Below are 56,138 nucleotides of genomic sequence, written 5' to 3'. Positions count from 1 at the left end.
ATCAGTTTCCGCCGTCTGCGCCACAAGACCCAGGTGTTCATGGCGCCTGACGGCGACCATTTCCGCGTCCGCCTGACTCACAGCCTGGAAGTGTCGCAGATTGGCCGCACCGTGGCGCGCGTGCTTGGGCTGAACGAGGACCTCACCGAGGCGCTTTGCCTCGCCCATGATATCGGCCACCCGCCCTTCGGTCATGCCGGCGAGGACGCGCTTCAGGCGGCGCTCGCGGGGCAGGGCGGCTTTGATCACAACGGCCATACGCTCCGTGCGCTGATGGTGATCGACAGCCCCTATCCGCGCTGGAACGGCCTGAACCTGACCTGGGAGACGCTCGAAGGCCTGGCCAAGCATAATGGCCCGATCTTTCAGCCGGGCTGGGCGCTGGCCGAGGCCGATGCCGCTTTCCCGCTCGATCTCACGCGCTGGCCCTCGCTCGAGGCGCAGGTCGCCGCGATCGCCGACGATATCGCCTATGACAATCACGATATCGACGACGGCCTGCGCGCCGGCCTGCTCACGCTCGACCAGATCCTCGCGGTGCCGGTGATCGCATCGGGCTGGGCAGCAACCCGGGAGCGCTTTCCCGATCTCGCGCCCGAGCGGCTGACCGGCGAACTGGTGCGCTCGCAGATCGGGGCGATGGTCAATGACCTGATCGGGGAAACGCGCCGCCGTGTCGCCGAAGCGAAGGTGGAGACTGTCGAGGACATCCGCGCCGCCGGGCGCTGTCTGGCCGGCTTCTCGCCTGACATGCGGGAGGCCGAACGCGTGCTCAAGCGCTTCATGTACGAGAATCTCTATCATCATCCGCGCCAGCTCGAGGCGGCGCGGATGGCGGGCGATCTCGTCACCGGGCTGTTCGAGGCCTATCGTGCCGACCCGGCGCTGATGCCCGCTGACTGGTATGGTCGGCTGCCCGCGGAAGAGCCCGCGCGCAGCCGCCATATTGCCGATTTCATCGCCGGGATGACCGATCGCTATGCCGTTGCGCGCTATCGCGAGGCGGTCGGTCCGATCGATCTGCCCGACGGCTTCTAGATCAGCGCGCCGCGAGCTTTGCCGGCATCAACTTGGCCTGGACGCCCTTCATGAAGAACGAGACCGGAATGCCGCCGGAGAAGCCAGTGACCGAGTCGCCGCGAACCACCAGCTCGAACGGACCGCCATCGGGATGGCTTCGCCCGGTGATGACGACGCGGTCCGTCTTGATCTGGGTCGTATAGACATAGGTTTCGCCGTCGCGGGTGAAGGTTCTTTCAGCGGGCGTGTCGCTGGCGAAAGCGGGGGCGGCCAGCGACGCGAACAGCGCCGCTGCGAGGAGGGTCTTGGTCATGATCTATCCTTTCGGTGGTCGAAAGCCAGATCAGCATCCCCTCGCATCTTCTGCTGTGTTCCAATCATATTGCAGTGCAGCAAAATCCCAACCGCAAAAATTGCGCGACCAGTTGCAACAAACGGACGGCCAATCGCATTGCCCCTGAGGGTCTGACAAACTCTTGCGACACGTCGGGTATAGGTCGGAGCCATAGTATCGGGCGACAACCATCATGGCGGACGCAAATATAGCGCTTAATCGCTTCGGGCTTGGAGCGCGGCCCGACGAACCGACACCGGCCGATCCCCGGAAATGGCTGCATGCGCAGCTCGGCTCGTTCGATGCGGCACCGAGCGCGATCGCTGCGCTGCCGGGCCGGCGGACGATTGCCGGGGAACTGGCCGACTATCTCGATCAGCTGAGGGCGTTGCGGCGACAGTCGGGCCGTGGCGAAGCGGGTCGGCCAGTTGCGCGGCGGGCACAAGCAGCAGCGATAAGCCGGCCGGCCGATATGAACGCGCCGATGACGCAGGGGTATCAGAGCGCGGCAACGCCCGCTTTGCCCGGCGGCAAGCCACAGACTGACGCCATGACGCCCCAAGCGCCCGATCCGAACGACCCGGTCGCGCAGGCGCGCCGCTTCGCGCAGCGGCAGGCGCGGGACTATTATATCGGTGCGGTCGGGGGCCGGGCCAACGCCGCACTCACCACGCCGGCGCCGTTCGTCGAGCGGCTGGTACATTTCTGGGCGAACCACTTCGCCATCTCGATCGACAAGGTGCAGGTGGTTGGGCTGGGCGGACTGCTCGAATTCGAGGCGATCCGCCCGCACGTCCTCGGCAGGTTCGGTGACATGCTGAACGCGGTCGAGCGCCATCCGGCAATGCTTCTCTATCTCGATCAGGCGCAATCAGTCGGACCAGATAGCGTGATCGGCACGCGCTTCGGCAGCCGACCTAACCGCAAGCTCGGCCTCAACGAGAATCTCGCACGCGAGATCATGGAGCTCCACACGCTCGGCGTCCGCACCGGCTATGATCAGGCCGATGTCACTGAATTCGCCCGCGCAATGACCGGCTGGACTGTCTCCGGCCTCAGCCGCGGCCCCGGCGCGCGTTTCAGCGGAACCGATGGCCAGGCCGGCGATTTCGTCTTCGCCGCGCCCCTCCACGAGCCGGGTGCGCGGACGATCATGGGCAAGGTTTACGATCAGGAGGGTGAGCATCAGGCCCAGGCCGTGCTGAGCGACCTCGCGGTGCATCCCGCCACCGCGACTCATATCGCCACCAAGCTCGCTCGGCATTTCGCCGGGGATACGCCGCCGCCCGCGCTCGTCCAGCGCCTGCAGGCCGCCTATCTCAGGACCGGCGGCGACCTGCCGAGCGTCTACCGCGCGCTGATCGACTCGCCCGAAACCTGGGTGGCGCAACCGCCCAAGTTCAAGACGCCGTGGGAATGGTCGATCTCGTCGATGCGCGCGCTCGGCATGAGGACGGTGGCGCCGCCGATGGTCACCGGGCTGCTCAATCAACTCGGCCAGCCGACCTGGAAGCCCGGATCGCCCGCCGGCTTTGATGACATCGCAGCCAGCTGGGCGGGGCCTGATGCGATCCTCCGCCGGGTCGAGGCAGCGGAGCGCTTCGCGACCCGGGCCGGCGCGACAATCGATGCACGGGTGCTCGCCCCCAAGATCATCCCCGCAGCGGTGGGCCCCGCTACCACCCAGGCGCTTGCGCGCGCCGAGAGTCCGGGGCAGGCACTGGCTTTGCTGCTCGTCGCGCCTGAATTCATGCGGAGATAGGCCATGTTCGATCGACGTTCCTTTATCGGCGCCGGTGCGATTGGTGCGGCCGCGCTTGCCTTCGCACCGCGCATGGCCTTCGCCAGAGCGGAGACCGACAAGCGCTTCGTCTTCATCATCCAGCGTGGCGCAGCGGACGGGCTCGGCACCGTCGCGCCGGTCGGCGATCCTGCCTTTGCCGGCGCGCGCGGCGTGCTTGCGGAGGATTTTCAGGGCGCGGCGAAGCTCGATCCGATGTTCGCGCTGCATCCGTCGCTCGACACTATCGGGAGGCTCTACACGGGCGGGCAGGCGCTCTTCGCGCACGCCGTCGCATCGCCCTATCGCGACCGCTCGCATTTCGACGGGCAGAATGTACTCGAGACCGGTGGAGCGGGTGCCTATCAGGTCAAGACCGGCTGGCTGAACCGGATGCTCGGCCTGTTGCCACCGTCACAGGCCAGGGCGATCGCCGTCGCTGCGACCGTGCCGCTGGCGCTGCGCGGCAGCCATGAGGTGTCGTCCTATGCGCCATCGGCGCTGCCCCGGGCGTCGGACGATCTGCTGCAGCGGGTTTCAATGCTGTACGAAGGCGACAGCCAGCTCCACGCGCTGTGGAGCGAAGCGATGGGCACCCGCGCGCTCACCAGCGACATGGCTGACGACAATGGCCGCAATGCCGTCGCGACCGGTGCGCTCGCGGCAAAGCTGCTCGTGCCGGAAAACGGCGCGCGGATCGCGATGATCGAAACCGGCGGATGGGATACGCATGCGCAGCAGCGCGCGCGCCTGGGGCTGCAGTTGCGCGGCCTGGACGGTATGGTCGGCGCGCTCCAGGCCGGGCTCGGGCCGCTCTGGGCCGATACGATGGTGCTGGTCGCGACTGAATTCGGCCGCACCGTGGCGGTCAACGGCACCGCCGGCACAGACCATGGCACCGCGAGCTCGGCGATGCTGCTCGGTGGCGGCGTAAGGGGCGGCCGCGTGCTGGCTGACTGGCCTGGGCTCGCGCCGGCGGCATTGTTCGAGGGTCGTGACCTCAAGCCGACGCTTCAGCTCGATGCCCTGATCGCCGGCGCGGCGGCCGAGCATTTCGGCGTCGAGCCGGGGCGGACGATCGCGGCCCTGTTCCCCGACAGCAGGGGCGTGCGTCCGGTAGAAGCTTTGGTGCGTATATAGCTCGGGCTGGCGGGGCCGGGTTCCAAGGCTCACGCCCGCAACCGGGCGGTTGTTCCGCCAGCCCACCATAACCACCTTGCAGTCGCGATTTGAGTGCGCGCCCGTCATCCGCTAAGGCGCGCGCTCGCTTAACCGACCGGACCAGCAATGACCCTTTATACCCGTTTCGCCGCGCATCTCGATGCGGCGCTCGATACCCTTGTTGCGGCGGGCGACCTGCCGGCGGGGCTCGACCGCGCGAACGTGACGGTCGAGCCGCCGCGCGATACGAGCCATGGCGATCTCGCGACCAATGCGGCGATGGTGCTGGCCAAGCCCGCCGCCGCCAACCCGCGCGCACTGGCGGAGAAGATCGCCGCCGAGCTCGGCAAGCTGGAGGAGATCGAGTCCGTCTCGGTTGCCGGGCCCGGCTTCATCAACCTGACATTGACCGACGACACCTGGCGCGCCGAGCTTTCCGCGATCCGCGACGAGGGGAGTGACTATGGCCGCTCGACCCGGGGCCGCGGCACGACCGTCAATGTCGAATATGTCTCCGCCAACCCGACCGGGCCGATGCATATGGGGCATTGCCGCGGCGCGGTGGTGGGCGATGCGCTGGCCAACCTGCTCGAATTCGCCGGTGCCAGGGTGATCCGCGAATATTATGTCAATGATGCCGGCGGCCAGGTCGATGTGCTCGCGCGCTCGGTGCATTTGCGCTACCGCGAGGCCCTCGGTGAAGAGATCGGCGATATCCCCGAGGGGCTGTATCCGGGCGATTATCTCGTGCCGGTCGGGAAGGCGCTGGCTGCCGAGTTCGGCGATCGCTATGCCGACGCGCCCGAAGGGGAATGGCTCGTCCTGTTCCGCACGCGGGCGGTCGCTGCGATGATGGAGCTGATCAAGGCCGATCTCGCGCTGCTCGGCATCCATCATGATCTCTTCTCGTCCGAGGCTGAATTGCAGGCGGCGGGCAAGCCGGAGGCGGCTGAAGCCGAACTGCGTGCGCGGGGCCTGATCTATGACGGCGTGCTCGAAGCGCCCAAGGGCGAGACGCCCGAGGATTGGGAGCCGGTCGTGCTGCCGCTGTTCCGCTCCACCCAGTTCGGCGACGATCAGGATCGGCCGATCCGCAAGTCGAACGGGCAATGGACCTATTTCGGCGCCGATCTCGCTTATCATTACCAGAAGGCGCAGACCGCCGATGCGCTGATCGATATCTGGGGCGCGGACCATGCAGGCACCGTGAAGCGGATCGTCGCGGCAGTGCGGGCGCTGACCGGCGGCAAGACCAGGTTCGACGTGAAGCTGGTCCAGATGGTCAGGTTGCTCCGCGCCGGCGAGCCGGTGAAGATGTCGAAACGCGCCGGCAATTTCGTGACTCTCGCCGATGTCGTGCAGGAGGTCGGCAAGGATGTCGTTCGGTTCACCATGCTCACCCGCAAGTCGGATGCGCAGATGGATTTCGACTTCGCCAAGGTGGTTGAACTTTCCCGCGAGAATCCGGTCTTTTACGTTCAATATGCCCATGCGCGCATCGCCGGCCTGCGTCGGAAAACCGCCGAGGCGGGAATAGTCTGTGGCGCGGTGGACCTGTCCCAACTTGACACTATTGAGCTCGATCTGGTGAAGATCGCTGCTCAGTTTCCGCGGATCATCGAGACGGCGGCGGCGGCGCGCGAGCCGCATCGCATCGCTTTCTATCTGAACGACTTGGCGGCTGCATTCCACGCACTTTACAATCTCGGCAATGACAACCCCGAACGGCGCTTCCTGATTACGGAGAATGCGGCCATAACATGTGCGCGTCTTTTCCTGGCCGAGGCAATCGGGCAGATTATTCGCAACGGACTCGGCATCATGGGGGTGCAGGCGGTCCAGGAGATGAACTGATGGCGACGTCGAGCGACTTCGAGATGCGCGACGAGGATCGGCTGCCCTGGCTCGAAACTGTCGATGAGAATTATGACGAGGGTCCCTCGGTCTTTCGCGTCATCCTGATGGTGTTGCTTGGCCTTGCGATCATCGCCGCCGCTATTTTCGGCTTCTACTGGTACAAGCAGCATCAGCGCGCTGACGGCAATGGTGCGCTGATCGCGGCGCAGGAGGGCGACTACAAGGTAAAGCCCGACAATCCCGGCGGCCTCAAGGTCGAGGGAGAAGGCGATACCGCGATTGCCACCAGCGACGGTGCCGGTGGCGGCAACGCCTCGATCGATCTGAGCGCTACGCCCGAGACGCCGGTCGCCGGCACCAGGGCGGCGCCTGCGGCTGCCATGACCGCCGGCGCAAGCAAGGCAGTGGTGGCGATTCCGGCATCGGGCGGCAAGCTGACGGCGGCGAGGCCTTCGGCCGCCCCGGCAGCAGGCGCTTCGGTTGGCGGCGCGCTGGTGCAGCTCGGCTCCTTCCCCGACGAAGCGTCAGCCAACGCCGCCTGGGAAAGGGCTTCCAAGCGCTTCACCTACCTCGCGCCGCTCGGCAAATCAGTGCAGATGGCCGAGGTGAACGGCAGGACGGTCTATCGCCTGCGAGTCAATGCGGGCAGCGCGAACCAGGCGACTGAACTCTGCGGCAAGCTGAAAGTCGCGGGCGAGGCGTGTTTCGTGGCGAACAATTGAGCTTGGCGTTCAGTCCGCTTTTCCTCTGTCACCGGAGAGAAAAAACGGAATGCGCTTCGGGCCTACTCAGCCCTGCCTTATATTTGTAAGCGTCTTCGCATGAAGCCTGTCATCTACGGCCTGTCAGGCCCGACCCTCACCCCCGAAGAGCGCTCCTTCTTCCTTCAGGCCGAGCCCGCCGGCTATATCCTGTTCAAACGCAACATCGCCGATCGCGCCCAGCTCCGCGCACTCACCGATGATCTGCGCGCGATCTCCGGCCGGGGCGATCTGCCCATCCTGATCGACCAGGAAGGCGGCCGCGTCGCCCGGATGGGGCCGCCGGAATGGCCTGCCTTTCCTGCGGGACCCAAATTCGACGCTCTCTACGACATCGCGCCTATCTCGGCGATCGAAGCAGCACGGGCGAATGCCCAGGCGATCGCGCTGATGCTCGCCGAAGTCGGCATAACGGTCGACTGCCTGCCGCTGCTCGACGTGTCGCAACCCGATACGACCGAGGCAATCTCGACTCGGGCATTGGGATCGGAGCCGATGCGCGTCGCCGCGATGGGCCGCGCCATCATCGAGGGGCTGCGCGCCGGCGGCGTGGTCGGTGTGGTCAAGCATATGCCGGGGCATGGCCGGGCAAAACTCGACACCCATTATCACCTGCCCACCGTCACCGCTTCGGACGCCGAGCTCGAAATAGACCTTGCGCCGTTCAGGGCGCTCGCCGGGGCGCCGATGGGAATGACCTCGCATATCGTCTTCGAGGCATGGGATCCGGCGCGGCCCGCCACGCTCTCGCCGATCGTGATCGAGGACGTGATCCGCAAGCGGATCGGTTTTGACGGCCTGTTGATGACTGACGATATCGACATGAAGGCCCTTTCCGGCACCGCCGGCGACAAGGCGGCCGGGGCGATCGCGGCCGGATGCGATCTCGTGCTCGATTGTTGGGGCCGGATGGACGAGATGGAGGATATCGCGGCGCGGCTCGGCGATATCGCCGACCGGTCGCGCGCGCGGCTCGATCGGGCGATGGCGACGATCGCCGGCGTGGTGCCGCAGGGCGAGATGGCTGAGCTGATCGCCAGGCGCGACGCGCTGCTCGCGCTGTCCTGATCCTTTTCGGGGAGGATTGTGCAGCGCGCTCGGCTTCGCCTAAACGAGCCGATGGATTCCGATCCCGAAACCCTGACTCTCGATATTGACGGCTGGGAAGGCCCGCTCGATCTGTTGCTTGCGCTCGCCCGCAATCAGAAGGTGGATCTGCGCGAAATCTCGATCCTTGCCCTGGTCGATCAATATCTGCGCTTCGTCGAGGAGGCGAAGTCGATCAAGCTCGAGCTGGCGGCCGATTATCTCGTGATGGCGGCGTGGCTCGCCTATCTGAAATCGGCATTGCTGCTTCCGCGCGACCCCGAGGAGCAGCCCAGCCCCGAGGAGCTCGCGCTCAGGCTCCAGCTCCGCCTCGAACGGCTTGCCGCGATGCGCGAGGCGGGCGCGCGGCTGATGGGACATGACCGGATCGGCCGCGATGTGTTTCTGCGTGGTATGCCGGAAGGGCTGCGGACGGTGCGCAAGGCGCTGTGGCAGGCGGAAATCTATGATCTGATTGCCGCTTATGGCCGCATCAATGCCCGTACCCGGCCGGTGATGCACATCGTCGCCAACCGACCGGTCATGACGCTCGACGCTGCGCTCGAGCGCGTGTCCCGGCTTGTCGGCGAACGGATCGACTGGAGCGTGATCGAAAGCTTCCTGCCCGAGAGCGCGCAGGGCATCTTCCGCAAGTCCGCGCTTGCCTCGAGCTTCGTTGCTGCGCTCGAATTGGCGCGGCAGGGAAAGGTGGAGCTGCGCCAGAAATCGCCCTTCGCACCGTTGTACCTGAAGTCGCCGACCCGCGAGGTTCCGGCATGAAGCGGGCCGATGACCTGACCCGCGCGGTTGAAGCCGTCCTGTTCGCCGCGACCGAGCCGATGACCGCCGACGCGATCCGCGCGCATCTGGGGGACGCGGGCGGAATCCGCGACGTGCTGGAGGAAATCCAGGCCGATTATGTCGGACGCGGCATCGAGCTGGTCCGCCGCGGCGATCGCTGGCACTTCCAGACCGCGCCCGACATGGCGCATCTGCTGCGCCGGGACAGGGAGGAGCCGCGCAAGCTCAGCCGCGCCGGCATCGAGACGCTGGCGATCATTGCCTATCACGAGCCGGCGACTCGCGCCGAGATCGAGGCGATTCGCGGCGTGCAGATCTCGAAGGGCACTCTTGACGTGCTGATGGAAGCCGGCTGGATCCGTCCCGCCGGCCGGCGGGAAGTACCTGGCCGGCCATTGCTGTATGCGACCACGCCCGAGTTCCTGGCCCATTTCGGTCTTGCGAGCAGGCGTGACCTGCCGGGAATCGATGATCTGAAGGCCGCCGGGCTGCTCGATCCGGTCGACCTGGCGATGGAACATGCCGGTCTTTCGGATGGCGATGACGTCGAGGTGGAAAACCCCGGCGAAGAGGCCTAGATAGGCCGGGATCCTCGAGGAGATTGAAGATGGGTAGTTTCAGCCTTGTGCATTGGCTGATCTTGGGCGTGATACTGGTGCTCGTGCTGGGCGGCGGACGCTTCTCGAACATGATGGGCGACGTTGCCAAGGGTATCAAGCAGTTCAAGAAGGGCATGGCCGAAGAGGATGAGCCTGTCCGGGATCCGAGCCGGATAGAAACCAAGAAGGCGGCTGAACCCGTTGTCGAGGTTCAGGCCGAGAAGCTGCGCGAAGATCGCTGACGTTCTTATCCTGCCGGGATTTTCTTGAATGTTCGATGTTGCGCCTACCGAGCTCCTGGTCCTGGGGGCGGTCGCCCTGATGGTGATTCCGCCCAAGGACCTGCCCAAGGCAATGCGGGTCGCGGGCTATTGGGTCGGTCGCGCGCGCGGCGTGGCGCGGCAATTCCGCTCCGGCTTCGATTCGATGCTGCGCGATGCCGAACTCCAGGAAATGGAGAAGCGCTGGGCTGAAGAGAATGCGCGCATCATGCGCGAGCATCCGCCGACCCCGGCCATGCTGATGTCGCCCGCGCCGGGCGACCTGGTTGAGCAGCCGGCGCTCCCGGTCATGACGGAGAAACCGGTCGTCAGCCCCGCGCCGGAGCCCGAACCGATCCAGGCCATGGACGCTGCGTCGAAGCCCGCGCCGAAGCTGAGGGCAAAGCGGACGCCTAAGCCGAAACCAGACAAGGTCGATCCGTGAACGAGCCCATTGACGAGCTGGAGAGCAGCCGCGCTCCGCTCATGGACCATCTGATCGAGCTGCGCCGCCGGCTGCTGTACAGCATGGCCGCGCTCGTGCTTGCCTTCCTGGTGGGCTTGTATTTCGCCGAGCCTATTTTCGGTTTCCTGGTCCATCCGCTGGTCAAGGCGGGGCAGAACAAGCTGATCTATACTCAGTTGTTCGAGGCGTTCTTCGTCCAGATCAAGGTGGGCTTCTTCGCGGCGATCATGCTCGCCTTTCCGGTCATCGCGAACCAGCTCTGGCAGTTCGTCGCGCCGGGATTGTATCGCAAGGAGAAGAAGGCGCTGCTGCCCTTCATTCTCGCGACCCCGGTGCTGTTTCTCACCGGCGCGGCGCTCGCATATTATGTCGCGGTGCCGACCGCGCTGCATTTCCTGCTCAGCTATCAGACGAATATCGGCGGGATCCAACAGGAGGCGCTGCCGTCGCTTGCCAATTATCTGTCGTTCGTGATGCAGTTCCTCTTCGCCTTCGGCATCGCTTTCCTGTTGCCGGTGCTGCTGATGCTGCTCGAAGGCGCCGGGATCGTGACACGCAAGCAGCTCGTCGGCGCGCGGCGTTATGCCATCATCGGCTGCTTTGCCATCGCGCTCGTGCTCGCGCCGCCCGACGCGGGATCGATGATCCTGCTCGCGGTGCCGCTGGTCCTGCTCTACGAACTCGCGCTGATCGCGATCTGGTTCACCGAGCGCAGGCGCTCGAAGGAAATCGTCGAGGTCGAAAGCGCATAGAAAAGGCCCCGCCTCTTGCGAGGCAGGGCCTTTTCGAATGATCGCGCGTCTTATTTTGCGTCGTCGGCGGTCTTGGCCACAGTACTGCCGGCGGACGATACGTCCTTGCCCATGCCTTCGATGGTATTGCACGCGCTGACCAGCAGCGCCCCGGCGACGAGCGCCAGTCCAATGAACGTACGCATCGAATATCTCCTGATGTGATCGGCTTCAGCCACCCGATTCAATGATCGGCGGGCGTTCGTTCCGTCATGGGAACGGCCTCAACTATCTTGGGAAGAAAGGTTTTGGGCCCGGAAGCATCACCGGGGGGGGAGGGGTAGACGCTTCCGGGCCCATGTCTTGGATAGCGAGAGCGGGGGGGCATAAATTCACTATCCGAGGCTAAGAACGTAGCTCTCGTGGCCGGGTTCCACCTTTTTGAAAATTTTTTTCGAATCTTTTGAGTCGATTGAATCAGTCGCGTCCGGTCACCGCGATCGCGATTTCATAGGCGCCCACGAGCGGGTCGTGATGGAGGCGCGAGCGGAGCTGACGGGACAGGCCCTCCATCACCCGGCCGTAGCGTTCCGCCACGACCCCGCGCAGCGCGTCGCTGTCGACCAGGGCAGGGGAGTTGACACGCAGGATGGCGCGATCGTCGGTTTCGCCCGGCTTCACCGAGATCCGGATCTGGGCGGTCGGGTTGAAGGTCATCGCCAGTTCGACGATTTCGGTGATCAGGAAGGCAACCGCGATCGCCACGTCCTGGTTGGTGAGGAAGGGGTCGATATCGATCGAAATGCTAAGCTGCGACGATCCTTCGGGCGCGGTCGCGCGAATGTTCGAGGCGAGCTCGCCGATCACCGAGCGCAGCGACAAGCCGCGATTTTCCTCGAGTTCAGCGAAATGATGGCGATGGACGACCGCGAGGGCGTCGACCCGCCGCTGGATCGAGGCATAGGCGGCGGTCGCCTCGGCGCTGCGGGCGCCGCGCGCATGGAAATTGATCAGGCTCGAGATCACCTGAAGGTTGTTCTTGACCCGGTGATGCACCTCGCGGGTCAGCCTCGTCTGGCGCACCAGTCCCTCGGCGAGCCCTGCCTCGTGCGCCGCGACGGTGCGGCTGATCGTCCGGAAGGTCTCACCCAGCTCGCGAATCTCCTGCGCGGGAAGGGCGCGAGCCTCGACCGCGTCGATCTCCTCGCCTGGCACGTACGCGGCGACGCTGGTGCGCAGCCGGCGCAGCGGCCGGATCAAAAGGCGGTCGACCACGAACCAGCCGATGCCGGCCGCCGCCGCCCACATCAGGATCGGCAGCAGCATCGCGATGATCAGCGGCGAGGTGATCGGGGCGCTGCGCACGCTTGTCTCGAGAGTGAGGGAACCGATGCCGAGCTGCATCCGCATCCTCTCCCGCCGTTCGAGCGCGCCGCGCGGCGGCAACTCGGCCAGGAACAATGTATCGCTGCCCTGAGTCAGCCGCGCTTCATAGGGCGGCGCGAAATCGCTTGGCTTGCTCGTCGCTGAAAGAAACGGCGCCGGGAAAAAGGCAGCCGCGCTTGTCGCGCCGCTGGCGCCCGCGATCGCCAGGATCACGCCGCGGCCGGGAATGACATGCGCGGAGATCGGATCGGTGCCGGCTGGAACCTTGTGCGCCAGATCAGGCGGGAAATCCGACCCGCACAGCGCGCGCTGCCGCCGGTCCATGATCACGAAGCGAGTCCCGCTCTCCGATTGCTGCGCGAACACGCCCTGTGCGCGCGCGCAACTCGGGGCGTCGCCCTTGTCGGCGTCCAGTGCGTTGAGCGCCACGCGCAACGCCGTCATGTCGCCGATCAGCTCGATTGCGAGCTTGCGGGCGCTTTCCGAGGTGGCGATGCGCAATTGGGCGCGGGCGCTCTCGTCAGCGCTCTGGGTCGTTTTCAGCGACGCGAAAAAGGCGATGATCGCAAGCGGCAGCAACGCCGCGCTGAGGATCAGGAAGATCTTGGCGCCGGTCGGAATCTGCGCGACGAAGGTAATGCGCGACGGTGTTGCAGGTGTGACGGCGGTTTCCGCCATGGTGGCTGTCAGTTGAGCTTGCCCAGCAGGTCGAGCATTTCAGGCGGAATCGTCTCGTTGACCGTCTTCTGATACACGGAACGCAGCGCGGCCCCCATATCGCGGTCCTTGTTTTGGACCTTGGCCGAACGCGCGGCCCGCGGTTTTTTCGAAGAGTCGTCGCCCGAACGCAAAATCGTCCCCCTGAGCATCCGGAACTGGCCGGGCAAATCGAAAAAACCCACCCGAGGAGCCGGGCAGGTATGTCACGCATATAAACCGTGACGAGTGCATGAAACAAAACATCGCTTCGATTGTTCCATGCACGACGCGAAAAAGCCGGGCAAGTGCGCTCGGTATCAAAACGCGTTGCAAAGCCGGGGGGCCGCTTCCACAAGGACCCCCGATAGACGAATAGAATTTGGCGCTCACGTTAGGAGATCCCGACAGTCATGTCGCTTGGACAGCAGCTTGCCCCGCACCTTCCTTTTCTGCGCCGCTACGGCCGCGCCTTGACCGGCAGCCAGAAGCATGGCGACCGCTATGTGCGCGCCACGCTCGAGGCGATCGTCGCAGCCCCGGCTGAATTCCCGCGCGACGTCGATCCGCGCCTTGGCCTGTACCGCATGTTCCAGGCGATCTGGGCCTCGACCAATTATGACGAGACGCCCGAAAATGCCGAGACCGAGGATAGCTCGAGCCAGGAAGCGATTGCGCGCGCGCGTCTCGCCCGGATGACGCCGCTCTCGCGTCAGGCGTTGCTGTTGACCGCGATGGAGGGATTCACCCCCGAGGACGCGGCCTATCTGATCGAGGTCGAGCCGAGCGAAGTGGAGGCGCTTGTCGCCGAGGCGCTCGCTGAAATCGAGAAGCAGACCCGTGCCCGGGTCCTGATCATCGAGGACGAGCCGATCATCGCGATGGATATCGAGACGATCGTGCGCGATCTCGGCCATGACGTGACGGGTGTCGCGGTAACCCGCGACGAAGCGGTCGCGCTGGCGATGGAGGACCGTCCCGGGCTCGTCCTCGCTGATATTCAACTTGCCGACGACAGTTCGGGAATCGATGCGGTGAAGGACATCCTCGCCGAATTCCAGGTTCCGGTGATCTTCATCACCGCCTTCCCGGAACGACTGCTGACCGGCGAACGCCCGGAGCCGACCTTCCTGATCACCAAGCCCTTCCAACGCTCGACGGTAAAGGCGGCGATCAGCCAGGCCCTGTTCTTCGATCAGGCAACGATCCCCGTCGCCTGATCGGGAACTTTTGCCGGCGCCCCCGCATTGGAGTTCCATCTGATACGGACCCAAAACGACATTCGGGGGTTATAGGCTTATGGCTGATCCAAACGAACCGACTCACCTCACCGGCGAAGAGGCGAGGGGCGGCGCGACTCCCCATATGACGCGCTACATCCTCGGCATGTCGCTGGTGCTGGTGATTCTTATCTTTGCGTACCTGCTATACCGCTGATAAGCCAAGCCTTTGAAAAAGCCGGGTATGTTACCCGGACCTGTCCTCATGTCTGCGAAGCCGGACGACGAAACGGATGTTCATGACCGACGCCCTCGAGACTGACGACGACGATTTTCCCACCGAGCCGGTGGAGCATGTCGCCCTGTCCGATCCGGAGTTCAAGACGCAGCTCGCCGCGGTGATCCCCCATCTGCGCGCGTTTGGCCGCTCGATTTCGGGCAGCCGCGATCTCGCCGACGATCTCGTTCAGGAGACGTTGATGAAGGCATGGGCGGCGCGTCAGCGCTTCCAGGCAGGCACCAATATGCGCGCCTGGACCTTCATCATCCTGCGCAATCTCTATCTCTCGCAAATGCGCCGCGCGCGCTTCAAGGGCGAGTGGGACGATCTCGTCGCTGATCGCTTGCTGGCGGCCCCGGCGAGCCAGGATCGTCATGTCGAACTCGGCGACATGCAGCGCGCGCTGCTGCACCTGCCGCAGCCCCAGCGCGAGGCGCTGATCCTGGTCGGCGCCGGGGGTTTCGCCTATGAGGAAGCGGCTGAGATTTGCGGTGTCGCGGTCGGTACGATCAAGAGCCGTGTCGCGCGCGGCAGGGTCGCGCTCGAAACGATCATGAACGACAATTCGCTGCCATCCCGTCGCACGCACAGCAACGAGCCGGGCATGACGGCGCTTGATACGATCATGGGCGAGGTCGAGGATCTGAGCCGCGAGCGTCGCGACTGATCAGTGGCTGCTTGCCTCGCGGTCAGCCTGGTCGATGCGCCGCAACAGCGCCGAGAAATCGTCCGAAATACTGTCCGGTTGCAGCCCGAATGCGGCCCGTAATGCCCCGCTGATCGGGTCGCTCGAGCGCGGTGCCGCAACCATGAAACCCTTCATGCCGGTATCGTCTGCGAGAGGGGCGGTATTGATCGACATGAAGATAGAACACTTCAGCCGCGCATTTGTTGCTTGCCAAGTATACCTAATGGGCCGGAGGGCGGATCATGTTGCATGCAGGACACTTATTCTAAACTCATGATTGCGGACGCGCTTCGGCGCGCGCGCGCCGAGGCGCCGTTCCTCGCGCTGCTGCTCGATCGCGAACCGGCGCTGGCCGCGCGGCTCGATTCGGGCGCGCTCCCCGGACTCGCTGAAGCGGTGATCGACGATCCGGCCATGCCCGTCATGCGGCGATTGCGGCTCGAGCGGCGGCGCCTTGCCCTGCTCGTCGCGATCGGTGATCTCGCCGGCGCTTATGATCTCACCACCGTCACCGGCGCCTTGTCCGATTTCGCCGACCGCGCGCTCGACGCCGCCATCACCGCTGCGATCGCCGAACGCACGCCGGAAGCCTGCGCCGTCGGTTTCGCCGCGATCGCGCTCGGCAAGCAGGGCAGCCATGAGCTCAATTACTCGTCTGACATCGATCCGATCCTGATCTTCGATCCGGACACGCTGCCGCTCAGGCCGCGCGAGGCGCCGGACGAAGCCGCGGTCCGGATCGCGCGCCGGGTGGTCGAGATCCTCCAGGCGCGCGATGGCGATGGCTATGTGCTGCGCGTCGACCTTCGGCTGCGCCCATCGCCCGAGGTGACGGCGATCGCGCTGCCGGTCGATGCGGCGATCTCCTATTATGAATCGCTTGCGCTGCCCTGGGAGCGTGCCGCCTTCATCCGCGCCCGCGCCGCCGCGGGCGATCTCGCTTTGGGCACGCGCTTTCTCGACACGATCCGTCCCTTCATCTGGCGCCGCGCGCTCGATTTCGGCGCGATCGGCGAGATCAGGGGAATCTCGCGCCGCATCCGCGATCATCACGCGCAAGGCCAGATGTTCGGCCCCGGCTTCGATCTGAAGCGCGGGCGCGGCGGCATTCGCGAGATTGAATTCTTCGCGCAGATCCACCAGCTGATCCATGGCGGGCGCGATATGTCGGTGCGTGCGCCCGCGACGCGTGACGCGCTCGCCACACTCGCCGAGGCGGGATGGATCGCGCGCGACGAGGCGCAGGCGATGACCACCGCCTACACCTTGTTCCGCACGATCGAGCACCGCGCGCAGATGGTCGAAGATCGCCAGACCCATCATTTGCCGACGGGTGCCGCGCTTGACGGGCTGGCGCGGCTCCATGGCCTGGACGACGGCGCCGCGCTTCTCGCCTTGTTGCGCCCCCATGTCGCGGCGACCGCGCGCAGCTACGACGCGCTCGACCCGGAGGATGGGGACAGCCTGTCGCACGATGCTGCGCATCTCGAGCAGCAACTCGCCGAAGCAGGCTTTGCCGACCATGACGCCGCGGCACGGCGGATCGAGCAATGGCGGGGCGGCAGCTATCCGGCGTTGCGCAGCCCGGCGGCACGCGAGGCGCTCGAGGCAGTGTTGCCCGGGCTGGTCGAGGCGCTCGGCGCGGCGCCCGATCCGCAAGGGGCGCTGGTGCGGCTCGACGTCATGCTCGCGCGCCTGCCGAGTGCGATCAACTTCTTCCGCCTGCTCGAGGCGCGGCCGGCGCTTGCCCGGCTGCTCGGCGCGATCCTCAGCTACACGCCGACTCTCGCCGAAGCGCTTGGGCGGCGGCCCGAATTGTTCGACGGCCTGATCGACGCCACCGCGCTCGATCCGGTCGGCCCTGTCGAAACGCTGATGGCTGAAATGGCCGATGCAGGGAACGATTTCCAGGCGCATCTCGATCATGTCCGCCGCATCGTCGGCGAGAAGAGGTTCGCGCTCGGCACCCAGATCGTGGCGGGCGTCAGCGACCCGCTCGACGTGTCCGCCGGCTATGCCCGCGTCGCCGAGGCGGCGATCGGCGTGCTGGCCGAGGCGACCGTCGCTGAATTCACCGCGCGGCATGGACGTGTGCCGGGCAGCGAGCTGGTGATCCTGGCGCTGGGCAGAATGGGTGGCGGCGCCCTGACTCATGCCTCCGATCTCGACCTCATCTACCTGTTCACCGGCGATTACATGGCTGAGTCCGATGGTGAAAAGTCGCTCGGCGCCGTGCTCTACTATAACCGCCTCGCACAGCGCGTCAGCGGCGCGCTGTCGGTGCCGACTGCCTCCGGCCCGCTCTACGAGATCGACACCCGGCTGCGGCCCTCGGGCACCCAGGGGCCGCTCGTCGTCTCGCTCGACGGCTTTGCCCGCTACCAGCATGAGGACGCCTGGACCTGGGAGCATATGGCGCTCACCCGCGCCCGTCCCGTGTTCGGATCGGCATCGGCCCGCGCCGCGACCCAGGGCGTGATCGACAGCGTGTTGCGCGGCGATCGTCCCGCGCGCGACGTCGTTGCGGACGCCATCGCGATGCGCGCCGAAATGGCCGCCCACAAGCCGCCCAAAGGGCCGCTCGACGCCAAATTGTCGCCCGGCGGCCTGGTCGATCTCGAATTCGCCGTCCATGTCGTTCAGCTGACTCATCGCACGGGCTTTGCCCCGCATCTCGGCGCCGCGATCGTCGAGCTCGAGGCACTGGGCCTGGTGCCCGCTGGCCTCGCCGCGGCGCATGACTTCCTCACCCGCCTGCTGGTCACGCTCCGGCTCGTCGCGCCCGACGCGCAGGTTCCTGCGCCGGCGACGCGCGCGCTGATTGCCCGCGCCCTGGGGGTCGCTGATTGGGGCGGGGTGGTTGCGTCGTTCGCGGCGACCCGGCAGGAGGTTTCCGATTTCTGGGCCATGGTGGCCGGCAGCCGGGGAGTTGAATGATGGCGGCACCGATCGATGAGGGCGACAAGCTCCCGGATATTGATCTGACGACGCCGAGCGGCGGCAAGGTCAATCTGCGGGACTATCTCGGCAAGCCGTTCATCCTCTATTTCTATCCCAAGGACGACACCTCGGGCTGTACCCGCGAGGCGCAGGATTTCAGCCGGCTGCTCGGCGAATTCCGGGCCCATGGCGCAGAGGTTCTGGGCGTATCGCGCGACACGCCGATCAAGCACCAGAAATTCATCGACAAATATGATCTGACCGTACCGCTCGCCACCGACGACAAGAACCAGGCGATGGAGGCGTTCGGCGTGTGGGTGCAGAAGACGCTCTACGGCAAGACCTATATGGGCATCGACCGCGCCACCTATCTGTTCAACGCTCAGGGCATCCTGGTGCGGGTGTGGCGGCGGGTACGGGTGCCCGGCCATGTCATCGATGTGCTCGAAGCGTTGAAGGAACTCGGCTGATCACCGAGGAGGAAGGATCCGGGCTGACCGGGCCACGCACGATCGCCGCTGCGACGCGAGCGGTGCTTGAGACCGCTGAGCCGGCCGCCAAGATCCGCGCCGCGCGTGAGACCGCGCGGGCTTGGCGGCGCGGTGGGCTCGCGCATCGCTTCGACGTCGCGATGCCCGATCGGCCGGCACGGCCCGCCGCGCCCGACCTCCTCGCGCCGAGCCGGATGCCGAGGCGCGGCAAGGGCGGCTCGGAGCGTGGGCGCATCGCGTTGCTCCATGCCCTTGCCCATATCGAGTTCGTCGCGATCGATCTCGCCTTCGACATGGTGGGGCGATTCGGCGCGGATTTCCCGCGCGCCTTCACTGACGACTGGATCGCCGTCGGTGCCGACGAGGCGATGCACTTCGCCTTGCTCGACCGCCGGTTGCGGGCGCTGGGCAGCCATTATGGCGCGATGCCGGCGCATGACGGGCTGTGGGAATCGGCGACGGCTACCGCGCACGATTCGCTCGCCCGTCTCGCTGTCGTGCCCATGGTGCTCGAAGCGCGCGGCCTTGACGTAACGCCCGAGACGATCGCGCGCTTCACCTCGGCACGCGACGAAACCAGCGCCCGAATCCTCTCGCGCATTCTGAACGACGAGGTGCGGCATGTGCGCGCGGGCACTATCTGGTTCGAATTCGCCTGTTCAGCGAAGGGGTTCGTTCCCGAATCGCACTGGCGCTCGCTGGTGTCGCGATATTTTCGCGGGGTCATTAAGCCGCCGTTCAACGACTCGGCGCGTGACTCAGCCGGTTTGACGCGAGAATATTACGTGCCCCTTGCCCCTGTCTGAAAATTTGGGTCATTTGCGACATGTCCGGGGCGTGGAGGGGCCGCACTCGGGACAAATTAGGGGCGGGCGCTGGATTCTCCGGCAATCGCATTCATGGTCGCCGGGGACAAATGAACAAAATATCGATCGCGTCGAGCGCGCAGATACTGTCGCGGCTGAAGACGTATTTCATCACCCGGGACTTTATCTTTCACGATGGTCGTGATTTGCGGCGCTTCAGCGTCGGTGGCCGTACCCAGGCATTGATGGCCGGCGTCGCCACGATTACTCTGTGTTTCTCGGCTTATGGCGTCGCGCAGGCGGCGGTCGGCGCGGTTGCGCTGAGCGGCATTATCGGCGCCCCCCTGTCGCCCGAAGCCAAGGTCGCGCAGATGCAGGCGAAGGTCGCTGCGATGCAGGCCGATGTCGAAACCATCAAGGCGGCCGCCCAGGCTCATGCAGCCCGGGTCGAGCATAACCAGGCCGTGATCTCCGCCGCCCTTTCCGGCAAGGCTGATCCGCGCAAGCTGTCCATGATGGTGCCGGTCATCGATCCCGCGGCCGACAAGCTCGCCGCCGATGTCGTCGCCCCGCTCAAGCAGGTCGAGCAGCGCCAGCTCGGCATGGCGGTCAAGGCACGTCATGCTGTCGAGGTGCGGTATGCGGCGGCGACGGCGCGCGTCCGCAGCCTCGGCCTCAACCCGGAGCGCTTCGCGCCGCCGGTGGTTGCGATGGGCGGCCCGTTCGAAGCGGCCGACAGCGCCGAAGCCGCGGCCGATCTTCGCGCCGACATGCAGTTCCGCTCCTTGTTCATGACCTGGAAGAAGCTCGATTCGCTCGAGCAGGGCGTGATCGCCATCCCTTCGGTCCAGCCGGTCGAGCATCTCCAGTTCACCAGCAATTACGGCATCCGCACTGACCCGTTCCGCGGCACCGCTGCGATGCATGCGGGCGTGGATATTCCCGGCCCGGTCGGCACCCCGGTCTATGCGACCGCTGACGGCATCATCGATCGCGCCGAACGCGCCGGCGGTTACGGCAACATGGTCGAGATCAACCATGGCAAGGGCATCCAGACCCGTTACGGCCATCTCTCCAAGATCCTCGTCGCTCCCTTCACCCGCGTCCATCGCGGCCAGCTGATCGCGCTGATGGGTTCGACCGGCCGCTCGACCGGCCCGCATCTCCATTATGAAGTCCGCATCGACGGCCATGCCGTGAACCCGGTGCCCTTCCTGCAAACCGCCGATTACCTGCTCGCGGCACAGGATCGCGCGGTGAAGACGGTTCCGGTCGCCATGGGCGGCCCTGCAGCCGCCGACTGATCCGACGATCGTCACCCCGGACTTGTTCCGGGGTCCACCGTGCCGCCTGGTTTCGCGATCGAGGCTCTTGCGGCGCAGTGTGTTCGAGCGGGATTGTGTTCCCCGAACACAATCTTGGCTTTCCGGGGGAAAGCCAAAGCTCGAACACCGGAACAAGCCCGGCATGACGGGCGAGCTTGGGTGACCACCGTCATCAGCCGGTTGCCGTTCCCCCCGCGACCGCCTATCTCCGCACCATGGCAACCGTAACCGCTCCTGAAATCCAGCTCACCGATTCAGCCGCGGCGCGCGTCGCCGCGATTGCCGGCAAGCAGGGCAAGCCTGCGATCCTCCGCCTGTCGGTCGATGGCGGCGGCTGTTCGGGGTTCCAGTATAAGTTCGGCTTTGCGGACAGCGTCGATGCTGATGACGCGGTCGCCGAAAATGCGGGCGTGAAGCTCGTCGTCGATTCGATCAGCCTCGATCTCGTGCGCGGGTCGGCGGTCGATTATGTCGAGGAACTTGGCGGCGCGGCCTTCAGGGTGACCAATCCCAATGCTGCCTCGGGCTGCGGCTGCGGCTCCAGCTTCTCGGTCTGATCGCGGCCTCTTGCGTTGAAAATCGTCAGCTACAACGTCAACGGCATCAAGGCGCGCCTGCCGCGGCTGCTTGAATATCTCGCCGAACAATCGCCCGACGTGCTGTGCCTCCAGGAGCTCAAGTCGAGCGACGAGACCTTCCCGGAGGCTGATATCCGCGCCGCCGGCTATGGCGCCGTGTGGCACGGCCAGAAGGGTTTCAACGGCGTCGCGGTCCTCGCCAAGGGCAAGGATCCGGTCGAGCGCCATCGCGGGCTCGCCGGTGATCCCGAAGACGCGCATAGCCGCTATCTCGAGGCTGAGGTCGACGGCGTGGTGATTGCGTCGATCTATCTGCCCAACGGCAATCCGCAACCTGGCCCGAAATTCGATTACAAGCTCAAATGGATCGAGCGCCTGTCGGATCGCGCCCGCGCGCTGCTGGCCGAGGAAAAGCCGGTCGTGCTGGCGGGCGATTACAATGTGATCCCCAATGATGACGACACTTTCTCCGTCCGGGCCATGGAGAATGACGCGCTGATGCAGCCGGAAAGCCGCGCCGGCTACCGCGCGCTGGTCGCTCAGGGCTGGACTGACGCGCTACGCACCCGTCATCCCAAGGGTGGCGTGTGGACCTTCTGGGACTATCAGGCAGGCGCCTGGCAGCGCGATGCCGGGTTCCGGATCGATCATCTGCTTCTCAGCCCGATCGCCGCCGACCGGCTGGCCGATGCCGGGGTGGACAAGGACTATCGCGCTCGGGAGAAGGCAAGCGATCATGCACCGACCTGGGTGCGGCTGCGCTAGGGCATCGTGCGTGAAATCGGAACCACCAGCCCGTTCGCCCTCGCTGCTCTAGGTGCATGAAAAGGGGGTGTTGATGCGGCTCGGATTGGCCATCGGCCTGTTGGCACTCATCGCGGCGCCCGCTTTTGCCGAAGAACGCGATTACTGCCCGGCGCGGCCGGGGCTCGGCACGCCTGCCTGCACGATCTCGCCCGGCCGCGTTTCGGTCGAGACCAGCCTGGCCGACTGGACGCTCCAGCAGGATTCGAGCCAGCGTACCGACACGGTGCTGGTCGGCGACACCCTCGTCAGGGTCGGGCTGACCGACACGATCGAGGCGCAGATCGGCTGGACGCCCTATGGCCATGTCCGCACCCGCGACAAGACCGCCGGCACGGTCGACAGCACCGGCGCCGTCGGCGACGCGCTGCTCGGCTTCAAGATCAACCTTCATCATCCCGATGGCAGCGGATTATCGGCCGCGATCCAGCCCTTCGTCACCCTGCCGATCGGGCGCAGCCCGGCCGGCGCCGGGGATTGGGGCGCCGGCGTGGTGGCGCCGGTCGATTATGCGCTGAACGACACGCTCAGCCTTCAGTTCACGCCCGAGATCGACGCTGCCGTCGATCAGGATGGCAATGGTCGGCATTTCGCCGCGAGCGGCACGGTCGGTCTGGGCGTCGCGCTCAGCAAGACGGTGAGCGGCACGATCGAGGTCCAGGCGCTGCGCGATGCTGATCCGTCGGGCAAGACGGTGCAGGCATTGGCCTCCGCCTCGCTCGGCTGGATGCCGCGCAAGGACTGGCAATTCGATGTCGGTGCGGTCGCCGGCCTGAATCGCGATGCACCCGATGCAGAGCTTTATCTTGGCGTGTCGCGTCGATTCTGACTGTTCGCTTTCGCGCAGGATTTCCTAAAAACTGGTGCGGATCGCCCGGAATCGGTCATTCCAAACACCTTGTCGGCATGGCAGATCGACCTAACCCATTGATTCAACTACACTCTAGTGTTTGGCATGGCTAATGCAGTGACACACCTGCGGAACAACCGGTGTTGTCCGTCTGAGCGGAGAAGTTTCCATGACCAAGCCCCTGTTGTTGATCATTGCGAGTGCCGCACTGGCGATCGTGCCCGGTGTCTCGAACGCAACCCCGAGCGCCGAAGGCGCCCCACGGGACGCAGCCGCGGCTGCGCAGGCACCGGCGCCGACCGAAGCGACCAAGAGATATTGCGCCGTCGAGACGCTGACTGGTTCGCACATCCAGAAGAAGACCTGCATGTCGCGCGATGCCTGGATCAAAGCCTATGGTTTCGACCCTGCCAAGCAATAACATCGCCGCCTGGGGGGCGTCCTGCGCGGCGCCCCCTCTGCGGGCCGACGGCTACAACGCCTTCTGGTAGATCACATAGGTCTTGTTGATCTTGCTCTGGATCGTCTCGGCAATGGCATTCATGCCCTGATTGTCATCGAGCACCCAGCCGATCTCGCCGCGGGTCGAGCCATAGCGGCTGACCGCGGCGCGTCGGATATATTCGATCATCATGAAGGCGAGCTGGCCCGCCATGCGCGAGGCCTGAAGCTCCTTGACCACGCCCATCAGCGGCACGCGCATCGTGCGCGCCTTGGGTTTGCGCAGCCACAGCAGGATCTTGGCCCAGCCGAACGGGAGCAGATTGCCGTTCAGCGGCTTGATCACCTCGTTGAGATCGGGAAGCGTGATCATGAAGGCGACCGGCTTGCCGTCGAGCTCGGCGATGCGGATCAGGTCGTTGAACACGATCGGTTTCAACTTCACCCCGACATCGGCAATCTCGGGCGGGGTCAGCGGCACGAAGCCCCAATTGTCCGACCAGGCATCGTTGAGGATCGCGAGGATGATCGCGGCTTCCTCGTCGAACTTCGACTTGTCGACCTCGCGGATGCGGATTCGTTCGTTCTTTTCGCCTGACTGGATGATCCGCCGCACGATCGGCGGGAATTCCTGGGTGATGTCGAGATCATAGGTGTAGAGCGTCTTCGCGTGGGTATAGCCCGCGCCTTCGATCCAGCCGCGATATTCGGGCTTCGCATGGCCCATCATGATCGTCGGCGGATGGTCATAGCCCTGGATCAGCAATCCGGGCTCTTCCCAGATCGACATGCTGATCGGGCCAAGCACCCTGGTGATGCCCTTGTTGCGAAGCCAGGCTTCAGCCGCGTTGATCAGCGCCTTGGCGGTATTCTCGTCCTCGGCATCGAACAAACCGAACTGGCCGCAGCCTGGACCGAAACCCTGCGCGGCCGGCATGGTGAGCGCGAGCGTGTCGATATGCGCCGAGATGCGGCCGACCACGGTGTCGCCACGCTCGGCGAGGAAAAGCTGCGCCTCGGCATGGCTGAACCAGCCATTCTTCTCCGGCGTGATCAGCCCGAGCGCTTCGCTCTTGAGGGGCGGCACCCAGTTTGGATCATCCTTGTAGAGCCGGAAGGGCAGGTCGACGAACTTCTTGCGATCTGCCTTGCTGCTGATCGGGCGGATCGAGAGGGGAATTGCGGTTGCCAAGATGATGTCGCCTCGTTCAGGTGCCTGTCCCGGTAGACTGCGCACTCCCGCCTGCACGTCTTCCTGTCAAGCCGTCAGCAGGCGAATGGGCGGCCTTGACTGGTATCGCCACCATGCTGCCACTATGTTCCGGCAATGGGCCAGGCCATGAACACCCCTCTCGCTTTCGATCGAGTCGACCCGCCGGCGCAAGCGGACGTCGTCGCCCGGGCCGGCGCGAAGCGCGTGGCCGACGACAAGGCCATGCTGCGGACTGCGGCTGAGCTCACGCGCGACCTCCACGACGCGCGCCCGCTGATCTATTGGTCGGATTTCCTCGCTTCGGCGCTGCTCGGCTATGCGGCGCTGGCTGTCGCGATGACCAGCACTTCGGTCGCTTGGGCGATCGGCGCCGGGGTGGTCGCGATCCTCGCGCTTTACCGTGCCGGCGGCTTCACCCACGAGCTGACCCATATGAAGCATAGCACGGTGCCGTGGTTCCGCTTCGGCTGGAACCTGATTGTCGGCATTCCGCTGATGGTGCCGTCCTTCATGTACGAGGGCGTCCATACGCTTCACCATGCGCGCACCCGCTATGGCACGATCGAGGATCCCGAATATCTGCCGCTCGCGCTGATGAAGCCCTGGACGGTGCCGCTGTTCGTGCTGACCGCGCTGCTCGCACCGGTCGCGCTGCTGGTGCGGTTCGCGATATTGGCGCCGCTCTCGGCGGTGTTTCCGGCCGTGCGGACCTGGGTCGTCGAACGCTATTCGGGGCTGGCGATCAACCCGAGCTTTCGTCGGCGTCCGCCCGAGGGGGAGTTCAAGGCGATCTGGCACTGGCAGGAAGTGGCCACGAGCCTCTGGGCGATCGCGCTGCTTGCCGCCGTGGCGACCGGCATCATGCCGCTGCGCGCCTTTCTGATTTTCCTCGCGATCGTCTCGGGCATCGCCGTCATCAACCAGATCAGGACGCTCGTCGCGCATCTCTGGGAGAATGAGGGCGAGGCGATGACGGTCACCGCGCAATATCTCGATTCGGTCAACGTGCCGCCGCCGGGCCTGCTGCCGGTGCTGTGGGCGCCCGTGGGCTTGCGCTATCACGCGCTCCACCATCTGGTCCCGAGCGTGCCCTATCATGCGCTCGGCGAGGCGCATCGCCGCCTGTCGGCCGCGCTCGACGAGCAGTCGCCCTATCATGCGGCGAGCTATCGCGGCCTGCCCAGGCTGGTGGGGCGGCTCGTCCGCAGCACGATGGGCCGCGTCGCGCGCTAGGGCCGCTTGGCCGCCATGCCCACCCTTCGACAAGCTCAGGACATGCTTGTCTCGGCACCCACCGGTCCGCCGGCGCACCGCTGCTTTGATCTCGGGCGTGGCGAATGCAGGCGCGAGCCGAGGGTGGCGATGTGACGGGATATCCGATTCAACTCCAACGCCAATTATTGCAGCCCATCCGGCGCCGGATAGCGTTCGCTCCCCGGCGCGCTCTTTCGCATCGTTGGATTTGTTGGACGGTTTGAGCTGGCTGTTAGCTGGCTGATAGCTGGCTGTTCCGGCGAAAAAGCTGGCTGATAGCTGGCTGATACCTGGCTGTTATTCGATAACAGCCAGCACACCTGCAACCTGTTGAACGTGCTTGAGAATTATCGCCGGAAGGCCGGATTATCAGCCAGCAAAAAAATAGCTGGCTGATATAACAGCCAGGAACAGCCAGGAATCGCGCGTGCTGTTGGATGCCGCCGGGGCCGGGCGGCTTATTCCTCGGTCCGGATCAGCACCGCCTCGCCGATCAGGAAGAACAGCAGGAAGGGCGCCCAGGCTGCGAGGAAGGGCGGATAGGCGCCGAGATTGCCCATCGCCAGCGCGAAATTGTCGGCGACGAAATAGGTGAAGCCAAGCGCCATGCCGATCACGGCGCGGACGAACAGCTTGCCCGATCGGGCGAGGCCGAAGGCGGCGATCGCACCGAGCAGCGGCATCAGCAGCGCCGACAGCGGGCTCGAGAGCTTGTGCCACATCGACCCCTCGAGCGCCTTGGTCGGTCGGCCGGCATCCGCCAGGTCGTTGATCGCTGCATTGAGCCCGCCGAAGGAGAGCCCGTCGGCATCGACGGTCGCCAGCGTGAACTGGTCGGGGCGTACCCCCTTTCCGAGGATCGTCGTGCCGATCGTCGTGATCTTGCCGCTCGCGACGTCGAAGCGGGTCGCCGGGCCGACTTTCCACCCGTCGCCGGCGCGCACGCCGCTCGGGGCGTGAACGACGCCGACGAGATTGCCGCCGGTGCGATCGTACAGGGTGATGTCGCTCAGACGCGCCGCATTGCCGCGGCCCCTGATCTGGCCCACCTGGATCAGGTCGTCACCGTCGCGCACCCAGACGTTGGATCGATCGCCGCGGTCGATCGGTATCGATGCGTAATCGACATTCTTCCACTGGTTGAGCGTCGCGGTCGCCCGCGAGACGATCCGGTCGTTGAAGGCGAACGACACGATCGCGACCCCCATGCTCGCCAGGATCAGCGGCGCCAGTACCTGATGCGCCGAAAGGCCCGACGCCTTGAGGGCGACGATCTCGCTGTTCTGGTTCATCGTCGTCAGCGTGATGATGGTGCCGAGCAACACCGAGAAGGGGAGGAAGCGGGAGATGATCTCGGGCAGGCGAAGGCTGAGATAGTGCAGGATCTCGGGCGTGCCGTTCCCGGGATGAGCGAGGATGTTGCTGGTCTCGCTCAACAGGTCGAGGAACTGGAGCACGAAAACCAGGGCCGCGAGAACCGCGAAGGTCCGCACCAGGAACATCCGCCCCATATAGAGCGAGACGGTGCGCGACGGAAAAAGTTGAAGCGCGATCATGGTGCTTCGGCCTCGCTCTTGCGACGGCCGGGCAGCCAGCGGCCGATCGCCTTGCCCGCCTTGGAGAAGACGCGCTCGAGCGCGCCGATCGGCTGGCCGCCGGGAACATAGGCGATCGTGTAATACATCCAGAAAACCAGGGCCGCGAAGATCGCGAAGGGAACCCAGAGAGCCAGGAAAGGGTCGATCTTGCCGAGCCCGCCGACCCCCTGGGCATATTGATTCACCTTGAAATAGGTGACGATCATGACGATCGAAAGGAACACGCCGAGCGCTGAGGTCGAGCGCTTGGGCGGCACGCCGAGCGCCAGCGCAAGCAGCGGCAGGAGGAACATCGCGGCGACCTGGGTCAGGCGGAAATGCAGGGCTGCGCGGCTCGAGTCGCGATCCATTTCGGATGCCGTACGGTCCCCGCCGATCTGCGCCAGCGCGGGCAGGGTCAGTTCGAGGCGACCGGTGGGTTGCCGGAAATTCTCCAGCTTGGGCAAGTCGATCGGCAGGTCGTTCAGCGTGAAGCGCAGCACGCGCGGCGTCGCCACCCCGGGTTCGTTGCGCACCAGCGTGCCGTTGGTCAGCCGGAAGATGATCACGTCGGGATTGTCGGTGGCGAGGAATTTGCCCGTGGCGGCGGTCACCGAAATCGAACCGCCCTTGTCATCGACGGTATGAACGAAGATGCCGGACAGCTTGCGGCCCTGGTCATGGCTTTCCTCGATCCGGATCGTCCGTTTCGCGCCCAGGTGAGTGAACTCGCCGACCTTGATCGACGCGCCGAGCGCGCCCGTCCGCAACTCGAAGCGCAGCTTTTCGTAATTGTAGCGCGCATCGGGCTGGATATAGCCGACGATCAGCAGGTTCACGATCGCGAGGCCGATCGCGTACATATAGGGCACCCGCAGCAGCCGGGTGTAGCTCACCCCGACCGCGCGCATCACGTCGAGTTCGGAGCTCGTGGCGAGCCTGCGAAAGGCGAGCAGCACGCCGAGCATGAGGCCGACCGGAATGCCGAGCCCGAGATATTCGGGCAGCAGATTGGCGAGCATCCGCCAGACCACGCTGACCGGGCCGCCCTCGGTCGCGACGAAATCGAACAGGCGCAGCATGCGATCGAGCACCAGCAGCATCGCGAAGATGATCAGTGTCGAAAACAACGGCACCACGATCAGTCGGGCCATGTAGCGGTCGATTGACTTCATGGTGCTGGCGAGATCGGCCTTCTGCGTGAGGAGCTTATCGAATGCCCGGTCGGGGGGCTATATCCGGGGAGGAGAGCAACGTCAGCTACGAAATCATTCAGCCGCGACGAAGGCGGGCGGCGCGGTACGCGATGCCGTCATTGCCTCGCCGATCGCGCGTTCGAGCGCCGTGATGGTGAAGGGTTTGCGCAGGACATGATGGCCGCCGAATTCGGCCTCGCCGCCCGCCTCGCCGGCATAGCCGGTCACGAAGAGCACCGCCACATGGCCATGATCGGGCGCGAGTGCCGCGATCATCTCGGGGCCGGTCCGCCCCGGCATCAGGACGTCGGAGACGATCAGGTCGATCCCCGCCGCCGCGTCCAGCAGCGTCGGAACCGCGAGCGGATCGCTGCACGCGATCGGACGATGGCCAAGCTCGGCCAGGGCACCCATCGTCGCTGACAGGACGCGCGGATCGTCTTCGACGACGAGGATATCGAGGGCGGCCGTTTTAGCGGGCAATGCCTCTGCCTCCCGAGGTGCGGGCAGCGCGTCAACACCGGTGTGACGCGGCAGGTACAGCGTCACCGTCGTGCCCTTGCCGGGTGCCGAGACGATGCTGATCTCGCCGTCAGCCTGGCGGATAAAGGCAAAGATCTGGCTGAGCCCCAGGCCGGTTCCGGTGCCGACCGGCTTGGTGGTGAAGAAGGGCTCGAAGACCCGCTCGAGCACCTCGGGGGGCATGCCGCAGCCGGTATCGGTCACTGCAATCGTCACATAGTCGCCGGCCACGCAGGTCCCGATTTCCTCGGCCGCCAATGTCGTGCCCTTGGTGGCGATGGTCAGTTCGCCACGCCCGTCCATCGCGTCGCGTGCATTGACCGCGAGGTTGAGGACGACATTTTCGAGCTGATAGCGATCGGCATGTACCCGCCACCCGTCGCTCTCGTCGTGCGCGATGACGACGATGGCGTCGCCCAGCGTGCGGTCGAGCAGGTCTGACATGCCCGCGACCAGCGCCCCCGGATCAAGCGCCTCGAGCTTCAATGCTTCCTCGCGCGAAAAGGCGAGCAGGCGCCGGGTCAGCGCTGCGGCCCGATTGGCGCCCTCGGTCGCATTGTCGATATGGCGCGTGGCCAGTTCGGCATCGCCGACATTGCGCCGCGCCAGCTCGAGCCCGCCCAGAACGACGGCGAGCATATTGTTGAAATCATGTGCGATCCCGCCCGTGAGCTGCCCGATCGCCTCCATCTTCTGGACCTGGCGAAGCCGTGCCTCCTTGTCGATCAGCTCAGCGGTCGCGTGCGCCACGGCGACTTCCAGCTCTTCGGCGCGCAGCCGCTCCGCTTCGGTTTCGGCATTGGCGATCGCGCGCTGGCCAAGCGCCTGTATCGTCATCCAGCCCAATGCGATCGCCCCGAGCACGATCGACAGCCCGAAGACCATGAGCGCGTGCGCGACACTGGTCGACTGCGCGACCGATTGCATCGCAGCGCCGGTGCGAACGTCGAGCAAGGCCCGTTCGTTGGTGATGATCTGGTTGAGCAGCCTGTCGATGCGCGCCAGCGACGGCGCTGTGCCGGCCTGGTAGAAACGGGCGAGGGCCTGGTCGTTCTTCTTGTACAGGGTGCTGAGCGCGATCAGCGAAAGCTCCTTGCCCCGCGCGTCATAGGCTTGCCGAAGCGAGTCGATCAGCGGCTGCTGATGATCGTCGGTGACCTCGTCCAGTCGGTTGATCTGTTGTCCTGCGACTTGCCATTGGTCGGAGAATCGGCGCCCGAGCGTCTTGTCGCCACTGATCACATAGCGGCCGAGCGACGCTTCGGATTGCGCGAGGGTCCCCGAAAGAGACCGCACCAGGATCATCACCTCGAAGCTGTGGCTCTGGAGCTTGAGCGCTTCGTCGCGCTTGCGGCTTGCCGCGTCGAGCGTCAGCATCAGCGCGACCACCACCAGCGCGCCCAGCAGCGCCACCACGACGAGCATGATGACGCGCCACGCACTTCGGGGCCCCCGCGGAGCCGTGAACTCGCCGTCGTTCCGGGTCATTGCGGTCCTTCTAGACCCAGGCGTGACTCCTGAGAACCCGCCTTGATGTGCGTTAGTCTATCGCTCCGGTTGCCTGTCCCGCGGCCCTGAACATTGCGATGATCGTCTCGATCTGCTCGGGGCTATGCTCGGCGCAGACTGAGCAGCGCAGCAGATAGGTGCCGGCCGGCGTCGCGGGCGGGCGTGCCATGTTCACATAGAGCCCGCCTTCGAGCAACGCCTGCCACATCGCTACCGCCTGGGTCTGGTCTTTCAGGATCACCGCGACGATCGCCGATTCAGGCGTCCTGGTGCCAAGCGTGAAGCCCATCTCGGTCAGGCCGCCATGCAGCCGCCTGCTGTTCGCCCACAGATGCGCGCGCTTGTTATGCGCGTACATCAGCTTGCGGATCGAGGCAGCGGCGGTCGCGACGACCGAGGGCGGCAGCGAAGCGGTGAAGATATAGGGGCGCGACACGAAGCGCATGATCTCGAACTTGGGATGGTTGGAGACGCAGAAGCCACCCACCGTGCCGACTGATTTCGAGAAGGTGCCGACGACGAAGTCGACCTGGTCTTCGAGCCCCTGCTCCTCATAGACGCCGCGGCCATGAGGCCCGAAGAACCCCATCGAGTGGGCCTCGTCGACCAGCACCATAGCGCCGTGCTTCTTGGCGACCGCAACCATTTCCTTGAGCGGCGCCACGTCGCCCATCATCGAATAGACGCCTTCGAGCACGACGAGCTTGCCCGGCTCGGGCGGCAGGCGGCCGAGCCGCTTGTCGAGATCCTCGACCGAGTTGTGGCGGAAGCGGACGATCTCGGCATTGCCCATCGAGCAGCCGTCATAGATCGAGGCATGGCTGTCGGCGTCGAGGATGATATACTCGCCCTTGCCGGCAAGCGCCGAGATCATGCCGAGATTGGCCTGATAGCCGGTCGAGAAAACGATCGCCCCTGTGGTGCCGTAGAATTCGCGCAGCGCCGCCTCGACATCGGCATGGCCGTGGAACGTGCCGTTGAACACGCGGCTGCCATTGGTGCCCGAACCATAGCGGTCGAGCGCGTCCTTGCCGGCCTGGATGACGTCGGGATCGAACGTCATGCCCATATAGTTGTACGTGCCGAGCAGGATCGTCTCCTTGCCCTTGATCACCGCGACGGTCGGCGACTTCACCTCGTCCATCACGATCGCGAAGGGATCGCGCACGCCGGTATCGAGCAGCGCCTGGCGCTCCGCGATCAGCGCGTCGTACTTGGTGAACAGATCGCGCTCGGGCGGGATCACGGGCGGATCGATCGGCGGGGCGTCGGCGGTCTGGGCGGAATCGGTCATCGTCTCAGGCCTTCAGCTTCATCACCGCGTCGACGAGCTGGCCGACCGTCTCGATTTCGGCCTGCATGTTCATCGTGATGATAATCTCGAACTCGTCCTCGATCGCCGCGACGAAATCCATCACCGTCAGGCTGTCCCATTCGAGATCGCCCTGAAAGGTGGTCGCGTCGGAAAGCGCGACGCCCTTCTTGTTGAAGGGCTCGATCAGGCCGGTGACGGTGTCGAATACCTGGGTGCGGTCGGTCAAGACATGTCCTTCGAAATTGGATGCGCCGCCCCTGCCAAGCAAATGCGGCGGCTTTCTGACGATGTTATAGCAGTCCCTTGGCACGATACCATGAGGCGGTCGCGGTGAGGCCCTGGAGTGTCGGCACCTCGGCGCGCCACAGGGCGGTCTCGGGCCGCTTGGCTGGGTCGACGGTCCAGTCGGGATGGCTGAGATAGCCGACCCGATCAGCGGTAAGCTTTGCCTTGCCGCCGCGCAACAGACGGTCAGCCCGCGCCGCGAGCGACAGGATTGTCTTGGGCAAGGCGAGCGGCAGCACGCGCTGGCCGACGGCCGCACCGATCGCCCGGGCGAAATCGGCATGGGTCCATCCGTCTTCGGCGCCATCGTCCACCTCGAGGATGACGCGGCCGGGATCGTTCGCGACGAGCGCCAGCAGCAGGCGCGCCAGATCGCTGACCTCGATCACCGACATCCGGCCCGGCGGGGGCAACATGGCGAGGCCGAATTTCGCCATGCGGAACATGTCGCGCATTTCCATGTCGCCCGGGCCGTAGATCGCTGTCGGGCGCACGATGGTCCAGTCGAGGCCGGATGCTTCGACGACATGCTCGGCGCCGGCCTTGGACCAGCCATAATGGGAGAGCTGTGGCTCACGCGCCGCGAGCGACGAGACATGGATGAAGCGCCTGATGCCGGCGGTCGTCGCGGCATCGACCACCGCCTGGCTGCCGTCGATATTGCCCGCGGCGAAGCCTGCGCGATCGGGCGCATTCACGACGCCGGCGACATGGATGACGGCGTCGGCGCCGCGCATCATCGCCGTCAGCGCAGGCGGGGCGTCGAGAGCGCCAGGCACCCAGGTCACGCAAGGCATGTCCGGCTGCGGGCGGCGGGTGAGGGCACGGACTTCGTGGCCGGCCTCGACCGCGAGCTCGATCAGCTTGCCGCCGACAAAGCCGGTGCCGCCCGTAATCGCGAGGATCACAGCAGCGCCATGTGGTTGCGGTGGACCAGCGCCGCGCGCGGTGCGTAGCCGAGAATCGCAGCGAGCACATCGCTCCGCTTGCCGGTGATGCGCGCTGCGTCGGCTGCGTCATATTCAGCGAGTCCGCGTGCCAGCGGCTTGCCGTCCGGGCCGCAGATCGCGACCAGATCGCCGCGGCGAAACTTGCCCTCGATCCGCACCGCGCCCGCCGGGAGCAGGCTCTTGCCGCCGGTCAGCGCGCGCGCGGCGCCGGCGTCGATGTGGATTTCGCCCTTGGCCGTGAGTCCGCCCGCAAGCCATGCCTTGCGCGCCGGCGCGGCCTTTTCAGCGACGAAGATCGTCCCGTGGCCGTTTCCCGCAAAGGCGGCGAGGGGGCTGGTGACATGACCCGACACGATCGCCAGATGCGCGCCGGCGGCGGTCGCGATCCGCGCCGCGGCGATTTTCGAAACCATGCCGCCCGAGCCCATGCCCGAGCCCGATCCGCCATCGGCCATCGCTTCGATCCTGGCATCGATGCGGTCGACGCGCTCGATCAGCGTCGCGCCCGGGTTGGTCGTCGGATTGGCATCGTACAGGCCGTCGACATCGGAAAGCAGGATCACGCCCTGCGCGCCCGCCGCCTGCGCGACCCGCGCGGCGAGGCGATCATTGTCGCCGAAGCGGATTTCCTCGGTCGCGACGCTGTCATTCTCGTTGATGACGGGCACGACGCCGAGCGCGAGCAGGCGGTTGAGCGTGGCGGCTGCGTTGAGATAGCGCCGCCGGTCCTCGAGGTCGTCGAGCGTGACGAGGATCTGCGCGGCCGTCAGCCCCTCGGCGGCGAGCAGTTCAGCCCAGACCTGGCTGAGCGCGATCTGCCCGGTCGCGGCGGCGGCCTGCGCGTCTTCAAGGCTGGCGCGGCCGCCCTTGGCGAGCTTGAGGCGTCGCGCACCGAGCGCGATCGCGCCCGAGGAAACGACCGCGATTTCCTGGCCCGCCCTGGCCCGCGCCGCGAGGTCAGCGACGAGGCTGGTCAGCCAGTCGCGCCGCACCGTGCCGTCGGGGGCGACGAGCAGCGCTGAGCCGACCTTGACGATCAGGCGAGGGCAGGCGGCTGGTGAGAACATCAGCTTAGAGGGGCGACCATTCGATCGTGTCCTTTTCGCCGTCGTCACGCACCGGCGCGGCTTCGGCAGGGCCGATCGCCTCGATCAGTCGGTCGAGCACCGCTTCGATGCCCGCGCCGCCGGCGCCCGACATCGGCATCACCTCGGCCTTGCTGGCGCGCTTCAGCTTGGCGGCCAGCTTCTTCACCGTGTCAGGATCGAGCGCATCGACCTTGTTGAGGCCGATCACCTGGGGCTTGTCGATGAGCCCGGCCCCATAGGCGTCGAGCTCGCCGCGGACGATGCGGTAGTTGCCGACCGGATCCTCCTCGGTCGCATCGACCAGGTGGAGCAGCACCTTGCAGCGCTCGATATGGCCGAGGAAGCGATCGCCGATCCCCGCGCCATCGGCGGCGCCCTCGATCAGGCCGGGGATGTCGGCGATCACGAACTCGCGATTGTGGCGGCTGACCACACCGAGCTGGGGGCGGACGGTGGTGAAGGGATAATCGCCGACCTTCGCCTTGGCATTGGTGACCGCGTTGATGAAGGTCGACTTGCCGGCATTGGGCAGGCCGACGAGCCCGGCATCAGCGAGCAGTTTCAGCCGCAGCCACACCCAGGCCTCCTGATAGGGCCAGCCGGCGCCGTGCTGACGCGGGGTGCGGTTGGTCGAGGTCTTGTAGCTGGCATTGCCGCGCCCCCCGTCGCCGCCGCGCAGGAATACCTCCCGCTGCCCCGCAACGGTGAAGTCGGCAAGCACCTCCTCCTTGTCCTCGGACAGAATCTGGGTGCCGACCGGTACCTTGATCACGAGATCCTCGCCCCCGGCGCCGGTCATGTTCGAGCCCGAGCCGCCGGCGCCGCGCGGCGCCCGGAAATGCTGGGTGTAGCGGAAGTCGATCAGCGTGTTGAGGCCGGCGACCGCTTCGAAGATGATGTCGCCGCCCTTGCCGCCATTGCCGCCGTTCGGGCCGCCATATTCGATGAACTTCTCACGCCGGAAGCTGACGGCGCCGGGGCCGCCTGCGCCCGAGCGGACGAAGATCTTTGCTTGGTCGAGAAAATGCATGAACCGTTATATAGGCATTTGGCGCGCCGCGTCACCCCGTGGCGGCGGTAGCGGGCATCATTCGACCCGATGCGACGCGATCAGCGCGCTGACCGCAAGCTCGCGCGCCTTTTCTCGGGGCAGGCCGAGCGCCTTGGCCATCGGGCCGCCGAGCAGCGCATCGCCGAGCGCGGTCAGCACTAGCTGGAGTGTCTCCTCCTGCAGGCTCCAGCCCTCATGCTTGTGATCCTCGGCAAGATCGTCGACGAGATTGTGGATCGCCTCGAGGATCGGGTCGAGAGCGTCCTCATTGCCGGTCAGGATCATCCAGCTCGCCATCGCGCCCGCGCCGCGTGCAAAGGCGTCGAAGGTCATGTCGACCACTTCGCGCGGATTCTGGTCGCTCGCCCGGGCGCGCTTCGCCGCTTCGCCGATCTGCGCCGTGATCTTGACCGCGAGATCCTTGATCAGCGCGCGCTGCAGATCCTTCGCCGAGCCGAAATGATGGAGCAGATTGGCGTGGGTCCGCCCGATCCGCGCCGCGACTGCCTTGAGCGTGACTGCCTGTGGGCCCTCCTCGACGAGCAGCGCTCGCGCCGCTTCGATCGCGGCATCGCGGGATTCTTCGGGGCTGAGGCGTTTGCGAATTATTGACACGAGTGTAAGTAAGAGCCTATAAATGGCCGGGTTGGCGACACTGTCGCATCTGTTCGGAGCTTTTCGTGGCGAAAGCAACTACCCCCGGCGACCTGACCATCACGCCGCGTGATCGGCGCTTCGGTCGTGGCCAGGCGATGCGCCGCTGGTGGCTGAACAACGATCCCTATGCCACTGCCTTCTACAACGCGCTGTCCGTCACTTTCCCCAAGGGCGAGGCCTTTTTCATCGAGAGCGTGCGCGCCTTTCGCGACGGGGTTCCGCCCAAGCTCGCCGGCGAGATCCAGGCGTTCATCAAGCAGGAAGTGATGCACACCCGCGAGCATGTCGCCTTCAATCGTCAGGTGGTGGATCAGGGTTACGACATCGCGCCGCTCGAGGCCCGGGTGCAGCAGGGCCTCGACCTGACCAAAGGACGCCCACCGATCGCGAACCTGACCGCGACGATGGTGCTCGAGCATTTCACAGCCATCATCGCGCATGAACTGCTCGCCAATCCGCGGCATCTCGCCGGCGCCGAAGGGGAGTTCGGCACGCTGTGGCGCTGGCATTCGGCCGAGGAGATCGAGCACAAGGGCGTCGCTTACGACACCTGGCTCCATGCAACCCGGGACTGGTCCGAGTGGCGGCGCTTCAAGGTCAAGGCGTTCGTGATGCTTGCCGTCACCAGCAATTTCACGCGCGGCCGGACGCGCGGGATGCTCGACCTCCTGCGGCAGGACGGGCTTACCGGCCCGAAAGTGTGGGCAAGGATGTTCTGGTATGCGTTCGGCAGGCCGGGCATGGCGCGCAAGATCGCGGGGCAGTGGCTCGCCTTTTTCATGCCGGGTTTCCACCCCTGGAACCATGACGACCGCAAGCTGATCGGCCTGTATGAAAGCGATTATGAGGCAGCGGCACTGCCGCGAGACGCCGTGGTCGCCTGATAACGAAGGCGGAGAGCCGGCACCCGACTCTCCGCCCGCATTTACCAGGTCAGGCTGACGCGGCCATAGACATAGCGCCCGTTGAACCCGAACGGCGAGTAATAGGGGAAGCCGACCAGGCCGGTGCTGTTGAGCGTGGTTCCACGCGACGAGGTGAGCTTCACATAATCCGGATAGGTATCGAACAGATTGTTCGCACCCACCGCCAGGTTCAAATTCGTGATCACCTGATAGCGCGCCTCGAGATCGAAGATCGTGTGGCGACCGGTATGGATATCGTCCTCGGCAAAGCCGTTGCTGCTCGGCTGGGTGACGTCGCCATAATAGGAAGCACGCGCCGTGACTCCGAGCTTCTCGAACGACCAATCGATCGTACCGACGACCTTGGTGCGCGGGGTACCCTGCTCGAACGAGATGATGCGCTGGCGCGCGAAGAGCGGCAACGTCGCACTGGTGCCAGGAACAAGCGGATCGGCGATGACCGCCGGGGCAGGTGTCTTGGTGAGCTTGATGTCGTTGAAATTACCGGCGACGGTGAAATCGAAGGTGCCGGCGCCATCGCTTCTGGTGCGATAGTGCGCAACCACGTCGATGCCCTTGGTCGTCGAGCGGATTCCGTTGAGGAAGAAGCGTCCCGCGGTAACGCTGGTGATCTGTGCGTTCTTCAGCACATCGACGACCACCGGGCCGCTGAGATTCTCCGACAACGCGATCTGGTCGCGCAGCTTGATCTGATAGGCATCGACCGACAGATCGAAACCGCCGCCCCGCAGCACCACGCCGGCCGACAGGTTGGTCGCCTTTTCCGGACGGAGCGGCTTGCCGCCAAGCGCGACGCCGACCGGGCTTACCGATGGGAAAGTGCCCGTCTCGACGATGTTGCCGTTGCTCAGCACCGAAGCGGTCGACGTGAAATATTGCTGCTGCAGCGATGGCGCGCGGAAGCCGGTCGAAACGGTGCCGCGCAATGCGATCCAGGGCGCGAAGTCGTAGCGTGCCGACAGCTTGCCGTTCAGCGTGTCGCCAAAGTCGGAATAATGCTCGCCGCGCGCCGCTGCGCCCAGCGTCAGTCCTTCGACCGGCTTGGCTTCGAGGTCGAGATAACCCGACACGTTGCTGCGATGCACGTTGACCACGTTGGACGGCTGGAAGCCGGGGAAGCCCTGAGCACCCGAGCCGAGCGTGGAGGGAGCAGGGACCGGGAGGCTCGGATTGCGATCATAGGAAGCCGGCTCCCCGGCGCCGATCTGGAAGCCCTCACGGCGATATTCCACGCCGCCGGCAAGGTTCACAGTACCACTTCCCAGCGGCAGCTCGCGCGAAACGTCGAGGCCGCTGACGAGCTGATCATAGGTCAGCGTGCCGTCGTAGAAGCTTGTCTTGGACGCCGCCCCATAGGTGGCGTTGCCCGAATTGAGCGTGTTGAAGGTCAGTTTGTTTCGCCCATAGGAGACGTTCAGGTCGACCTTCCAGCCGGAAAGCTCGCCACGCAGGCCGCCGGTCGCGGTCAGATCCTCGGACTCGACCGCGATCAGCGGCGTGAAGCCGTCGGGATAGATGCTGGCCAGTGCGTCGGCACTGGCGTTGACATTGTTGCCGGTACCGCCGGCGATGCGCGGCGTGGCCGCGCTCGTGCTGTCGCGATGCTGATAGCCGCCGAACCCGTAGACTTCCCAGCCGCTGTCACCGATCGGCTTCCCGGCATTGGCATAGAAGCTGTACTGCTCGACATCCGGATCGCCGAAGCGCGAGCGCACCCGGATCGGCGTCTTGCGCGGATCGAAATCGCCGCGACTGGTCGGGTTGCGGTTGAGATATTCGCCGGAGACCGTCAGGAAGCCGTCCGATCCGAGGCTGACGCCCTGCCAGGCGGAGGCGGTCACGGTTTCGCCGTCATGCTCGGTGCGCGAGCCGCGCGCCGTATTCACGTCAGTGATATATTGGCCGTAGCTGACCGTGGCGCCGCCACCGCTGCGGGCCTCGCGAAGGCGCAGATTGACCACGCCGGCGATCGCATCCGAACCATATTGCGCCGACGCACCGTCGCGCAGCACTTCGATCCGATCGAGCGCGACCGACGGGATGGTGTTGAGATCGACGGCGGCCGAACCGCGCCCGACCGAGCCGTTGACGTTGAGCAGCGCCGAGGTGTGCGCCCGCACGCCGTTGATCAGGACCAAGGTCTGGTCCGGCGACAGCCCGCGCAGGGTGGCGGGGCGGATCGAATCGGTGCCGTCCACTGCTGACGAGCGCGGGAAGTCGATCGACGGGACGATCGCCGCGAGCGATGCTCCCACCTCGGTGGTGCCCTGGTGCTGCAGGCTCGCTGCGCTCAGCACGTCAACCGGAGAGGTGCTGTCGAGCCGCGAACGACCCGCGGTACGCGTGCCGGTGACGACGACATCGTCAGGGGTTCCCGCCGCAGGCGCATCGGATGCAGTGACGGGCGACGCCGGTGTCTCCTGGGCGGCGGCGAACGGAATCTGAACGAGCGCAAATGTCGATACGGCGACGGCAAGCGTTGATCGTGATCTCATTTCTCTAACCCCTTTTCTGGTTTTGGCTGCCGGGAAACGTTCGTTTCCGCTGGTTGTGCCGATGATCCTCCTTTTTGGTGGGGATTAATGCCAAGAAATCATTTTACCCCGTAAAGTAGGCCCAAACCGCGCGCTGGCCTTTACGCGCCGGCGTGAGGTCGCCAGGCAATGACCCCGGCGGTTCGCGCTCTGATGTCGGGCGCGGCGAGGCACGTGGAAACGGCTTCATATCCCAGCCCGCCCGGATAAGGGGCGACGCAGATGGGCGGGCTGTGATTTGCGGGGCACAGGATGATTGTCTCTCCCTCGCCAACCGCCTCCAGATCCAGAATTGACGATGAACGAGTCAGCAGGAACAGCGCCCGCTTCCTGGGGACCCTCAAGCGCAAATGCGCAACAAGTGCTTCTTGAGTGGCCCGCTCCAGGCCCTGTTCGACCATGTCGATGACGAGGATTTCCGGCCCATCCGCTTCCAATGCCATGATGAGCGCGATCAGGGCATCCGACGCCTCGGCGCCGTCCTCGATCAGCCATGCCAGGGCTTGCTCGACGCGAGTCTTCAGCGCCGGATCGGCCATGTCACCGGCGATCCTGTCCATTCCGACGAACGCGGCACCGGGCAGCGTTTCGGCCAGGCGCTCGGCCAGCCGGGTCTTGCCGCTGCCGAGCGGGCCGGTGATGTAGGTCAGTGGCCGGATGTCGCGCAGCGCGAATGCTTCCCCACCCCATGGCCAGGGAAGATCGAAGGCGACCGTCAGGCCGGTGCCGGTATCGAGCATTCGCGCCAGGGCGGCGGGCGGCGGGACCTCCCCATTGAGGAGATCGGACCGAAGGCGTCGCACCTTGTCCAGGGCAGTGGTGATTGCCTTTTCCTGGCCTCGAAGCCATGCCTCATGGGCAGCAAGGCCGGCGTCCAGGTCGGTTGAATCGCCGTCCAGCACCCGGGCCACCTGCGCGAGGCTGAGCCCCAATGTTCGCAACGACACGATTTCGGTCGCGCGCGCCATCTCGGCGGGGCCGTAGACCCGCCATCCGGCCGACGTCCGACCCGGCACGATCAGGCCGTGCCGCTCATAGAGCCGCAGCGCCTTTGCCGAAACGCCGAGCCTGGCGGCTGCTCTCGAAGGGCTGAGATTCCTGGCTGACGGGCTCACGGCTCACCTCATTCTTCGTTGATCCCGCCCCTTATCGGACCGGCCCCAGGGACCGGGTCAAGATGGTAATCGCACCTTTCAGACGCGCGACATAGGAACCACCGACATAAGCTCATGCCGTCGATACGGGCCAATCGTCCGGCGGCCTCGAAGGATCGGCGAATGGCCGACGCCCCTTCTCTTTCGAGGCAGAAGGGGCGTCACCTGGATCACGGTTGCGAGCTGCCCGATACGCCCCGCGCGTGGCCACGCCCGGAAGCCGAGGTATTTCCGGAGGCGTTGCCATCAAGTGACGACGTCGGAACGTCGCCGTGCAGGTTGCTGGCGAGAGAATCTGCTCCCGAAATCGCCCCGCGACCTGAACCCTGTGCTTCGGCGCCAGTCTTGCCTGCGGTCGTAGCCGCACCGTGTGCCGTTCCCTGAGCCGTGCCCGCTGCCTGTCCAGCCAGAGAGCCGACGGCGTCGGTGCCAATCCCCTCGGCACCGACATGGGCGCTCTTGTTCACCGAGTGGCTGCCGGATGCCGAGCCATTGCCGGCCAGCGAGTTGCCAAGGGCGTTTGCGGAAGTGGCGCTATCGACGGCACCGGTGACCGTCCCCGCGAGACCGGCATTCGCATTGGCGGAGCCCGACCGAGTATCCAGCGATTTGCTGGCAGTTGCGCTTCCCGACTCGGTAATCGAACCCGTGACGCTCTGGCTCGCCGAACCGACAGAGCCCAGCGTGCCGCCGAGCGATCCCGCGCCGCCAAGCGTACCGTTGACAGCGCCGCCAAGCGATCCGCCGAGCCCGCTGCTGCCCAGCAACTGCGCCTGCGAGGGCACGGAGACGAAGATGGCGGCCAGGATGAGCGCGTTTGCGATGATCAGCTTTTTCATGTCTTTGCTCCTCAATTTCGGGAAGCCATCGAGGCTTCCTTCATTGTGGCAAACGACGCCTGCCATCCTTTTAATCCCACTTCGGGATGATTTTTGTCCGCGGCCGTTTCCAGCGCGAAAGCGTCATCGCTTCGCACCGACATCGCGCGGGGCGACGCGGCAGGTTTCGCACACGATGCCTTTCCCCACCTTGCCATGCCCTTTTACGGCTTCACGCGTAATCGTCTCGATAGCCAAGGCCCGGTTTCCCACCCCGGCCAGCCGCGCAGTTACGAGGGGGGCAGCGAAGGACGTCCCTCGCACGATTGAATAGCCACTCCCCGGAAGAGCGGCAGCCATGTCGGCGCCTGGCGCCGCAAAATCGAGATGCAGAGCCTTGCCGGCCTCTGGAAGCGCGCGATCGTGACCGTCGACGCCGGTTACCGCGATGACCCCGGGGTAGGACGCGGGATATTGCGGTGGGGCCGCCGGCCCGTCATTCCCGACCGCGGCGACGATGAGGATGCCGCGGGCACGCGCGACGGCGATAGCGCGTTCCAACAGTGGATTGGCAGGCCCCACGAGGCTCATGTTGATGACGTGAACGCCGCGTGAGGCCAGCCAGCCCAGCGCGCGCGCGATCGTCACCGCGGATCCAGCAGCCGGGTCGCCACCATAAACGTCAGCGACGAATAGCGATGCGCCGTGAAGCGCCCCTTCGAAACGTCCGTCGGAGCCGACGATGAGCGAGGCGACGGCGGTGCCATGGCCACTCGGTCTCGCACCTTGAGGCGTAAAGCCGCGCTGCTCGATGGTTGCATTTCTGAGCGCCGGGTGCACGGCAACGCCACCGTCGATCATGCCGACCGAAATAGCGCCGATATCATTTCGGGACCGAACCGCGGCGCTGCTCGTCGTCAGCAGACCGTCACCCGCCGGCTCGAATACATGATCATAGTCGATCTGACTTTCGGGTGCGATTCGCTTGAGCCGTGCCAGGCCTTCGCGGATATTGTCACCGGACGGAGGCGCGAATATCACGAAGCGAATTGAGAGGGTTTCTATCTGTTCGTCATCCAGGATATGAAAGCCCGCGGCGCGTGCCCGCGCGATCATATCGGCGGTCGGGTCAATCGCGACGAGCTCGCCCTTGCGGACTGGATTGCCGTCGCGGTCCGCTTCCAGCACCTTGCGATGATCATGTACCAGTCCGCTCAGCCGCGCCCGGCGGAGCTCGAGCAAACCTGCCGTGTCGGCCGTCACAAGCCCGCCAATGTCGTTCAGGCGATCGACCACAGGGCCCGCGACGGGTGCGTTGCTACCTTGCCCAAGCACGCCGCCGACAACCTGGCCCGGCACGTTTCCGATGTCGGGCAGCAGTTGCGCTCGGCCTGCGCCAGCCGCAAGCAGCGCCGCACCGGACACGAGAAAGATGCGAAAAGAGAGGCTGAGCACGGCAATTCCTTCATTATTGGCCTGTCGTGGGAGTAAACGTCCCGCCCATGTCGTTTCATCCGCATGAACACAGGAAAGCCATTTGAGCGAATTCGAGGAGGGCCTGCAGGCAATCTTGCCGCGGTTGCGGCGATTCGCCCATGGGCTGACGGCGAACCGGGCCGACGCCGACGACCTGACACAGATCGTGATCGAGCGCGCGCTTCGCGCCAGGGCGCAGTGGCAGGAAGGGACTCGTCTCGATGCCTGGCTTTTCCGCATAATGCGCAATTGCTGGATCGACACGGTGCGGTCGCGGGCCCGGGCTGGCAGGGTCGCCGTTGCCGAAGAAGCTGGCAGGAATGTCGGGCACGATCCCAGGCCTGGAATGGATGCGAAGATAGATCTGGAGCGCGCGATGCGTGCGATGGATCAACTGCCGCCCGAGCAGCGCGAGGTCGTCGCGCTGGTTCTCATCGAAGGTTTTGGTTATCGCGAGGCTGCGGAACTGCTCGATTTGCCGATCGGCACCATATCCAGCCGCCTGGTGCGCGGACGCACGGCGTTGCTCGCGCTGGTCGGGAAGGGTTGATCCAGTGACAGATGAAGAATCAATCTTTGCCTATATCGACGGCGAACTCGAGGGCGACGATTTGGTACGGGTCGAAGCAGCCATCGCAGCCGCCCCCGCTCTGCAGGCGATGGTTGCGGAGCACCGGGCACTGGCGAGCCATTTACGGGGTGCCTATTCAGCCATTCTCGATGAGCCGCTGCCTCCTCTGATGCCCGCAGCCACGGCGCCGGGATCAAATGTCCATTCCCTGGCCGATGCTCGTAACAATCGCGAGCGCCGGGCTTCCGCCTGGGGGCTACCTCAATGGAGTGCGATGGCAGCAACATTAGTGGCTGGCATCATCGGCGGGTCGTTCCTCAATGGAACTCACAGCGGGCTGATAGCGCAACGCGGGGGACACCTCGTCGTCTCAGGCCAGATCGAGCAGGCGCTCGATACACAATTGGCAAGCACGCAATCGCCCTCGGCGGCGGTGCGGATTGGTTTGACGTTCAAGGATCGTGAGGGAGCGATTTGCCGCAGTTTCACCGCCGAGGCAGCCGAAGGGGTTGCGTGCAGGGATCGTAATGCATGGCAAGTGCGAGGCCTGCTTGGCCGCGAGGGTGGCCAATCCGGCGATTATCGCCTGGCTGCGAGCTCACGGATAGCCGATCTCGTCGACGATCTGATAGTTGGTGAGCCCCTCGACGCAGCCGACGAACGCGCTGCGCTCGAGAAGCGGTGGGTCAGTACGAAACAACCATGACCTCGAGGATTGGTACTCGCCCTTTGCCGGCTATTATTCTCCGTCATCCGAGCTGGCGCCAGCCTTCGCCCCGCTGGTCGATGCGCTGCGCTATCGCAGTTGAAGGCCGCCCTTTCTCCCGGAGAAAGGGCGGCCTTGATCACGCGGCCATGCGCTCCTCGCACGGTCGGCCTTCGCTGAGGTCGAGCTCGAACTCGGCGCACGGCATATCAGTGCCACGCGCCTGGCAATGGCGGGGCACGACAGCGCCGGTCGGCCGGAAGCCGAGCTTGGTCAGCACACGGCCCGACGCCGGGTTGTCGACGAAATGCCCGGCATGGAGCAGCTTCAGCCCGAGCGCGTGCCGCGCGATCGCGACCACCGCACGGCCGGCCTCGGTCGCATAGCCGCGGCCCCAGGCGCCTGGGGTCAGCCAATAGCCGAATTCGTGGCCCGCTTTCTCCTCGGGGTGGATGCCCATGCCGCCGACGATCCGGGGATATTCCTGTTCGTGGCTGAGAATCAGGAAAAAAGCCTCGGTGCGCGCGCGCGGGCGCGACAGGAAATCCTGCGCGTCGCGCAGGGCGTAGGGCCAGGGCACCCGCGACAGCATCTTGACGACCTGCTCATGGCCGATCGCTTGAGACAAGGCGGGGGCGTCCTCCGGCCAGGCAGGGCGCAGCGTCAATCTGGAAGTCCGCGCAAACATCAAGACTCTCCTCAGTGTCGCATTGTCGCTCGCACGCCAGGATGACGGTGAAGCGACAATGGGTGTGGAGGGAGCATGAAAAAAGGGAGACTGGGACGACCCGTCTCCCTTTTTGCGGTTTCCTGTTGGAAACCCGGGTCGCCCAAGTGGGCAACCCGGCTGGTTGCCCGTTATTCGGCCGCAGCCGCCATAATCTCTACCGAGCAGAATTTGCGCCCGAGCTTGCCTTCGTGGAACGCCACGCGGCCGTCGGTAAGCGCAAACAGGGTATGGTCCTTGCCCATGCCGACATTGACGCCCGGATAGAATTTCGTGCCGCGCTGGCGGACGAGGATGTTGCCCGGGATGACGGCTTCGCCGCCGAACTTCTTCACGCCAAGGCGACGACCGGCCGAATCGCGACCGTTGCGCGAGGAGCCGCCTGCTTTCTTATGTGCCATCTCGAACTACTCCTTACGCCTGGGCTGCCGGGGCTTCGCCCTCGGCCGCAACGGGGGCCGCATCGGCCTTCTTCGCCTTTGCCTTCTTCTCCTGAGCACCGATCGCGGTGATCTTCAGGATCGTGTGCTGCTGGCGATGGCCGTTCTTGCGACGATAATTGTGACGGCGCTTCTTCTTGAAGATGATGACCTTGTCGGCCTTCGCCTGCGCGATGATCTCGGCGGAGACGGTGAGCCCCTCGACCGATTTCAGCTCCGAGCCTTCGCCCGCGAGCAGGACGTCGCCGAGCGTAATCGACGCCCCGGCTTCGCCGTCGAGCTTCTCGACGACGATCTTGTCTCCGGCGGCAACGCGATACTGCTTGCCGCCTGTGCGCACGATTGCGAACATGGCCCTTATCACTTTCCAAATGCATATGCCCGCGCAGGCATGCCCGGCGGGAGAAGGGGCGCAGCTAAGGGGCGCAGGTGATTCTGTCAACCACCTACAGCGCCTTTGCTCAGGCCATATCGAGGCCGTGGCTGGCCCGGCAGGTCCTTCCCCATGCGGATCAGCGGCACGACCACGCCGTTGATCGGCGCGGGAGTGAAATGCTCGATCGGCACATAGCCGCGGGCTTCATATAGCGGCACGCCCGCAAGAGTCGCCATCATCTCCACGCGACGGAAGCCGCGGGCACGGGCAGCGCCCTCGCACAGGTCCATGATCAGGCCGCCGACTCCTTGGCGCACATATACGGGATCGGTGTACATCGCCCGGATTCGTGCTGCGTCGGTCGCTGGATCGAGCGGGGCGGGTTCGCGAGCGACCACGCTGTCGTCACCTCCGAACAGAGTGGCGCGCCAGCTCCAGCCGCCGCATCCGGCAATCGAGCCCTGCTTCTCGACGATGAAATAGGTCTGGTCGTGCACCAGCTGGGTGTCGAGGCCCATCACCTTGTGGCTGGCCCTGATCTGCTCGGGGGTGAGAAAGCCGTGCTGCAGCTGTTCAATCGACCGGCGCATCAGGGCGCGGAGCGCATCGAGATCGTCGAGCTGGGCCAGGCGGTGCGTGAAGACAGTCATGATCTCGGAGGAAGCAAACTGAAATCGAGCTAAACTTCAGTCCTGCGCGTCCTCGCGGCACGTGTCGCCAGGGCCGGAAATCACCTTCGTCCAGCCTTCGGACTCAGTGCGTGTGCTCGCGCCGAAGCTGATAGCGGCCGTCAGCGAAGTCGTTGAACAGGCCCGAGATCGCAGGATGGTCGATCGGCTCGTCAGTATCGTCGGCGACCAGATTCTGCTGGCTGACATAGGCGACGTAGCTCGATTCCATATTCTCGGCGAGGAGATGATAGAAGGGCTGGTCCTTGCGCGGCCGGATATTTTCGGGGATCGCCTCGTACCATTCGGCGCTGTTGGCGAAGATCGGATCGACGTCGAAGACAACGCCGCGGAAATCGAACACGCGGTGGCGGACGACATCGCCGATCGCGAAGCGCGCATGCGAGACGGCGGGCAGCGGGATCTCCGCGTCGAAGGGGTGGGCGGGGATATGGGCTTGGGGCATGTGACCAATCTAATGGCTCTTTTGCGCCGCACAAGCGGATAGCGTCCGGCGGATGCTTGTGTCCTCCTGTCGATTGCGTTAGAGGCGCGCGCTCTTCGACCGGCGCGCTTGCTTTTCACGAGGCCAGGCTGCTTCAAAGACCTCTGCGGAGAGGTGCCAGAGTGGTCGATTGGGACGGTCTCGAAAACCGTTGTGCCCTCACGGGTACCGTGGGTTCGAATCCCACCCTCTCCGCCACGGGGCCCTCCTCAGGGGTCCATATCGGGTCACTGATCTCGCTTTTTCCACCTGAATACTGATGCTTAGCCGACCAGCGCGGAGCTCCGTCGAGACGGCCAAGCGCGTCCTGCAGCGGATATCCTGCGTATTCGGATTCGCAATCGCCGAAGGGAAGGCGAAGAGCGACCCGTCCGAGCGGCTCGGCGAAGCGCTCAAGCCTTTGCGGCGCGGGCGGCAGCCGGCCATTACCGACCTAGCTTCGCTCAGGGTAATGATGCGGACTGCAGAACAGGATGATGCGCGGCCTGTCACGCGGCTCGCCCTTCGCTTCCTCGCCCTGACCGCGGTCCGGCCGAACGAGTTGCGCGGCGCGGAGTGGAACGAGTTCGAGAACCTCGATGATCCCTCGCCGCTGTGGCGGATCCCCGCGGCGCGCATGAAGGGCGATCTCGATCGCAAGGAAGAGGCCGGCGGCGATCATCTCGTGCCGCTCGCACGGCAAGCGGTCGCGGTCCTCAGGGCACTTTGGCCGCTCACGGGCGACGGTGCGCTGGTTTTTCCTAGCGCACGGCACTGCATCAGCCGATGAGCGAGAATGCGCTGGGCTATCTGCTCAACCGTGCCGGCTATCACGGGCACCACGTCCCGCACGGTTTGCGCAGCATTCTCGACGATCGTGAACGAATGGGCTGAGCGCCACGGAAAGGCAGGCGACCGAGCGATCATCGATTTGATGTTGGCGCATGCTCCGAAGGAGAAGGTCGAAGGCGCCTATAATCGCGCGGCCTACATGCCACCCCGTGACGATCGCGGCCAACCCTTCAACGTTCATGTGTTTGGTCCTTCAGATAAGTTCGAGCGCGATCGCCGTCGCTTCGCCACCACCGATGTAGAGTGCGGCCACACCGCGCTTCAGGTCGCGCCGCTTCAGCGCATTGATCAGCGTTGCCAGAATCCGCGCACCGCTGGCACCGATCGGATGGCCGAGTGCAGTCGCGCCACCGTTTACGTTCATCTTGTCGTGCGCGATTCCGAGGTCGCGCATCGCGATCATCGCGACGACCGCGAATGCCTCGTTGACCTCGAACAGGTCGACGCCGTCCACCGACCAGCCGGCTTTCTCCAGTAGCTTGCGGATCGCGAAGACCGGGGCGGTAGTGAACAAGGCCGGCGCATACGCATGTGCCGCCGTCGCGACGATCCGGGCCTCCTGCTTCATGCTCAGGCGTTCCGCGACGCTCGCTCTCGTCATCACCAGCGCCGCCGCACCGTCCGAGATCGACGCCGACGTTGCGGCTGTGATCGAACCGCCTGCGGCAAAGGCGTGCTTTAGGGTCGGGATCTTCTCCGGCCTCGCGTTGCCAGGCTGCTCGTCCTGCGCAACGATCGTGGGGCCGCCGCGGCCCGGCACCGTCACCGGCACCACCTCGTCGGCGAAAGCGCCGCCGGCGATCGCAGCGTTGGCACGGCTGAGGCTCGCGATCGAATGTTCGTCCTGCCCGGCGCGCGTGAACCGATAGTCGCTTGCCGTTTCCTCAGCGAAGGCGCCCATCGGCTTGCCGCGATCATAGGCATCTTCAAGGTCGTCCATCATCATCGTGTCGATGATGCGGTCATGGCCAATTCGCGCGCCCCCGCGATGCTTGGGCAGGGCGTACGGTGCGTTGGTCATGCTCTCCATGCCGCCCGCAATCACCACGTCGGCGCCGCCCGAAGCGAGCGCTTCGCTCGCCATGATGGCGGCCTGCATGCCCGATCCGCACATCTTGTTGACGGTCGTCGCTTCAACCGAACGCGGCAGGCCTGCGGCGAGCGCCGCCTGACACGCCGGTGCCTGACCGAGGCCGGCGGGCAGGACGCAGCCCATGTAGATGCGGTCGATAGCTTGCCGGTCGACGCCCGAGCGCTCGACCGCCGCCTTCACGGCAACTGCGCCAAGCTCGACGGCGGACACGCCGCTCAGTGCTCCCTGGAAGCCGCCCATCGGCGTGCGGGCGTAAGCGGAGATGATTATTGTCTGCCATGAAAGGTCCTTAGAGCGCCCGTGCGATCACGAGCCGCTGGATATCGGACGTGCCCTCGTAGATCTGGCACACCCGCACATCGCGATAGATCTTCGCCAGCCCGAATTCCTCGAGATAGCCATAGCCGCCGAGCGTCTGGAGCGCGCCGGACACCACAGCCTCGGCGGTCTCCGAAGCGAACAATTTGGCCATCGACGCCTGCGTCAGACAGGGCTCGCCCGCATCCTTGAGCGCAGCTGCCGACAGTACCAATTGACGTGCAGCTTCCAGCCGGGTCGCGAGATCGGCAAGACGGAAGCCGACCGCCTGATGCTGGATGATCGGCTGGCCGAAGCTTTGGCGAGCCTTCGCATAGTCGACCGCGACAGCCAGGGCGGCTTGCGCCATGCCGACGCTTTGTGCGGCGATTCCGATCCGGCCGGCTTCGAGATTGGAAAGTGCGATGCCGTAACCAGCACCCTCTGTGCCAAGCCGCAAATCGTCTTCGACAAACAGGTCTTCGAACCGGATCGCGCAGGTATCGGATGCGCCTTGCCCCATCTTGTGTTCGACCTTGTCGACGACATAGCCGGCGCGCTCGGTGGGAACGAGGAACCCGGAGATGCCGCGCTTACCCGCCGCAGGATCAGTCACGGCATAGACGATCGCAAGTCCTGCGATATTTGCGGAGGTGATGAACTGCTTTGCGCCATTCAAGCGATATCCACCCTCTACCTTGACCGCGCGGCACCGCATCGCTGCCGCATCGGAACCGGCGTCCGCCTCGGTCAGTGCGAAGGCGCCGATCATCGTGCCGGCGATCAGATCGGGCAGGAAACGTGCCTGTTGCTCGGCTGTGCCGTCCTTGAGCAGGCCCGATACGATGAGGCTGTTCTGGATCGAGATGATCGTCGACAAAGCGCCATCCGCCGCAGCAATCTCGATAAGCGCAAGAGCATAGCTGACATAGTCCGCTGCCGCGCCGCCGTAGCGTTCGGGCGCCGTCATGCCCATCAGGCCAAGCCCCGCCACCTCCTGGAACAAGGCAGCGGGATAGCCGCCCTCCGCCTCATAGCGTTGGCTATGCGGGCGCACTCGATCCTGTGCGAAATCCCGCACAACGTCGCGGATCGCTACCTGCGTTTTCGTCAAAATCGTCATCGTTCAGGCAGCCTCGCTTACGCTCGAGATCAGTTCGGGCTGGTCTTCGACTTTCGCCAGCAGCTCGGCACGCTTGGTGCGATACTCGGCCATCGCCTGCTCCTTTACCGTCCCATAGCCGCGCACCATGTCCGGTAGGCTTGCGAGCGTCCTGGCATGGTCGAGTCCAGTCTTGTCTAGGCCATTGCACAGCGCCTCGATCATCGCGATATAGTCGTCACGCAGGGCGCGTTCGGCGCGGCGTTCATGCGTGTGACCGAATGGATCCGCCCAACTGCCCCGCAGGGATTTCAACCGCGCCAGGAAGGTGAAGGCAGTGAATACCCACGGCCCGAACTTGCGCTTTACCGGCCGTCCCGTGCGCGGATCGATCCGCGAGATGATCGGCGGGGCAAGCCAGACCGAGACCCGCCTCGTCTCGGCAAACTGCATGGCCAGCGTCTGCTGGAACGCCGGATCGGCATAGAGGCGGGCGACCTCATACTCATCCTTGTAGGCCATCAGCTTGTAGGCATTTACAGCGACTGCGCGAAGCATGTCGTTGCCTTCCGCGCCCAGTCCTGCGGTCGCGGCCCGCACGCGCTCAATCGTCGCGACGTAACGCGCGGCATAAGCCTGGTCCTGGTAAGCGACCAGATCGACAATGCGCCGATCGATCAACGCATCGAGCGTCTCTTCGATCGCGGCATCTGTCTCGATGAGGCCGGCAATCTTCTCAACCTTGGAGCTATCGACCGCTGCAAGCCGACCCCATAAGAAAGCGCGTTTGTTGAGCGCCACTGCGGCGCCATTGGCCTCGATCGCCGCCTCGAATGCTTCGGCCGAAAGGGGCAAGAGGCCCTTCTGCCACGCATAGCCGACCAGCAGCGTGTTCGCCGCGACGCTATTGCCGAACAACCCTTCCGCGATGCGGGTGGCGCTGAGCAGGAACCCCTTGTCACCGGCGCGCGTCAGCAGGACATCGATCATGCGGGCGGTCGGCAGCGTCGCGTCGCGATCGGTAACGATATCCGCCGTCGGTGTCTCGTCGCCATTGAGAACGATCGCGCCGCGCCCTTTGGCGAACTTGCTCAGGGCATCCGGACTGGCCGCAACAACGGAGTCCGTTCCCAAGAGCAGGTCGGTCTCGCCGGCGCCGATGCGCACGGCATGGATCGCGGTGCCGTGCGGGGCGATCCGCACCTGGCTGACCACCGCGCCGTTCTTCTGCGCGAGGCCGGTGAAGTCGAGAACCGTCGAAGCAAGCCCTTCGAGATGGGCCGCGGCACCGAGCAAGGCGCCCACGGTGAGCACGCCGAGACCGCCGATCCCGGCGACGTAGACGTTGTAGACACCATCAATGGCAACGCACGTCGGTTCCGGCAGGGTGGCGAACAGATCGGCTTCCACCGCCTTGATCCGGTCGCCATCGGGCTTGCGGAGCACCGGCCCGTCGATCTCGACGAAGCTCGGGCAGAACCCTTTCACGCAGGAGAAATCCTTGTTGCAGGCGGACTGGTTTATCCGACGCTTGGTGCCGAAATCGGTCTTCACCGGCTCGACCGCGATGCAGTTCGACTGGACCGAGCAATCGCCGCAGCCTTCGCAGACGCGCGGATTGATGAACAGCCGACGATCGAGATCGGGGAATGCGCCGCGTTTGCGGCGGCGGCGTTTCTCGGCGGCGCAGGTCTGCTCGTAAACGATCGCCGAGACGCCTGGGGCTTCGCGCAGCTCGCGCTGGATAGCGTCCATGTCGTCACGGTGCAGTGCCTTCACGCCGCCGGGCAGATTACGCCACTTGCCGGGGTCGTCGCTGACCAGCCGCACGTCGCCGACGCCCTCAGCCAGCAATTGTGCGACGATGCGGCGCGGCTCGATCACGCCCTCGGCCGGCTGCCCGCCAGTCATCGCGACCGCGTCATTGTAGAGAATCTTGAACGTGATGTTGGTTTTCGACGCAACTGCTGCGCGGATCGCGAGCAGACCGCTATGCTGATAAGTGCCGTCGCCGAGATTTTGGAAGATGTGGCCCGTCTGCGAGAACGGCGCCGCGCCGACCCATTGCAGCCCTTCGCCGCCCATCTGGCTGAATGTCGGCGTCTTCAGCTTGGGCTGCGCCAGCGCCATGACATGACAACCGATGCCGCCGCCCGACATCGATCCCTCGGGCGTCTTAGTCGAGCTGTTATGCGGGCAGCCCGAGCAGAAGAAGGGTCTCCGCACGGGGAACGGAATGATCTCACCGCGCTTTCCCCGGGCGATCAGCGCCGTCAACCGGTCATTAATTCCGACAACATCGCCATCGCGGAGCCTCCGGACGATGACCTCAGCAACCGTGAGCGGAGTCAACTCGCCGACAAGCGGTAGCAACGGCTTCCCCTTTTCATCTTTCTTGCCAGTCACACGGACGCGTTTGCCGGCACGATGGAATGAAGCCGTCTTTATCTGCTCTTCTACGGTCGGTCCCTTTTCCTCGATCACCAATATCTCGTCGGCATCGCTTGCGAAGGCGAGCAGAGGGTCGGCGGCGAGCGGCCAGCTCATCGCCACCTTGTAGATCGAGATACCAACCGCCTGCGCTTCGTCCTCGCAGATGCCCAGGTTGGACAGGGCCTGCATCACATCCTGATGCGCCTTGCCGACCGTCACAATGCACAGGCGCTTGCGGTCGCTTTCGAACACCGGATGATCGATGCGGTTGGCGGTCGCCCAGCCGATCGCAGCCGGGATACGCTCCTCGATCATGCGCCTTTCATATTCGGCGCGCTGGCCGGGCCAGGCGATCGTTGGATCCCAGTTCAAGCCGTGCGCCGGCATGAGATCGGCAGGTGAAAGATATTCCGGATAGGCGTCGGGAAGCTCGAAGGTGGCAGCGCTCTCCACCACTTCGGCGATCGTCTTCATCGCGACCCACACGCCGGAGAAACGCGACATCGCGATTCCGGCGAGGCCGAGCGAAAGGATTTCGGAGACGTGTGCGGGCTGCAGCACTGGCATCATCACCGACTGGAAGATTCCGTCGGTCTGATGTGGGAACATCGACGACTGGGCCGCATGATCGTCGCCACCGACCGCCAGCACGCCACCCAGCGGCGACGTGCCGAGCATATTGGCGTTGCGAAACACGTCGCCGGTGCGATCGACGCCATTGCCCTTGCCGTACCAGATTCCGAACACGCCATCGGCCTTGGTCGGGCCGTATGCCTTGTGCATCTGCGCACCCCACAAGGCGGTGGCGGCGAGATCCTCGTTCAAGCCGGGCTGAAAGACGATGTCATGGGCGGCGAGTTGTTTTTCCGCCTTCCAGAGCTGTTGGTCATAGGCCCCGAGCGGTGAGCCGCGATACCCGGAGACGAGACCGGCCGTATTCAGTCCGCGTATCCGATCGAGCCGGCGCTGCATCATCGGGAGGCGGACGAGCGCCTGGATACCGGTCATGAAGGTCGGCCCGGTTTCCGCGTTGTAAATCGCGTCCAGGCTCGTGATGCGTTCGTGTTCCACGGCCATTCTCCTAAGGTGGCCGTATATATCCTCACATTGAACGCATTTGTGACCAAATTTCCCAAACAAAATTGGCATTGGTAGTATTTTTGAACTATAGGATTGCGATAATGACCAACAAAGATACTAGATCGCTCGCTCTCGACCGCGCCGACAGCGAGATTCTCAAAACCCTGGCGAAAGATGGCCGAATCAGTTGGCGGGATCTTGCCGAAAGGATCGGCCTCTCGCTCACTCCGACGCTGCGGCGCGTTCGCCAGCTGGAGCAGGACGGGGTCATCAAAGGGTATAGCGCTCAGATCGATCAGACGCGGCTGATCGGATCGATGGCCGTGTTCATTTCGATCACCCTGGAGCGACAAGTTGACGAAGCTCTCAGTGCGTTCGAAACTGCGGTTCTCGCGCTGCCCGAGATCATGGGCGGTTATCTGATGAGTGGCGGCTCGGATTACATGCTGCATGCCTTCGTGCGGGATCTCGAGCATTATCGGCTCTTGTTGGGGCAGCTCACCCGACTGGACGGCATCGCCCATATTCAATCGAGTTTCGTGCTCAAGACCTTCGCGCAGCGTACCGAGCCCGCGCTCCCCGGCTAGGATGCGGAGACCAGCTTCTATCAGGGTAATGTCGAGCCGGCTGCGGTCGAATACCTCAAGTCCGTAGGAGTTTGGGCGTCGGCGGCACTATACAGCTCCGCCGCAAGCTCGACGCTGGTGGCACCGCCGCCGCCGATGGCAATCTTCACGCGGGTATCGGACGCCGGGGCGGCCTGCGTCGCGCGAGACCCGCAGGCAGTGATTGAGAAGCTGGTAGCGGAAGCCGTCGGCTAGCGCTCGGTTGTCGAGGAAAAGGCAGTGTTCGGCGACGCCGGGAGTCCCGAAATCGTTGCTAACCGATCCGTAGGGAAGGACGAGATAGTCGTACCGCACCGCGTGCGGGGCGGCAACTTCGTGACCCTGCACATCAAGGGTCGCGCGATGTACACTTTCCGGTTCGCCCGATCGACGTGATCGAGCGCGTGTCGCGGGGCCCTGGAAATCAGGCCCCGCGCCGAGCCGCGCTGGCGATCCTCTCGCGGGCGAGGGTATCGGCGATCCGGTTCAATGCCCGCTTTTGCTGATTGGCTTGTTCGAGGATCGCGGCGGTCCCAGGGCGATTTCCTTCACCCGCGTCGAATGAATGGCTATCACACCGGTCAGCCCACTCTGCCCATCTTTGATGCGGTGCAGGCCCTCCAAAAATCCTCGGCCAGTGCTCGGATCATATCGGCTCTCCTTTAGATATGGTTTTCGGGATATGTCGAACCCAGCTGTCCGGCGCTTCAAAAAGCCCACGCTGTATACCGACAAGCTCAGCTTTAATGGAGGCGGTAAGCTCCCCCTCAAGGCCATCGCCGATGGTCCATTCGCCATCCTTGCTTTTGAGCGCACCAACTGGTGTCACCACAGCCGCGGTCCCGCAAGCGAAGGCCTCAGTAAGAAAGCCGCTTTCCGCGTCTGCCTTCCATCGGTCAATCGCATAGGCCTCTTCAGCCACATTCACCCCTCTTCGCCGCAGCAACTCGATGATCGAAGCGCGGGTGATCCCTGGCAGGATCGTGCCAGTGAGGGGTGGTGTGATCAGTCCTCCGTCCTCAAAAACGAAAAAGAGGTTCATCCCGCCGAGCTCCTCAACCCAGCGATGTTCAACTGCATCGAGGAAGACAACTTGGTCGCAGCCATGTTCAATGGCTTCAGCCTGCGCCATCAAACCTGCCGCATAGTTGCCGCCACATTTGGCGGCGCCGGTTCCTCCCGGGCCAGCACGGTTGAGGTGCTCGGAAACCCAAAGAGAAACGGATCGCTTGCCGCCCTTGAAATAAGCTCCGACAGGCGACGCTATGACGCAAAAGGTGAATTCTTTTGCCGGACGCACCCCCAGAAAGGCTTCCGAGGCAAATATGAACGGGCGCAGGTATAGGCTGCCTTCGCCCGATGGAATCCATTCCTGATCGATCCGCACCAGTTCTTCGATCGCCTCGAGAAACATGTCTTCAGGCATCTGGGGCATCGCCAGGCGGTGCGCGGAGGCGTTGAAGCGTCGAGCATTCTGCTCCGGACGAAACAGGATGATGCCACCGTCGCCACTGCGGTACGCCTTCATGCCCTCGAAGATCTCCTGAGCGTAATGGAGAACGCCTGCGGCCGGCGCGAGCGTGAAAGGCCGGTGCGCGCCGATCGTTGCGCTGTGCCATCCGCGCCCCTCCGACCAGAGGGCCGTCGCCATATGATCAGTGAATACCTTGCCGAACCCTGGATCGATCAGCAGCTGCTCACGCTCGCTGACGGAGCGCGGATTGGAGTGCGGCTCAATCGCGAAAGGCTCACTGTAGCGCGACGATCTGGATGAGAGTCTAGCGACGATCAGGATGAGAGTCCGACGATCGCGACGAT

Annotated in this window: 57 protein-coding genes and 1 tRNA gene (1 of these 58 running past the window's edge); 30 read left to right on the top strand and 28 right to left on the bottom strand. The window is 64.9% G+C overall.

Features of this window, described 5'->3' with window-relative positions; genetic code table 11:
- Window positions 1-1,038, top strand: partial view of a deoxyguanosinetriphosphate triphosphohydrolase gene (locus ABD050_RS08225; RefSeq protein ID WP_343888785.1) — the 3' portion only. It extends 129 nt beyond the left edge of the window; 1,038 of the gene's 1,167 nt are visible here — the last part of the coding sequence; its start codon lies off the left edge, out of view; its stop codon occupies window positions 1,036-1,038.
- Window position 1,039: 1 nt separating this feature from the next.
- On the opposite strand, the gene ABD050_RS08220 is transcribed toward ABD050_RS08225, so the two are convergent.
- Window positions 1,040-1,333, bottom strand: a complete 294-nt coding sequence (locus ABD050_RS08220) for a hypothetical protein (RefSeq protein ID WP_343888784.1) — start codon at window positions 1,331-1,333, stop codon at window positions 1,040-1,042.
- 214 nt (window positions 1,334-1,547) lie between these two features.
- On the opposite strand from ABD050_RS08220, the gene ABD050_RS08215 reads away from it, so the two are divergent.
- From ABD050_RS08215 to tatC, 10 genes are all read left to right on the top strand, one after another.
- Window positions 1,548-3,116: a DUF1800 domain-containing protein gene (locus ABD050_RS08215; protein WP_343888783.1), complete on the top strand. Its 1,569-nt coding sequence runs from the start codon at window positions 1,548-1,550 to the stop codon at window positions 3,114-3,116.
- Between the two features lie 3 nt (window positions 3,117-3,119).
- Window positions 3,120-4,274 carry a DUF1501 domain-containing protein gene (locus tag ABD050_RS08210; protein ID WP_343888782.1) on the top strand — a complete coding sequence of 385 codons (1,155 nt, stop codon included), beginning with the start codon at window positions 3,120-3,122 and terminating at the stop codon, window positions 4,272-4,274.
- 147 nt (window positions 4,275-4,421) lie between these two features.
- Complete coding sequence (gene argS / locus ABD050_RS08205; protein WP_343888781.1) at window positions 4,422-6,149, top strand: arginine--tRNA ligase; 1,728 nt, start codon at window positions 4,422-4,424, stop codon at window positions 6,147-6,149.
- Window positions 6,149-6,874, top strand: coding sequence for an SPOR domain-containing protein (locus ABD050_RS08200; RefSeq protein WP_343888780.1), 726 nt, complete (start codon window positions 6,149-6,151; stop codon window positions 6,872-6,874). The genes argS and ABD050_RS08200 overlap by 1 nt, the downstream gene beginning before the upstream one ends.
- Before the next feature lie 99 nt (window positions 6,875-6,973).
- On the top strand, window positions 6,974-7,981 hold the full coding sequence (locus ABD050_RS08195; RefSeq protein ID WP_343888779.1) for a glycoside hydrolase family 3 N-terminal domain-containing protein: 1,008 nt from the start codon (window positions 6,974-6,976) through the stop codon (window positions 7,979-7,981).
- A 51-nt stretch (window positions 7,982-8,032) separates the two neighbouring features.
- A complete protein-coding gene (locus ABD050_RS08190) occupies window positions 8,033-8,779 on the top strand; it encodes a segregation and condensation protein A (protein ID WP_343888778.1) in 747 nt (248 codons plus the stop codon).
- Window positions 8,776-9,378, top strand: coding sequence for an SMC-Scp complex subunit ScpB (gene scpB / locus ABD050_RS08185; RefSeq protein WP_343888777.1), 603 nt, complete (start codon window positions 8,776-8,778; stop codon window positions 9,376-9,378). Before ABD050_RS08190 ends, scpB begins: the two co-directional genes overlap by 4 nt.
- Before the next feature lie 29 nt (window positions 9,379-9,407).
- A complete protein-coding gene (locus ABD050_RS08180; RefSeq protein WP_343888776.1) occupies window positions 9,408-9,641 on the top strand; it encodes a twin-arginine translocase TatA/TatE family subunit in 234 nt (77 codons plus the stop codon).
- A 28-nt stretch (window positions 9,642-9,669) separates the two neighbouring features.
- Window positions 9,670-10,104, top strand: coding sequence for a twin-arginine translocase TatA/TatE family subunit (locus ABD050_RS08175; RefSeq protein ID WP_343888775.1), 435 nt, complete (start codon window positions 9,670-9,672; stop codon window positions 10,102-10,104).
- A 41-nt stretch (window positions 10,105-10,145) separates the two neighbouring features.
- Complete coding sequence (tatC, locus tag ABD050_RS08170; RefSeq protein WP_425542421.1) at window positions 10,146-10,877, top strand: twin-arginine translocase subunit TatC; 732 nt, start codon at window positions 10,146-10,148, stop codon at window positions 10,875-10,877.
- Between the two features lie 50 nt (window positions 10,878-10,927).
- Here tatC and ABD050_RS08165 read toward each other — a convergent pair whose 3' ends face one another.
- The 3 genes from ABD050_RS08165 to ABD050_RS08155 all read right to left on the bottom strand — a co-directional run bounded on the left by ABD050_RS08165 (window position 10,928) and on the right by ABD050_RS08155 (window position 13,144).
- Window positions 10,928-11,062: an entericidin A/B family lipoprotein gene (locus tag ABD050_RS08165; protein WP_343888773.1), complete on the bottom strand. Its 135-nt coding sequence runs from the start codon at window positions 11,060-11,062 to the stop codon at window positions 10,928-10,930.
- Between the two features lie 271 nt (window positions 11,063-11,333).
- Window positions 11,334-12,920 (bottom strand): sensor histidine kinase, encoded by a 1,587-nt coding sequence (locus ABD050_RS08160; RefSeq protein ID WP_343888772.1) that lies wholly within the window; start codon window positions 12,918-12,920, stop codon window positions 11,334-11,336.
- Window positions 12,921-12,928: 8 nt separating this feature from the next.
- Window positions 12,929-13,144, bottom strand: coding sequence for a hypothetical protein (locus ABD050_RS08155; RefSeq protein ID WP_343888771.1), 216 nt, complete (start codon window positions 13,142-13,144; stop codon window positions 12,929-12,931).
- Window positions 13,145-13,351: 207 nt separating this feature from the next.
- Between ABD050_RS08155 and ABD050_RS08150 the strand changes: the two genes are divergently transcribed.
- From ABD050_RS08150 to ABD050_RS08140, 3 genes are all read left to right on the top strand, one after another.
- A complete protein-coding gene (locus ABD050_RS08150) occupies window positions 13,352-14,158 on the top strand; it encodes a response regulator (RefSeq protein WP_343888770.1) in 807 nt (268 codons plus the stop codon).
- 79 nt (window positions 14,159-14,237) lie between these two features.
- Window positions 14,238-14,375, top strand: coding sequence for a hypothetical protein (locus ABD050_RS08145; RefSeq protein ID WP_343888769.1), 138 nt, complete (start codon window positions 14,238-14,240; stop codon window positions 14,373-14,375).
- Between the two features lie 82 nt (window positions 14,376-14,457).
- Complete coding sequence (locus ABD050_RS08140) at window positions 14,458-15,105, top strand: sigma-70 family RNA polymerase sigma factor (protein WP_343888768.1); 648 nt, start codon at window positions 14,458-14,460, stop codon at window positions 15,103-15,105.
- Here ABD050_RS08140 and ABD050_RS08135 read toward each other — a convergent pair whose 3' ends face one another.
- The gene (locus ABD050_RS08135; protein ID WP_343888767.1) at window positions 15,106-15,300 is read right to left on the bottom strand and encodes a hypothetical protein; all 195 of its coding nucleotides are present in this window, start codon (window positions 15,298-15,300) and stop codon (window positions 15,106-15,108) included.
- 75 nt (window positions 15,301-15,375) lie between these two features.
- On the opposite strand from ABD050_RS08135, the gene ABD050_RS08130 reads away from it, so the two are divergent.
- The 8 genes from ABD050_RS08130 to ABD050_RS08095 all read left to right on the top strand — a co-directional run bounded on the left by ABD050_RS08130 (window position 15,376) and on the right by ABD050_RS08095 (window position 23,341).
- Entirely contained in the window at window positions 15,376-18,063 is a 2,688-nt protein-coding gene (locus ABD050_RS08130; protein ID WP_343888766.1) for a bifunctional [glutamine synthetase] adenylyltransferase/[glutamine synthetase]-adenylyl-L-tyrosine phosphorylase, read from the top strand.
- Entirely contained in the window at window positions 18,063-18,536 is a 474-nt protein-coding gene (locus tag ABD050_RS08125; RefSeq protein WP_343888765.1) for a peroxiredoxin, read from the top strand. The genes ABD050_RS08130 and ABD050_RS08125 overlap by 1 nt, the downstream gene beginning before the upstream one ends.
- Before the next feature lie 62 nt (window positions 18,537-18,598).
- Window positions 18,599-19,363 (top strand): ferritin-like domain-containing protein, encoded by a 765-nt coding sequence (locus ABD050_RS08120; RefSeq protein ID WP_343888763.1) that lies wholly within the window; start codon window positions 18,599-18,601, stop codon window positions 19,361-19,363.
- A gap of 110 nt (window positions 19,364-19,473) precedes the next feature.
- Window positions 19,474-20,667 (top strand): M23 family metallopeptidase, encoded by a 1,194-nt coding sequence (locus ABD050_RS08115; protein ID WP_343888762.1) that lies wholly within the window; start codon window positions 19,474-19,476, stop codon window positions 20,665-20,667.
- A 236-nt stretch (window positions 20,668-20,903) separates the two neighbouring features.
- Complete coding sequence (erpA, locus tag ABD050_RS08110) at window positions 20,904-21,245, top strand: iron-sulfur cluster insertion protein ErpA (RefSeq protein WP_343888761.1); 342 nt, start codon at window positions 20,904-20,906, stop codon at window positions 21,243-21,245.
- Window positions 21,246-21,260: 15 nt separating this feature from the next.
- Entirely contained in the window at window positions 21,261-22,031 is a 771-nt protein-coding gene (gene xth, locus ABD050_RS08105) for an exodeoxyribonuclease III (protein ID WP_343888760.1), read from the top strand.
- Window positions 22,032-22,104: 73 nt separating this feature from the next.
- A complete protein-coding gene (locus ABD050_RS08100) occupies window positions 22,105-22,899 on the top strand; it encodes a transporter (RefSeq protein ID WP_343888759.1) in 795 nt (264 codons plus the stop codon).
- Window positions 22,900-23,089: 190 nt separating this feature from the next.
- Window positions 23,090-23,341: a hypothetical protein gene (locus ABD050_RS08095; RefSeq protein WP_343888758.1), complete on the top strand. Its 252-nt coding sequence runs from the start codon at window positions 23,090-23,092 to the stop codon at window positions 23,339-23,341.
- A gap of 51 nt (window positions 23,342-23,392) precedes the next feature.
- Here the strand turns inward: ABD050_RS08095 and ABD050_RS08090 are convergent, their stop codons facing one another.
- Entirely contained in the window at window positions 23,393-24,553 is a 1,161-nt protein-coding gene (locus ABD050_RS08090) for a GNAT family protein (protein ID WP_343888757.1), read from the bottom strand.
- Between the two features lie 147 nt (window positions 24,554-24,700).
- Here ABD050_RS08090 and ABD050_RS08085 point away from each other — a divergent pair, with 147 nt between their 5' ends.
- Window positions 24,701-25,807: a fatty acid desaturase family protein gene (locus ABD050_RS08085; RefSeq protein WP_343888756.1), complete on the top strand. Its 1,107-nt coding sequence runs from the start codon at window positions 24,701-24,703 to the stop codon at window positions 25,805-25,807.
- A gap of 479 nt (window positions 25,808-26,286) precedes the next feature.
- Here ABD050_RS08085 and lptG read toward each other — a convergent pair whose 3' ends face one another.
- From lptG to ABD050_RS08040, 9 genes are all read right to left on the bottom strand, one after another.
- Window positions 26,287-27,384, bottom strand: coding sequence for an LPS export ABC transporter permease LptG (gene lptG, locus ABD050_RS08080; protein ID WP_343888755.1), 1,098 nt, complete (start codon window positions 27,382-27,384; stop codon window positions 26,287-26,289).
- Window positions 27,381-28,580: an LPS export ABC transporter permease LptF gene (gene lptF, locus ABD050_RS08075; protein ID WP_343888754.1), complete on the bottom strand. Its 1,200-nt coding sequence runs from the start codon at window positions 28,578-28,580 to the stop codon at window positions 27,381-27,383. Before lptF ends, lptG begins: the two co-directional genes overlap by 4 nt.
- Before the next feature lie 93 nt (window positions 28,581-28,673).
- Window positions 28,674-30,611, bottom strand: coding sequence for an ATP-binding protein (locus ABD050_RS08070; protein WP_343888753.1), 1,938 nt, complete (start codon window positions 30,609-30,611; stop codon window positions 28,674-28,676).
- Between the two features lie 52 nt (window positions 30,612-30,663).
- Complete coding sequence (spt, locus tag ABD050_RS08065) at window positions 30,664-31,926, bottom strand: serine palmitoyltransferase (RefSeq protein WP_343888752.1); 1,263 nt, start codon at window positions 31,924-31,926, stop codon at window positions 30,664-30,666.
- Between the two features lie 4 nt (window positions 31,927-31,930).
- On the bottom strand, window positions 31,931-32,173 hold the full coding sequence (locus tag ABD050_RS08060) for an acyl carrier protein (protein WP_343888751.1): 243 nt from the start codon (window positions 32,171-32,173) through the stop codon (window positions 31,931-31,933).
- A gap of 64 nt (window positions 32,174-32,237) precedes the next feature.
- On the bottom strand, window positions 32,238-33,140 hold the full coding sequence (locus ABD050_RS08055) for an NAD(P)H-binding protein (protein WP_343888750.1): 903 nt from the start codon (window positions 33,138-33,140) through the stop codon (window positions 32,238-32,240).
- On the bottom strand, window positions 33,137-34,249 hold the full coding sequence (gene proB, locus ABD050_RS08050; protein WP_343888749.1) for a glutamate 5-kinase: 1,113 nt from the start codon (window positions 34,247-34,249) through the stop codon (window positions 33,137-33,139). The genes ABD050_RS08055 and proB overlap by 4 nt, the downstream gene beginning before the upstream one ends.
- Window positions 34,250-34,253: 4 nt before the next feature.
- Entirely contained in the window at window positions 34,254-35,300 is a 1,047-nt protein-coding gene (gene obgE, locus ABD050_RS08045) for a GTPase ObgE (protein ID WP_343888748.1), read from the bottom strand.
- A gap of 57 nt (window positions 35,301-35,357) precedes the next feature.
- Window positions 35,358-35,936, bottom strand: coding sequence for a TetR/AcrR family transcriptional regulator (locus ABD050_RS08040; RefSeq protein WP_343888747.1), 579 nt, complete (start codon window positions 35,934-35,936; stop codon window positions 35,358-35,360).
- A gap of 65 nt (window positions 35,937-36,001) precedes the next feature.
- Between ABD050_RS08040 and ABD050_RS08035 the strand changes: the two genes are divergently transcribed.
- On the top strand, window positions 36,002-36,862 hold the full coding sequence (locus ABD050_RS08035; RefSeq protein WP_343888746.1) for a metal-dependent hydrolase: 861 nt from the start codon (window positions 36,002-36,004) through the stop codon (window positions 36,860-36,862).
- A 41-nt stretch (window positions 36,863-36,903) separates the two neighbouring features.
- Here ABD050_RS08035 and ABD050_RS08030 read toward each other — a convergent pair whose 3' ends face one another.
- The 4 genes from ABD050_RS08030 to ABD050_RS08015 all read right to left on the bottom strand — a co-directional run bounded on the left by ABD050_RS08030 (window position 36,904) and on the right by ABD050_RS08015 (window position 42,271).
- Window positions 36,904-39,399 (bottom strand): TonB-dependent receptor plug domain-containing protein, encoded by a 2,496-nt coding sequence (locus ABD050_RS08030; protein WP_343888745.1) that lies wholly within the window; start codon window positions 39,397-39,399, stop codon window positions 36,904-36,906.
- Between the two features lie 140 nt (window positions 39,400-39,539).
- On the bottom strand, window positions 39,540-40,553 hold the full coding sequence (locus ABD050_RS08025) for a MerR family transcriptional regulator (protein WP_343888744.1): 1,014 nt from the start codon (window positions 40,551-40,553) through the stop codon (window positions 39,540-39,542).
- 209 nt (window positions 40,554-40,762) lie between these two features.
- Complete coding sequence (locus ABD050_RS08020; RefSeq protein WP_343888743.1) at window positions 40,763-41,431, bottom strand: hypothetical protein; 669 nt, start codon at window positions 41,429-41,431, stop codon at window positions 40,763-40,765.
- Window positions 41,432-41,554: 123 nt separating this feature from the next.
- Window positions 41,555-42,271: a S8 family serine peptidase gene (locus tag ABD050_RS08015; RefSeq protein ID WP_343888742.1), complete on the bottom strand. Its 717-nt coding sequence runs from the start codon at window positions 42,269-42,271 to the stop codon at window positions 41,555-41,557.
- A 222-nt stretch (window positions 42,272-42,493) separates the two neighbouring features.
- On the opposite strand from ABD050_RS08015, the gene ABD050_RS08010 reads away from it, so the two are divergent.
- From ABD050_RS08010 to ABD050_RS08000, 3 genes are read left to right on the top strand one after another with little or no spacing between them, the layout of a single operon-like run.
- The gene (locus ABD050_RS08010; RefSeq protein WP_343888741.1) at window positions 42,494-42,901 is read left to right on the top strand and encodes a hypothetical protein; all 408 of its coding nucleotides are present in this window, start codon (window positions 42,494-42,496) and stop codon (window positions 42,899-42,901) included.
- Between the two features lie 46 nt (window positions 42,902-42,947).
- Entirely contained in the window at window positions 42,948-43,436 is a 489-nt protein-coding gene (locus ABD050_RS08005; RefSeq protein ID WP_343888740.1) for an RNA polymerase sigma factor, read from the top strand.
- Window positions 43,437-43,440: 4 nt separating this feature from the next.
- The gene (locus ABD050_RS08000) at window positions 43,441-44,163 is read left to right on the top strand and encodes an anti-sigma factor (protein ID WP_343888739.1); all 723 of its coding nucleotides are present in this window, start codon (window positions 43,441-43,443) and stop codon (window positions 44,161-44,163) included.
- Between the two features lie 139 nt (window positions 44,164-44,302).
- On the opposite strand, the gene ABD050_RS07995 is transcribed toward ABD050_RS08000, so the two are convergent.
- The 5 genes from ABD050_RS07995 to hspQ all read right to left on the bottom strand — a co-directional run bounded on the left by ABD050_RS07995 (window position 44,303) and on the right by hspQ (window position 46,840).
- On the bottom strand, window positions 44,303-44,851 hold the full coding sequence (locus ABD050_RS07995; protein WP_343888737.1) for a GNAT family N-acetyltransferase: 549 nt from the start codon (window positions 44,849-44,851) through the stop codon (window positions 44,303-44,305).
- 170 nt (window positions 44,852-45,021) lie between these two features.
- The gene (gene rpmA / locus ABD050_RS07990; protein WP_343888736.1) at window positions 45,022-45,291 is read right to left on the bottom strand and encodes a 50S ribosomal protein L27; all 270 of its coding nucleotides are present in this window, start codon (window positions 45,289-45,291) and stop codon (window positions 45,022-45,024) included.
- A gap of 13 nt (window positions 45,292-45,304) precedes the next feature.
- Window positions 45,305-45,682 (bottom strand): 50S ribosomal protein L21, encoded by a 378-nt coding sequence (rplU, locus tag ABD050_RS07985; RefSeq protein ID WP_343888735.1) that lies wholly within the window; start codon window positions 45,680-45,682, stop codon window positions 45,305-45,307.
- Between the two features lie 86 nt (window positions 45,683-45,768).
- Window positions 45,769-46,356, bottom strand: a complete 588-nt coding sequence (locus ABD050_RS07980; RefSeq protein ID WP_343888734.1) for a GNAT family N-acetyltransferase — start codon at window positions 46,354-46,356, stop codon at window positions 45,769-45,771.
- A 103-nt stretch (window positions 46,357-46,459) separates the two neighbouring features.
- Window positions 46,460-46,840, bottom strand: coding sequence for a heat shock protein HspQ (gene hspQ / locus ABD050_RS07975; protein WP_343888733.1), 381 nt, complete (start codon window positions 46,838-46,840; stop codon window positions 46,460-46,462).
- A 147-nt stretch (window positions 46,841-46,987) separates the two neighbouring features.
- Between hspQ and ABD050_RS07970 the strand changes: the two genes are divergently transcribed.
- Together ABD050_RS07970 and ABD050_RS07965 are read left to right on the top strand one after the other, a co-directional pair.
- Window positions 46,988-47,077 (top strand) — tRNA-Ser (locus tag ABD050_RS07970).
- Between the two features lie 61 nt (window positions 47,078-47,138).
- Window positions 47,139-47,648: a tyrosine-type recombinase/integrase gene (locus ABD050_RS07965; protein WP_343888731.1), complete on the top strand. Its 510-nt coding sequence runs from the start codon at window positions 47,139-47,141 to the stop codon at window positions 47,646-47,648.
- Window positions 47,649-47,903: 255 nt separating this feature from the next.
- On the opposite strand, the gene ABD050_RS07960 is transcribed toward ABD050_RS07965, so the two are convergent.
- Genes ABD050_RS07960 through ABD050_RS07950 form a run of 3 tightly spaced genes read right to left on the bottom strand, consistent with a single transcriptional unit; the run spans window position 47,904 to window position 53,706 of the window.
- Entirely contained in the window at window positions 47,904-49,073 is a 1,170-nt protein-coding gene (locus ABD050_RS07960) for an acetyl-CoA C-acyltransferase (RefSeq protein ID WP_343888842.1), read from the bottom strand.
- Window positions 49,074-49,092: 19 nt separating this feature from the next.
- Window positions 49,093-50,217 carry an acyl-CoA dehydrogenase family protein gene (locus ABD050_RS07955; protein WP_425542420.1) on the bottom strand — a complete coding sequence of 375 codons (1,125 nt, stop codon included), beginning with the start codon at window positions 50,215-50,217 and terminating at the stop codon, window positions 49,093-49,095.
- 9 nt (window positions 50,218-50,226) lie between these two features.
- Entirely contained in the window at window positions 50,227-53,706 is a 3,480-nt protein-coding gene (locus ABD050_RS07950) for an indolepyruvate ferredoxin oxidoreductase family protein (RefSeq protein ID WP_343888729.1), read from the bottom strand.
- A 110-nt stretch (window positions 53,707-53,816) separates the two neighbouring features.
- Here ABD050_RS07950 and ABD050_RS07945 point away from each other — a divergent pair, with 110 nt between their 5' ends.
- Entirely contained in the window at window positions 53,817-54,302 is a 486-nt protein-coding gene (locus ABD050_RS07945) for an Lrp/AsnC family transcriptional regulator (RefSeq protein WP_343888728.1), read from the top strand.
- A gap of 664 nt (window positions 54,303-54,966) precedes the next feature.
- On the opposite strand, the gene ABD050_RS07940 is transcribed toward ABD050_RS07945, so the two are convergent.
- The gene (locus tag ABD050_RS07940) at window positions 54,967-56,058 is read right to left on the bottom strand and encodes a branched-chain amino acid aminotransferase (protein WP_343888840.1); all 1,092 of its coding nucleotides are present in this window, start codon (window positions 56,056-56,058) and stop codon (window positions 54,967-54,969) included.
- Window positions 56,059-56,138: the final 80 nt, after the last annotated feature.

This window comes from Sphingomonas oligophenolica, assembly GCF_039522915.1.
In the GTDB taxonomy this organism is placed as follows: domain Bacteria; phylum Pseudomonadota; class Alphaproteobacteria; order Sphingomonadales; family Sphingomonadaceae; genus Sphingomonas; species Sphingomonas oligophenolica.
The sequence above is the reverse complement of the archived record's forward strand: the minus strand, read 5'-3'. Positions and strand labels throughout refer to the sequence as shown.

What these genes read in the sequence shown, in the direction of transcription:
- ABD050_RS08220 (WP_343888784.1), bottom strand. Translation starts at nt 1,333, where the DNA reads ATGACCAAGACCCTCCTCGCAGCGGCGCTGTTCGCGTCGCTGGCCGCC.
- ABD050_RS08215 (WP_343888783.1), top strand. Translation starts at nt 1,548, where the DNA reads ATGGCGGACGCAAATATAGCGCTTAATCGCTTCGGGCTTGGAGCGCGG.
- ABD050_RS08210 (WP_343888782.1), top strand. Translation starts at nt 3,120, where the DNA reads ATGTTCGATCGACGTTCCTTTATCGGCGCCGGTGCGATTGGTGCGGCC.
- argS (WP_343888781.1), top strand. Translation starts at nt 4,422, where the DNA reads ATGACCCTTTATACCCGTTTCGCCGCGCATCTCGATGCGGCGCTCGAT.
- ABD050_RS08200 (WP_343888780.1), top strand. Translation starts at nt 6,149, where the DNA reads ATGGCGACGTCGAGCGACTTCGAGATGCGCGACGAGGATCGGCTGCCC.
- ABD050_RS08195 (WP_343888779.1), top strand. Translation starts at nt 6,974, where the DNA reads ATGAAGCCTGTCATCTACGGCCTGTCAGGCCCGACCCTCACCCCCGAA.
- ABD050_RS08190 (WP_343888778.1), top strand. Translation starts at nt 8,033, where the DNA reads ATGGATTCCGATCCCGAAACCCTGACTCTCGATATTGACGGCTGGGAA.
- scpB (WP_343888777.1), top strand. Translation starts at nt 8,776, where the DNA reads ATGAAGCGGGCCGATGACCTGACCCGCGCGGTTGAAGCCGTCCTGTTC.
- ABD050_RS08180 (WP_343888776.1), top strand. Translation starts at nt 9,408, where the DNA reads ATGGGTAGTTTCAGCCTTGTGCATTGGCTGATCTTGGGCGTGATACTG.
- ABD050_RS08175 (WP_343888775.1), top strand. Translation starts at nt 9,670, where the DNA reads ATGTTCGATGTTGCGCCTACCGAGCTCCTGGTCCTGGGGGCGGTCGCC.
- tatC (WP_425542421.1), top strand. Translation starts at nt 10,146, where the DNA reads ATGGACCATCTGATCGAGCTGCGCCGCCGGCTGCTGTACAGCATGGCC.
- ABD050_RS08165 (WP_343888773.1), bottom strand. Translation starts at nt 11,062, where the DNA reads ATGCGTACGTTCATTGGACTGGCGCTCGTCGCCGGGGCGCTGCTGGTC.
- ABD050_RS08160 (WP_343888772.1), bottom strand. Translation starts at nt 12,920, where the DNA reads ATGGCGGAAACCGCCGTCACACCTGCAACACCGTCGCGCATTACCTTC.
- ABD050_RS08150 (WP_343888770.1), top strand. Translation starts at nt 13,352, where the DNA reads ATGTCGCTTGGACAGCAGCTTGCCCCGCACCTTCCTTTTCTGCGCCGC.
- ABD050_RS08145 (WP_343888769.1), top strand. Translation starts at nt 14,238, where the DNA reads ATGGCTGATCCAAACGAACCGACTCACCTCACCGGCGAAGAGGCGAGG.
- ABD050_RS08140 (WP_343888768.1), top strand. Translation starts at nt 14,458, where the DNA reads ATGACCGACGCCCTCGAGACTGACGACGACGATTTTCCCACCGAGCCG.
- ABD050_RS08135 (WP_343888767.1), bottom strand. Translation starts at nt 15,300, where the DNA reads ATGTCGATCAATACCGCCCCTCTCGCAGACGATACCGGCATGAAGGGT.
- ABD050_RS08130 (WP_343888766.1), top strand. Translation starts at nt 15,376, where the DNA reads ATGCAGGACACTTATTCTAAACTCATGATTGCGGACGCGCTTCGGCGC.
- ABD050_RS08125 (WP_343888765.1), top strand. Translation starts at nt 18,063, where the DNA reads ATGGCGGCACCGATCGATGAGGGCGACAAGCTCCCGGATATTGATCTG.
- ABD050_RS08115 (WP_343888762.1), top strand. Translation starts at nt 19,474, where the DNA reads ATGAACAAAATATCGATCGCGTCGAGCGCGCAGATACTGTCGCGGCTG.
- erpA (WP_343888761.1), top strand. Translation starts at nt 20,904, where the DNA reads ATGGCAACCGTAACCGCTCCTGAAATCCAGCTCACCGATTCAGCCGCG.
- ABD050_RS08100 (WP_343888759.1), top strand. Translation starts at nt 22,105, where the DNA reads ATGCGGCTCGGATTGGCCATCGGCCTGTTGGCACTCATCGCGGCGCCC.
- ABD050_RS08095 (WP_343888758.1), top strand. Translation starts at nt 23,090, where the DNA reads ATGACCAAGCCCCTGTTGTTGATCATTGCGAGTGCCGCACTGGCGATC.
- ABD050_RS08085 (WP_343888756.1), top strand. Translation starts at nt 24,701, where the DNA reads ATGAACACCCCTCTCGCTTTCGATCGAGTCGACCCGCCGGCGCAAGCG.
- lptG (WP_343888755.1), bottom strand. Translation starts at nt 27,384, where the DNA reads ATGATCGCGCTTCAACTTTTTCCGTCGCGCACCGTCTCGCTCTATATG.
- lptF (WP_343888754.1), bottom strand. Translation starts at nt 28,580, where the DNA reads ATGAAGTCAATCGACCGCTACATGGCCCGACTGATCGTGGTGCCGTTG.
- ABD050_RS08070 (WP_343888753.1), bottom strand. Translation starts at nt 30,611, where the DNA reads ATGACCCGGAACGACGGCGAGTTCACGGCTCCGCGGGGGCCCCGAAGT.
- spt (WP_343888752.1), bottom strand. Translation starts at nt 31,926, where the DNA reads ATGACCGATTCCGCCCAGACCGCCGACGCCCCGCCGATCGATCCGCCC.
- proB (WP_343888749.1), bottom strand. Translation starts at nt 34,249, where the DNA reads ATGTTCTCACCAGCCGCCTGCCCTCGCCTGATCGTCAAGGTCGGCTCA.
- obgE (WP_343888748.1), bottom strand. Translation starts at nt 35,300, where the DNA reads ATGCATTTTCTCGACCAAGCAAAGATCTTCGTCCGCTCGGGCGCAGGC.
- ABD050_RS08030 (WP_343888745.1), bottom strand. Translation starts at nt 39,399, where the DNA reads ATGAGATCACGATCAACGCTTGCCGTCGCCGTATCGACATTTGCGCTC.
- ABD050_RS08020 (WP_343888743.1), bottom strand. Translation starts at nt 41,431, where the DNA reads ATGAAAAAGCTGATCATCGCAAACGCGCTCATCCTGGCCGCCATCTTC.
- ABD050_RS08015 (WP_343888742.1), bottom strand. Translation starts at nt 42,271, where the DNA reads ATGATCGACGGTGGCGTTGCCGTGCACCCGGCGCTCAGAAATGCAACC.
- ABD050_RS08010 (WP_343888741.1), top strand. Translation starts at nt 42,494, where the DNA reads ATGAAAGCCCGCGGCGCGTGCCCGCGCGATCATATCGGCGGTCGGGTC.
- ABD050_RS07995 (WP_343888737.1), bottom strand. Translation starts at nt 44,851, where the DNA reads ATGTTTGCGCGGACTTCCAGATTGACGCTGCGCCCTGCCTGGCCGGAG.
- rpmA (WP_343888736.1), bottom strand. Translation starts at nt 45,291, where the DNA reads ATGGCACATAAGAAAGCAGGCGGCTCCTCGCGCAACGGTCGCGATTCG.
- rplU (WP_343888735.1), bottom strand. Translation starts at nt 45,682, where the DNA reads ATGTTCGCAATCGTGCGCACAGGCGGCAAGCAGTATCGCGTTGCCGCC.
- ABD050_RS07980 (WP_343888734.1), bottom strand. Translation starts at nt 46,356, where the DNA reads ATGACTGTCTTCACGCACCGCCTGGCCCAGCTCGACGATCTCGATGCG.
- hspQ (WP_343888733.1), bottom strand. Translation starts at nt 46,840, where the DNA reads ATGCCCCAAGCCCATATCCCCGCCCACCCCTTCGACGCGGAGATCCCG.
- ABD050_RS07965 (WP_343888731.1), top strand. Translation starts at nt 47,139, where the DNA reads ATGCTTAGCCGACCAGCGCGGAGCTCCGTCGAGACGGCCAAGCGCGTC.
- ABD050_RS07945 (WP_343888728.1), top strand. Translation starts at nt 53,817, where the DNA reads ATGACCAACAAAGATACTAGATCGCTCGCTCTCGACCGCGCCGACAGC.